Annotated in this window: 55 protein-coding genes (1 of these 55 cut by a window edge); 23 read left to right on the forward strand and 32 right to left on the reverse strand. The window is 62.9% G+C overall.

Features of this window, described 5'->3' with window-relative positions; all coding sequences use genetic code 11:
• Positions 1–246 precede the first annotated feature (246 nt).
• Positions 247–948, reverse strand: a complete 702-nt coding sequence (locus GSQ90_RS10600) for an SDR family NAD(P)-dependent oxidoreductase (protein WP_158814793.1) — start codon at positions 946–948, stop codon at positions 247–249.
• A 190-nt stretch (positions 949–1,138) separates the two neighbouring features.
• The gene (locus GSQ90_RS10605) at positions 1,139–1,555 is read right to left on the reverse strand and encodes a hypothetical protein (protein WP_158814794.1); all 417 of its coding nucleotides are present in this window, start codon (positions 1,553–1,555) and stop codon (positions 1,139–1,141) included.
• A 242-nt stretch (positions 1,556–1,797) separates the two neighbouring features.
• Here GSQ90_RS10605 and GSQ90_RS10610 point away from each other — a divergent pair, with 242 nt between their 5' ends.
• On the forward strand, positions 1,798–2,010 hold the full coding sequence (locus GSQ90_RS10610; RefSeq protein WP_158814795.1) for a CsbD family protein: 213 nt from the start codon (positions 1,798–1,800) through the stop codon (positions 2,008–2,010).
• Between the two features lie 357 nt (positions 2,011–2,367).
• On the opposite strand, the gene GSQ90_RS10615 is transcribed toward GSQ90_RS10610, so the two are convergent.
• Positions 2,368–3,273: an AraC family transcriptional regulator gene (locus tag GSQ90_RS10615; RefSeq protein ID WP_158814796.1), complete on the reverse strand. Its 906-nt coding sequence runs from the start codon at positions 3,271–3,273 to the stop codon at positions 2,368–2,370.
• Positions 3,274–3,400: 127 nt separating this feature from the next.
• Between GSQ90_RS10615 and GSQ90_RS10620 the strand changes: the two genes are divergently transcribed.
• Together GSQ90_RS10620 and GSQ90_RS10625 are read left to right on the forward strand one after the other, a co-directional pair.
• Entirely contained in the window at positions 3,401–3,772 is a 372-nt protein-coding gene (locus tag GSQ90_RS10620) for a hypothetical protein (protein WP_158814797.1), read from the forward strand.
• A gap of 77 nt (positions 3,773–3,849) precedes the next feature.
• The gene (locus GSQ90_RS10625) at positions 3,850–4,785 is read left to right on the forward strand and encodes an NADP-dependent oxidoreductase (protein ID WP_158814798.1); all 936 of its coding nucleotides are present in this window, start codon (positions 3,850–3,852) and stop codon (positions 4,783–4,785) included.
• 262 nt (positions 4,786–5,047) lie between these two features.
• Here GSQ90_RS10625 and GSQ90_RS10630 read toward each other — a convergent pair whose 3' ends face one another.
• Positions 5,048–5,821 (reverse strand): SDR family NAD(P)-dependent oxidoreductase, encoded by a 774-nt coding sequence (locus tag GSQ90_RS10630; RefSeq protein WP_158814799.1) that lies wholly within the window; start codon positions 5,819–5,821, stop codon positions 5,048–5,050.
• A gap of 79 nt (positions 5,822–5,900) precedes the next feature.
• The gene (locus GSQ90_RS10635; RefSeq protein ID WP_246731520.1) at positions 5,901–7,178 is read right to left on the reverse strand and encodes a M20/M25/M40 family metallo-hydrolase; all 1,278 of its coding nucleotides are present in this window, start codon (positions 7,176–7,178) and stop codon (positions 5,901–5,903) included.
• 119 nt (positions 7,179–7,297) lie between these two features.
• Here GSQ90_RS10635 and GSQ90_RS10640 point away from each other — a divergent pair, with 119 nt between their 5' ends.
• The 12 genes from GSQ90_RS10640 (at position 7,298) to GSQ90_RS10695 (ending at position 18,876) form a co-directional block, all read left to right on the forward strand.
• The gene (locus GSQ90_RS10640) at positions 7,298–7,543 is read left to right on the forward strand and encodes a hypothetical protein (RefSeq protein ID WP_158814800.1); all 246 of its coding nucleotides are present in this window, start codon (positions 7,298–7,300) and stop codon (positions 7,541–7,543) included.
• A gap of 304 nt (positions 7,544–7,847) precedes the next feature.
• A complete protein-coding gene (locus GSQ90_RS10645) occupies positions 7,848–8,357 on the forward strand; it encodes a cupin domain-containing protein (protein WP_246731521.1) in 510 nt (169 codons plus the stop codon).
• Between the two features lie 249 nt (positions 8,358–8,606).
• A complete protein-coding gene (locus GSQ90_RS10650) occupies positions 8,607–8,900 on the forward strand; it encodes a GlsB/YeaQ/YmgE family stress response membrane protein (RefSeq protein WP_158814801.1) in 294 nt (97 codons plus the stop codon).
• 407 nt (positions 8,901–9,307) lie between these two features.
• The gene (locus GSQ90_RS10655; RefSeq protein WP_158814802.1) at positions 9,308–10,150 is read left to right on the forward strand and encodes a hypothetical protein; all 843 of its coding nucleotides are present in this window, start codon (positions 9,308–9,310) and stop codon (positions 10,148–10,150) included.
• Positions 10,151–10,191: 41 nt separating this feature from the next.
• Positions 10,192–11,022 (forward strand): hypothetical protein, encoded by an 831-nt coding sequence (locus GSQ90_RS10660; protein WP_158814803.1) that lies wholly within the window; start codon positions 10,192–10,194, stop codon positions 11,020–11,022.
• Between the two features lie 124 nt (positions 11,023–11,146).
• Positions 11,147–12,073, forward strand: coding sequence for an AraC family transcriptional regulator (locus GSQ90_RS10665; protein WP_158814804.1), 927 nt, complete (start codon positions 11,147–11,149; stop codon positions 12,071–12,073).
• Between the two features lie 228 nt (positions 12,074–12,301).
• Positions 12,302–13,579, forward strand: a complete 1,278-nt coding sequence (locus tag GSQ90_RS10670) for an ABC transporter substrate-binding protein (RefSeq protein ID WP_246731522.1) — start codon at positions 12,302–12,304, stop codon at positions 13,577–13,579.
• Between the two features lie 163 nt (positions 13,580–13,742).
• On the forward strand, positions 13,743–14,609 hold the full coding sequence (locus GSQ90_RS10675) for a carbohydrate ABC transporter permease (protein WP_158814805.1): 867 nt from the start codon (positions 13,743–13,745) through the stop codon (positions 14,607–14,609).
• The gene (locus GSQ90_RS10680; RefSeq protein WP_158814806.1) at positions 14,606–15,427 is read left to right on the forward strand and encodes a carbohydrate ABC transporter permease; all 822 of its coding nucleotides are present in this window, start codon (positions 14,606–14,608) and stop codon (positions 15,425–15,427) included. The genes GSQ90_RS10675 and GSQ90_RS10680 overlap by 4 nt, the downstream gene beginning before the upstream one ends.
• A gap of 12 nt (positions 15,428–15,439) precedes the next feature.
• Positions 15,440–16,486 carry an NAD(P)-dependent alcohol dehydrogenase gene (locus tag GSQ90_RS10685; RefSeq protein WP_158814942.1) on the forward strand — a complete coding sequence of 349 codons (1,047 nt, stop codon included), beginning with the start codon at positions 15,440–15,442 and terminating at the stop codon, positions 16,484–16,486.
• Positions 16,487–16,491: 5 nt separating this feature from the next.
• Positions 16,492–17,604, forward strand: a complete 1,113-nt coding sequence (locus GSQ90_RS10690; protein ID WP_158814807.1) for an ABC transporter ATP-binding protein — start codon at positions 16,492–16,494, stop codon at positions 17,602–17,604.
• Positions 17,605–17,832: 228 nt separating this feature from the next.
• Positions 17,833–18,876: an alpha/beta hydrolase gene (locus tag GSQ90_RS10695; RefSeq protein ID WP_158814808.1), complete on the forward strand. Its 1,044-nt coding sequence runs from the start codon at positions 17,833–17,835 to the stop codon at positions 18,874–18,876.
• Between the two features lie 3 nt (positions 18,877–18,879).
• On the opposite strand, the gene GSQ90_RS10700 is transcribed toward GSQ90_RS10695, so the two are convergent.
• The 9 genes from GSQ90_RS10700 to GSQ90_RS10740 all read right to left on the reverse strand — a co-directional run bounded on the left by GSQ90_RS10700 (position 18,880) and on the right by GSQ90_RS10740 (position 28,249).
• Positions 18,880–19,428 (reverse strand): c-type cytochrome, encoded by a 549-nt coding sequence (locus GSQ90_RS10700; protein ID WP_158814809.1) that lies wholly within the window; start codon positions 19,426–19,428, stop codon positions 18,880–18,882.
• The gene (gene soxC / locus GSQ90_RS10705) at positions 19,418–20,689 is read right to left on the reverse strand and encodes a sulfite dehydrogenase (RefSeq protein WP_158814810.1); all 1,272 of its coding nucleotides are present in this window, start codon (positions 20,687–20,689) and stop codon (positions 19,418–19,420) included. The genes GSQ90_RS10700 and soxC overlap by 11 nt, the downstream gene beginning before the upstream one ends.
• A gap of 176 nt (positions 20,690–20,865) precedes the next feature.
• Entirely contained in the window at positions 20,866–21,870 is a 1,005-nt protein-coding gene (gene kdgT / locus GSQ90_RS10710; RefSeq protein WP_158814811.1) for a 2-keto-3-deoxygluconate transporter, read from the reverse strand.
• 377 nt (positions 21,871–22,247) lie between these two features.
• Positions 22,248–23,189: an ABC transporter substrate-binding protein gene (locus tag GSQ90_RS10715; RefSeq protein WP_158814812.1), complete on the reverse strand. Its 942-nt coding sequence runs from the start codon at positions 23,187–23,189 to the stop codon at positions 22,248–22,250.
• A 118-nt stretch (positions 23,190–23,307) separates the two neighbouring features.
• Positions 23,308–24,306: an ABC transporter permease gene (locus GSQ90_RS10720; protein WP_210254880.1), complete on the reverse strand. Its 999-nt coding sequence runs from the start codon at positions 24,304–24,306 to the stop codon at positions 23,308–23,310.
• A 45-nt stretch (positions 24,307–24,351) separates the two neighbouring features.
• Entirely contained in the window at positions 24,352–25,860 is a 1,509-nt protein-coding gene (locus tag GSQ90_RS10725; RefSeq protein ID WP_158814814.1) for a sugar ABC transporter ATP-binding protein, read from the reverse strand.
• A 371-nt stretch (positions 25,861–26,231) separates the two neighbouring features.
• On the reverse strand, positions 26,232–27,341 hold the full coding sequence (locus tag GSQ90_RS10730; RefSeq protein WP_158814815.1) for a mannitol dehydrogenase family protein: 1,110 nt from the start codon (positions 27,339–27,341) through the stop codon (positions 26,232–26,234).
• A 3-nt stretch (positions 27,342–27,344) separates the two neighbouring features.
• Positions 27,345–27,635: an alcohol dehydrogenase catalytic domain-containing protein gene (locus GSQ90_RS10735; protein ID WP_158814816.1), complete on the reverse strand. Its 291-nt coding sequence runs from the start codon at positions 27,633–27,635 to the stop codon at positions 27,345–27,347.
• 233 nt (positions 27,636–27,868) lie between these two features.
• On the reverse strand, positions 27,869–28,249 hold the full coding sequence (locus tag GSQ90_RS10740) for a RidA family protein (protein WP_158814817.1): 381 nt from the start codon (positions 28,247–28,249) through the stop codon (positions 27,869–27,871).
• 208 nt (positions 28,250–28,457) lie between these two features.
• Between GSQ90_RS10740 and GSQ90_RS10745 the strand changes: the two genes are divergently transcribed.
• Together GSQ90_RS10745 and GSQ90_RS10750 are read left to right on the forward strand one after the other, a co-directional pair.
• Positions 28,458–29,357, forward strand: a complete 900-nt coding sequence (locus tag GSQ90_RS10745) for a GntR family transcriptional regulator (RefSeq protein WP_158814818.1) — start codon at positions 28,458–28,460, stop codon at positions 29,355–29,357.
• Positions 29,358–29,379: 22 nt separating this feature from the next.
• Positions 29,380–30,438, forward strand: coding sequence for an aldo/keto reductase (locus tag GSQ90_RS10750; protein ID WP_158814819.1), 1,059 nt, complete (start codon positions 29,380–29,382; stop codon positions 30,436–30,438).
• Here the strand turns inward: GSQ90_RS10750 and GSQ90_RS10755 are convergent.
• The 3 genes from GSQ90_RS10755 to GSQ90_RS10765 all read right to left on the reverse strand — a co-directional run bounded on the left by GSQ90_RS10755 (position 30,332) and on the right by GSQ90_RS10765 (position 33,836).
• Positions 30,332–31,378 carry a sterol desaturase family protein gene (locus tag GSQ90_RS10755; protein WP_158814820.1) on the reverse strand — a complete coding sequence of 349 codons (1,047 nt, stop codon included), beginning with the start codon at positions 31,376–31,378 and terminating at the stop codon, positions 30,332–30,334. The genes GSQ90_RS10750 and GSQ90_RS10755 overlap by 107 nt on opposite strands.
• A gap of 94 nt (positions 31,379–31,472) precedes the next feature.
• A complete protein-coding gene (locus GSQ90_RS10760; RefSeq protein WP_246731523.1) occupies positions 31,473–32,336 on the reverse strand; it encodes an amidohydrolase in 864 nt (287 codons plus the stop codon).
• Between the two features lie 159 nt (positions 32,337–32,495).
• The gene (locus tag GSQ90_RS10765; protein ID WP_246731524.1) at positions 32,496–33,836 is read right to left on the reverse strand and encodes an FAD-dependent monooxygenase; all 1,341 of its coding nucleotides are present in this window, start codon (positions 33,834–33,836) and stop codon (positions 32,496–32,498) included.
• A gap of 56 nt (positions 33,837–33,892) precedes the next feature.
• Here GSQ90_RS10765 and GSQ90_RS10770 point away from each other — a divergent pair, with 56 nt between their 5' ends.
• Positions 33,893–34,510, forward strand: a complete 618-nt coding sequence (locus GSQ90_RS10770) for a TetR/AcrR family transcriptional regulator (RefSeq protein ID WP_158814821.1) — start codon at positions 33,893–33,895, stop codon at positions 34,508–34,510.
• Positions 34,511–34,766: 256 nt separating this feature from the next.
• Here the strand turns inward: GSQ90_RS10770 and GSQ90_RS10775 are convergent, their stop codons facing one another.
• Positions 34,767–35,681, reverse strand: coding sequence for a slipin family protein (locus GSQ90_RS10775; RefSeq protein ID WP_158814822.1), 915 nt, complete (start codon positions 35,679–35,681; stop codon positions 34,767–34,769).
• A gap of 318 nt (positions 35,682–35,999) precedes the next feature.
• Here GSQ90_RS10775 and GSQ90_RS10780 point away from each other — a divergent pair, with 318 nt between their 5' ends.
• Positions 36,000–36,980 (forward strand): DUF3313 domain-containing protein, encoded by a 981-nt coding sequence (locus GSQ90_RS10780; RefSeq protein WP_246731525.1) that lies wholly within the window; start codon positions 36,000–36,002, stop codon positions 36,978–36,980.
• Between the two features lie 56 nt (positions 36,981–37,036).
• Here GSQ90_RS10780 and GSQ90_RS10785 read toward each other — a convergent pair whose 3' ends face one another.
• The 4 genes from GSQ90_RS10785 to GSQ90_RS10800 all read right to left on the reverse strand — a co-directional run bounded on the left by GSQ90_RS10785 (position 37,037) and on the right by GSQ90_RS10800 (position 40,065).
• Positions 37,037–37,432, reverse strand: a complete 396-nt coding sequence (locus tag GSQ90_RS10785; RefSeq protein ID WP_246731526.1) for a DUF3307 domain-containing protein — start codon at positions 37,430–37,432, stop codon at positions 37,037–37,039.
• 129 nt (positions 37,433–37,561) lie between these two features.
• Positions 37,562–38,140 (reverse strand): hypothetical protein, encoded by a 579-nt coding sequence (locus GSQ90_RS10790; RefSeq protein ID WP_158814823.1) that lies wholly within the window; start codon positions 38,138–38,140, stop codon positions 37,562–37,564.
• Positions 38,141–38,238: 98 nt separating this feature from the next.
• Entirely contained in the window at positions 38,239–38,676 is a 438-nt protein-coding gene (locus GSQ90_RS10795) for a VOC family protein (protein ID WP_158814824.1), read from the reverse strand.
• A complete protein-coding gene (locus GSQ90_RS10800) occupies positions 38,677–40,065 on the reverse strand; it encodes a serine hydrolase (RefSeq protein ID WP_158814825.1) in 1,389 nt (462 codons plus the stop codon).
• 150 nt (positions 40,066–40,215) lie between these two features.
• Here GSQ90_RS10800 and GSQ90_RS10805 point away from each other — a divergent pair, with 150 nt between their 5' ends.
• Positions 40,216–40,998, forward strand: coding sequence for a crotonase/enoyl-CoA hydratase family protein (locus GSQ90_RS10805; protein WP_158814826.1), 783 nt, complete (start codon positions 40,216–40,218; stop codon positions 40,996–40,998).
• 18 nt (positions 40,999–41,016) lie between these two features.
• Here GSQ90_RS10805 and GSQ90_RS10810 read toward each other — a convergent pair whose 3' ends face one another.
• A complete protein-coding gene (locus GSQ90_RS10810; protein ID WP_158814827.1) occupies positions 41,017–41,685 on the reverse strand; it encodes a DsbA family oxidoreductase in 669 nt (222 codons plus the stop codon).
• 79 nt (positions 41,686–41,764) lie between these two features.
• The gene (locus GSQ90_RS10815) at positions 41,765–43,585 is read right to left on the reverse strand and encodes an extracellular solute-binding protein (RefSeq protein WP_158814828.1); all 1,821 of its coding nucleotides are present in this window, start codon (positions 43,583–43,585) and stop codon (positions 41,765–41,767) included.
• A 268-nt stretch (positions 43,586–43,853) separates the two neighbouring features.
• Here GSQ90_RS10815 and GSQ90_RS10820 point away from each other — a divergent pair, with 268 nt between their 5' ends.
• Complete coding sequence (locus GSQ90_RS10820; RefSeq protein ID WP_158814829.1) at positions 43,854–44,582, forward strand: invasion associated locus B family protein; 729 nt, start codon at positions 43,854–43,856, stop codon at positions 44,580–44,582.
• A 135-nt stretch (positions 44,583–44,717) separates the two neighbouring features.
• Here the strand turns inward: GSQ90_RS10820 and hspQ are convergent, their stop codons facing one another.
• From hspQ to GSQ90_RS10860, 8 genes are all read right to left on the reverse strand, one after another.
• Complete coding sequence (gene hspQ / locus GSQ90_RS10825; RefSeq protein ID WP_158814830.1) at positions 44,718–45,053, reverse strand: heat shock protein HspQ; 336 nt, start codon at positions 45,051–45,053, stop codon at positions 44,718–44,720.
• Between the two features lie 121 nt (positions 45,054–45,174).
• A complete protein-coding gene (locus GSQ90_RS10830) occupies positions 45,175–46,218 on the reverse strand; it encodes a CoA ester lyase (protein WP_158814831.1) in 1,044 nt (347 codons plus the stop codon).
• An 80-nt stretch (positions 46,219–46,298) separates the two neighbouring features.
• Positions 46,299–48,113 carry an AsmA family protein gene (locus GSQ90_RS10835; protein WP_158814832.1) on the reverse strand — a complete coding sequence of 605 codons (1,815 nt, stop codon included), beginning with the start codon at positions 48,111–48,113 and terminating at the stop codon, positions 46,299–46,301.
• Between the two features lie 169 nt (positions 48,114–48,282).
• Positions 48,283–49,245: a DUF2865 domain-containing protein gene (locus GSQ90_RS10840; RefSeq protein WP_158814833.1), complete on the reverse strand. Its 963-nt coding sequence runs from the start codon at positions 49,243–49,245 to the stop codon at positions 48,283–48,285.
• 166 nt (positions 49,246–49,411) lie between these two features.
• Positions 49,412–50,443 carry an ABC transporter permease gene (locus GSQ90_RS10845; protein WP_246731527.1) on the reverse strand — a complete coding sequence of 344 codons (1,032 nt, stop codon included), beginning with the start codon at positions 50,441–50,443 and terminating at the stop codon, positions 49,412–49,414.
• Positions 50,444–50,489: 46 nt separating this feature from the next.
• Positions 50,490–52,028, reverse strand: a complete 1,539-nt coding sequence (locus GSQ90_RS10850) for a sugar ABC transporter ATP-binding protein (protein ID WP_158814834.1) — start codon at positions 52,026–52,028, stop codon at positions 50,490–50,492.
• A 134-nt stretch (positions 52,029–52,162) separates the two neighbouring features.
• Positions 52,163–53,092, reverse strand: coding sequence for a sugar ABC transporter substrate-binding protein (locus GSQ90_RS10855; protein WP_158814835.1), 930 nt, complete (start codon positions 53,090–53,092; stop codon positions 52,163–52,165).
• 361 nt (positions 53,093–53,453) lie between these two features.
• On the reverse strand, positions 53,454–54,482 hold the full coding sequence (locus tag GSQ90_RS10860; protein WP_158814836.1) for a LacI family DNA-binding transcriptional regulator: 1,029 nt from the start codon (positions 54,480–54,482) through the stop codon (positions 53,454–53,456).
• Between the two features lie 161 nt (positions 54,483–54,643).
• Here GSQ90_RS10860 and GSQ90_RS10865 point away from each other — a divergent pair, with 161 nt between their 5' ends.
• Positions 54,644–55,729, forward strand: a complete 1,086-nt coding sequence (locus GSQ90_RS10865) for a fatty acid desaturase family protein (protein ID WP_158814837.1) — start codon at positions 54,644–54,646, stop codon at positions 55,727–55,729.
• A gap of 53 nt (positions 55,730–55,782) precedes the next feature.
• On the forward strand, positions 55,783–55,802 hold the 5' portion of the coding sequence (locus GSQ90_RS10870; RefSeq protein WP_158814838.1) for a MocE family 2Fe-2S type ferredoxin. Its footprint extends 298 nt past the window's final position; the window shows 20 of its 318 coding nt (coding positions 1–20); it begins with the start codon at positions 55,783–55,785; its stop codon lies beyond the right edge, outside the window.

The following is a 55,802-nucleotide window of genomic DNA, read 5'->3' on the forward strand; positions in this document are numbered from 1 at the left end:
ATCGAAAAAATTTGCATCTCCATATTCAAGCGTGGGAAATCAAAGGCTTAGCGGTGAAAAGTCTGAATTTTTTTCTGAGAAAGTTTGGATGATGGGCGCGTCGCTTATTCTCCGGTCCGAACGTTCGACGCCAAAAGCATGTGGCGGAAAAGCTGGAATGTCCAGAGATTGTTCTGGAAAAGAGAAATCCAAGGGGTAGCGCCGCCCCGATCGGGCGCGCCTTGCGCGCCGCCCGCCCGGCCGCCCTCAAAACCGCTCCACCCACGGCCGCAGCTCCACCTCCAGCGACCACGCGCTACGCGGCTGGCGCAGCACGTCGATATAGGTCTGGGCGATCGCGTCGGGGTCGAGCAGGCTGTCGGGCCGATCGGCGGGCTCCGGACGATGCGCGGCGCGCACCCCGCCGTCGATGACGAAATGGGCGACATGGACGCCCTTCGGCCCGAGCTCCCGCGCCGCGCTTTGCGCGAGGCCGCGCAAGGCGAACTTGCCCATCGCAAACGCTGCCGAATTGGCGAAACCCTTGATGCCGGCGGTGGCGCCGGTCAGCAGGATCGCGCCGCGCCCGCGGGGCCCCATCCGTTTCGCTGCTTGCTGGACGACGAGGAAAGCGCCGAAGGCGGTCACGCCAAGCGACCGCTCGACCGCGGCCGGATCGAGTTCGGCGAGCGGGCCGGGGACGCGGGCGCTCGCATTATAAACGACGATATCCGGCTCGCCGATCTGGCGCGTCGCCGCCTCGAACAAAGCGGCGACGGAATCGGCCTTAGCCGCGTCCGCCTGGAACGCCGCCGCGCCGGTCTCGGCGACGAGGGCGGCCAGCTTGCCGGTATCGCGCGCCGCGAGGCCGACCTTGACGCCGAGCCCAGATAGAGCGCGCGCCAGCGAAGCGCTGATGCCGGCGCCGACGCCGACGATAAGGGCGGAACGGTAGGGGAAATCGGGCATGGGGTCCTGTGCTTTCAGAGGGTTGGGGGTCGGTTGCAAATGCTAGCCGTCATGGCCGGGCTTGTCCCGGCCATCCACGCGGCGCCGTTGCAAGCGGCTTTCTATTGTTGGCGCTCACCGCTCGGCGTGGATGGCCGGGACAAGCCCGGCCATGACGGTGGGGGCCGTTGACGGTCCCGCATCCCCCCATTCACCGCCCCCCATGCGAAGTCGCCGCGGCAATCAGGAAAACGACGCCGAAAATCGCGGCGACCGCGACGAGCGAGCCGATAATGATCCACAGCGCGAGGCGCGCCTGGCTCATCCCGACCTGGATCCGATAGGGGTCGAAACGGAGCGTCGAATCATTCGCCCGGGCGCTGGCCGGCCGCTTGACGCGCACGCGGGCATTGTCGAATTTCTCGACCATCGTCCAGCCGGCGCGGCCCTCTTCCTGCAAGACCGCATGCAGCCAGACGGAATTGCGAAACTTGCCGGTGGCCGAGCGCAGAATCTTGAATTCCCAGTTCTCGGCCAGGTCGTTCGACGAATAGGGAGTCATGTCCTCCTCCTCCGCCCGCTCCTTCGCTATGGCGGCGGCGGCGATGACGCCAGCGGCGGCGCTCATGCGAACCTCCGATCCAGTAATGGACCAAGCTAAGACTTTGTCCGCTCGCCGGCAATAACGCGCACCTCTTCGCCCCGCATAGCGGGGAGGTGCCCGGCGGAGCCGGGCGGATAGGGCGGCGCAAGCCTCCGAGAGGGGGTCGACGCCCGACACCCCCGCAGCGAAAAAATCCCTCCCCACGCCCGGAACCCGCCACCCGTCCGCACGTTCTCGCCGAACCTCTCAACCCCAAGGAGGCGAGCATGAACAAGGACCATGTCAAAGGCGCGGCCGACAAAGCCAAAGGCGCGATCAAGGACGCCGCCGGCAAGCTGACGGGCGACAAACGCCTGCAAGCCGAAGGCAAGATCGACAAGGCCAAAGGCGCCGCCCACAAGGCGGTCGGCGACGCCAAAGACGCCATCCGCGGCGCTGCGCATAGCATCGACGACGAGCACAATTTCGACGACGAGTAGCGCGCGTTTAACGCGAAAAGGTTCTCCCAGAACGAACTTGGCCGCCCTGTGGGGCGGCCTTTTTGTGTCCGGCGTCGGCGGCGGTCGCAGCCTGAGGGGAGGCTTTGCGGCTTCTATCGGGACTCCTCTTGTTTACGAAAAAGCGCTCGCGCGGATTGCGCGCCGCGAACGCCACGGCCTACCAGCTAGTGACGAAAATCTGACGCTTGGGTCCTGACAGAGAAGTCTGGCGTCGAACCAGGTTGGACCTCCGCCAACCGCGCCTAAACGACCGGACTTGGCCGAGGGCGGACGGGCAGGTTTCCGGATGAGTGGCGGTCCAAGACGACATTCAATCTGCCGAGACGGAGCGGCCCGCTACGCAACGGCGGCTAGGCGCGCGTGATGACGAGGCGCGCTACCCATCACTCGCTTGAATGCAAAACTGAACGCGCTCTCAGATTCGTACCCCAGAGAGCGGGCGACGGCGCCAATGGGTTCGCCGCGCGAGAGTCTGCGGCCGGCGAGCAACATGCGCCAGCGCGTGAGATATTCGATCGGACCATCGCCGACCAACTGCCCAAATCGCGCCGCGAAACCGGAGCGCGACATCCCGACTTCGAGGGCCAGCGCCGCCACCGTCCAGCGCCGCCCCGGCTCGCGATGGATGGCTGCGATCGCCGCCCCCACCTGTCTGTCGGAGAGCGCGAACAGCCAGCCGACGCCGTTGCGCTCGTCGAGATGGAGGCGGAGCGCCTGGACGAAGATCATGTAGACGAGCTGCTGGATAATCAAGAAGCTTCCCGGTTTGGACTCGGTCAGCTCTTGTCCCATCCGGTCGAAGGCCCAGCGCAACGTCTTGCGCTCGCTTTCCCTTCGCAGATGGACGATCGGCGGCAGCATGCCTAGCAGCATCTCCAACTGCGGCCCGGCGAGCTGAAAATGGCCGCCGAGCACCGTGACCCCGCGGCTGTCATTCAGTTTGACCAGTTCGCCGTCGCGGGAGCCAAGAAAATGGCGCTTCCAGTCCTCGGCCGGCAGGGTCAGATCGCTTGCGACCCGGAATGGCCAGCCGCGCGGCAATAGGAAACAGTCGCCCTCTTCGAGAAGCACCGGCTCCCCGGCGCCCTCAATCGCGAGCCAGCACGCCCCTGCGGTCACGGCATAACATTTGATCCCGTTGAAGGGATCAAAGCGGATCGACCAGTCTCCGCCCGCCTCGAAGCCGCCGACGAGATAGCTTCTCGGCTCCAGAAGCGAAATGACATCGGATAGCGGATCCATCTTTGGACAATCTCCAACGAAGAATAGACGCCATCGCATAGATCGTCTGACTGCAATCGTCCATGCTCTTTCTCGACGCAATCGCCATCCGTCGAACAAACAAGCTGCGGCGTGCGGGAGACCGACAATGACTTTTCAGATCATGGCGCTGATCATGACGTGCGCCGGCTGCCTTCTCGGCCTCCGCTTCATCTTCGCCGGAGGTTCCGTGCTCAAGGAATGGGGCGTCGAAACGACCCCGGGGTCGCTTATCCTATTTCGCCGGATCGGCGCGATGTATCTTGCCCTCGCCCTGATGTTCTTCCTCGGACGAGCCGCGGCCCCCTCGGATATGCGCTCGGCAGTGTGTCTGGTCATGGGCGGAGCAATAACGCTGCTCGCGGGTCTCGGCCTCTTCGAGTTCCTGGCTCGACGCGTCGGGCCTGGCGTCTTCCGTTCGGTCGTCGGGGAGGCTGTGCTCGCGGCGGGCTTCGTATGGGTGTGGTGGGACGGTCAGTGACCGCACGGGCATTTGCCCCGCCTGAAGCCAATCGTCCTGCACACAACCGAAATCAGGACAGACCGAGGTCACTGCCTATGAAACGCATCCAATATCTCCATTTCGGGGCGCCGGACGAACTGCGGCTGGACGAGGTGAAGCTGCCCGACGCCGGGAAGGGCCAAATTCGCGTCGAGGTCTGGGCGGCGGCGGTCAACCCAATGGACGGTAAGCTTCGGCGGGGCGAGATGAAGGCGATTTCCGGGTCCCGGTTTCCGCGCGGACTGGGCCATGATTTCGCCGGGGTGGTCGAAGCCGTCGGGCCGGGGCTAAAGCGGCTCAAGGTGGGCGATGAGGTCTTCGGCGTCACCTCCATCCGTCAAGCGGGCGCGTTCGCGGAATATCTTGTCGTGGACGAAAAGAACGTTGCGCTCAAGCCGCGATCCTTCTCGTTCGAGCAAGCGGCCGCCTTCACCATAGTGAGTTTGACGGCATGGAATGCGCTGGTGACGAAGGCAAGGCTGAGAGAAGGCCAGTTAGTCTTTGTCACCGGGTGTCTGGGCGGGGTTGGACGTGCTGCGGTGCAGATAGCGCGCATGCGCGGCGCCAACGTCGTCGGCAGTTGCAGCGCGTCCGGGCGCGAGGAATCGCTGGCGCTGGGCGTGAGCGAGGTCGTCGACTATCGCGCATTCAACGTCGTTTCGCATCGGCATCGCTTCGACGTGGTCTTCGATACCGCGGGCGCGCTGTCTTTGAGCCAATGCAGTGCGATGTTGAAACGCGGCGGCTTGTCGCTGCACATCGTCCCCACCTTCGCCAAGATGATTGGTTGCCTGCTCCCGTCGCGACATCACCTGGTGTTCGGCAATCCCACGCTACGAGCCTTGGCCGGCATCGCCGAGGCGGCCGAGCGAGGCGAACTCGTTCCGGCGATTGGCCGTGTCGTGCCGCTATCTGAGGCCATCTCGGCTGTCGTCGAACTGGAAAAAACAGGCTCGCCCAAGGGAAAGCTGGTGATCGCTCCCATGCGATAGCCTCTCGGCGTTCAATTGGGGCATACGCAATTCCCAAAGAAAACTACCCGTCGGCGATCCGCTGGACCGTGCGCCCGCTTTCGGGCGGTTCATCCGCGCTGAGGAATGACCGCGATGGGCGCAAACTGTCGGTCGCTCCGGGGCGGACGCAAGGCCCGCAACAACCCATAGCTACCCTGCGTGGCGGCCTTTTTGCTGTGCGCGAAGTATGTGATCCCGGCAGCTTCGTTCCGCCTCGCTTACCCTTTCAAGCGCGCTCCGCCTACCAGATCGTATAGCCGCAATCGACCACCATCAGCGCCCCGGTCATCGCGCTGGAGGCGTCGGCGGCCAGGAACAGGATGGCGGAAGCGATCTCGTCGGCGCGCGCCACCCGCTTCATCGGCGTCATCTCCATCCAGACTGGGAACAGCGTGGGCTCGGTGAAGCCGCCGCGCGACATCGGAGTGTCGACATAGGTCGGCGCGACCGTATTGACGCGCACGCCGCGCTCGGCCCATTCGCCGGCGAGCGAGCGGGTGAGATGATGCACGCCGGCCTTGGCGGCGTTGTAATGCGCCTGGCGTTGCGGCTTGTTGGAAATCAGGCCCGACATCGAGCCGATGGTGATGATGGAGCCGCGCCCGCGCTGCAGCATCGGCCGGGCGAATTCGCGGCACGACCAGTAGACGCCGTTAAGGTCGACATCCAAAACCTTGCGCCAGACTTCGTCGGCCATCGATTCGCCCGGCGTGTCGGGCCAGGCGATGCCGGCGTTGGCGACCAGGATGTCGATGGCCCCATGGCGCTCGTTGGCTTCGCGCGCCGCGCGGCCGACCGCGTCGGCGTCGGTGACGTCGAGCAGGACCGCGTCGACCGCCCGCCCTTTGGCCAAGAGTTCGGCGCGGCCATTCTCCAGCACTTCGGCGTTGTGGTCGGAGATGACAACCTTGGCGCCCGCCTCCAGCAGGGCTTCGGCCGCGGCGAGGCCGATACCGCGGCCGCCGCCGGTGATGAAGGCGGTCTGGCCATCCAGTTTGTATTTCTCGAGATACATGTTCCGTTTCCCTGCCATTGTTCATCTGCGCGTAGGGCGAAGAGTCAAGAATGCGATTCAATGTTCAACCGCTTGGCCGTCATCGCCGCTCTTCCTCGCGCCCAAAAAAATCAAACGCCGCCAGCGTCAGCGCCTCCGCCAGCCCCATCAATTCCTCAGCCTCGACGAATTCATCGGCCGCGCCCATAGCGTTGGGCGTCAGGCCGCACACCACGACCGGATGGGCCGCCGCCCGGTAGAGCCGCGCGTCGGAGGCGCCGACGCGCATGTTGACGACGGGCTCCACGCCCATCGCCTCGCGCACGCAAGCCGCCATAATGCCAACGATCGGGCTTTCCGGGTCCGTCCAGCTCGGCTCGTAGCTCTGAATCCACTCGACCGCGACGCCCTCGAGGCCGACGATCTGTCGCGCGATCCAATCTTTGATCTCGGATACGTTGACGCCGAGGGGAAGCCGGATGTCGGCCGTCGCCTCGGCCGCGTCCGGCACGAGATTGGGCAGGCGGCCGCCCTTGATCGTGCCGAAAGTGACGGTGACCTTGCGCAGCACGTCGCTCTCGCCGACGCCCGACAAAGCTTCGGAAACGGCGGAGGCCGCCGCGATCGTCTCCAGCACTTCCGCCGGCGCCCGCACAGCAAAGTCGCGCAGCGCGGCGATCCCCGCCATCGCGGCGACCAGCTTGTCGATCGCGCTGTCGCCGCGATGAACATGGGCGGCATGGGCCGAGCGGCCTTTCGCCTTCAGCCGCAGCCAGATCAGCCCCTTTTCGCCGATCCGCAACACGCGCGGCGAGCCGGCGTCCGCGCAGATCACGGCGTCGCCATGCGCATGCGCGACATGATCGAGCAGGAATTGCGTGCCGAGCCGCCCCATCGTTTCCTCATCGCCGGCGAAGGTCGCGACGATCTCGCCGCGCCAGTCTGAACGCGCGGCGGCGAGGCTTTGCAGCGCAAAAAGACTGGCCGCGAGGCCGCCTTTCATGTCCGAGACGCCAAGGCCATAGATCCGGCCGCCGATTTCCGCGCCGGTAGTGGAGGCGGTCCATTCCTGGAGGTCGCCGAGCGGAAATGTGTCGAGATGGCCGTTGAAGATGAGGCGCGGGCCGTTGCCGGCCCCTTTCAGCCGCGCGACGACATTATGGATGCCCTCGCCGGAGGCGTGCCGTTCCGCCGTCACGCCGGGCATGGCGTTCAGCAAATCCAGCATCGCGGCCGCGATGGCGCGCGTATCGCCGGGTGGGTTTGGGCTCGGTATGCCCAGCAATTTCAGAGCGATGTCAACGACCCCGCGCCGGTTTGCCCGCGCCTCGGCCGCCAGCGCTTGTCGGTTTGGATTGGGATCTGCGCGCGTCATCATCTTTGCATCCTGGCGTGAAATCGTGGGGCAGGGGAGCCCCTATGGCCTTGGTCATCTGCTTGGCATGAAGACATGCAAGCGTGGGGATTGATTCACGAATCCCGCATTGAGGGCTAGCAATGACCGATAAATTTAGCTGGGACGAAATGGAAGACGATCTGGCCATCCAGGAACAGCGCGCCGTAGCGATTTACGAGAATCCGAGGGGCGACACGGTCGTCCGGCAGGCGGCCGAGCAATCGCCGGATGAGGATCATATCGTCATCATCAACCGGAACAATCTCGCCGCTTTCGTCGGCGCCTTGCAGCGCCATCTCGAAAACCAGCAGCAGCACGATTCCGCCCATCCGCGCAACGCGCATTAGCGCGGGGCGGTTCAATCAGTCCGCTGTCATTGCGAGGGAGCGTAGCGACGAAGCAATCCAGACTTTGGCTCCGATAGCCTTCGTCTGGAACGGCTCCCGAAGCGTTCATGCGAGGTGGTAGAAGTTCCTCCTCTTGCCGTCCGCAAGCTGTGGATCATCGCTGCGCCTGAAAGAAGTGTACGATCGTTAAATGTCGCCGCATTCGCGAACCTGCCGCGATCGCGCTATTGTCGCCGCAGGCTTCGAATGCGCACAAGCGCGTAAAAAAGCATAGATGGTGGAAGCCCAAGCCATGGAGGTCCTCATGGAGCATCCTGCAAGCCGGCGCGATCTTCTGCTGACATCGCTGCTGGCGGCGCTGCCGCTCGGCCTGTCGGGCGCGGCCGCCTCGCCGCTCGATCCGGCGCAGACGATCATCAAACTGCCGGCCGATTTGCAGTGGAAATCGAACCCGGCCAATCCCGCGCGCAGCGTCGACATGTGCCCGTTGGTGGGGGACCCGGAAGCGTCGGGTCTCTACTACACGCTGGTCCGCTGGTGGCCGGGCTATATGAGCGCGCCGCATAGCTATACCAGCGATCGGCTCTGCGTGATCGTCTCTGGAATCTGGTGGTGCAACAGCGGCGCCGATTTCGACCCCGCCGCCTGCGTCCCCGTGCCGGCCGGCAGTTTCGTGCGCCGCGTGGCGGGAACGCCGCATTACGACGGGGTGATCCGCAGCCACAACGAGCCGGCCGTCATCGCGATCTGCGGCATCGGGCCCGTCAACTACAAGATCATCGATCCGTCGCTACCCTTTGTGCGGCCGGTGTAAGCGCTCCGGCCGTGTCATTTCGGCGGCCGCAAAGGGCTGGAACTATTTCCCGCACGCCAAGTTATAGGTAGATCGATTCAATCCAGATCGTCATGGCCGGGCTTGTCCCGGCCATCCACGCCGAGCTGCGACCGCTAACCTCGTAGGTTGTTTGCAACGGCGCCGCGTGGATGGCCGGGACAAGCCCGGCCATGACGGCAGGGAATTGAGAATTGAACGGTCCAAGGCGTCTCCCGGGGAAAAACAGGCATGTACCTCTCAAACGAAAGTCTCCTCGTCATTCTGTTCGTCGGCATTGTCGCCGGCTGGCTGGCGGGCAAGCTCGTGCGCGGCGCCGGATTTGGCCTCATCGGCGATTTGGTCGTCGGCATCATCGGCGCGTTCATCGGCGACTGGCTGCTGCCGCGCGTCGGCATCCATCTGGGCGTTGGAACCGTCGCTTTGATCATCAACGCGACCATCGGCGCCATCGTGCTGTTGCTCGTCCTCAGACTCGTCTGGGGCGGCGGCGGATGGGGCGGCCGCCTAGGTCGACGCTGGTAGCGGCGCCGATCAGGCGCGCTATCGTCCGATCCCGCGAAACTGACGGTCATAAACGCTGACAATCTCGTCGCGCGCCTCAGGCGCGCGGCCTCAAGATCGAAGCCCGCGCGTTGCGCCGCCTCGATGGCCTTGAAAAAGCAGCCGCGCGGGCCGGCGACAGCCCTCTATTCGACCGGCGTGAAGTTTGTCGAAATATCGCGGGCGTGAAACTCCAGATCAGCTCGGGCGAATGCCAAGTCTCGGTACGAGCGTCGCTGACCTCGCCGTGAACCGTTCCGTACGCTCTGGTTGCGACGCCCGCGTTTATAGCGTGCTTTCCTCAGGGCGCTCTTGGCGCGGCGCTGGAGGCTCGGCAAGCCTTGGCAATCCCGTAATCCATGTCCGAAGCCCACGCCGGAGCCTCCTTCGTGAAAGTCGCTGCTCGCTGTCTTGCCTCGCTGCTGTGGCTCGCCGGCGCGCCTGTCGCGGGGGCCGCGGAGCTCGGCGAAACCATCCCGGGCCATCCTGGCCTGACCTATTTCGACATGGCGAAGCTTCTGGTGACGGACCTTGATCCTTCGGGGGACGGCGCGGAGCATGCGATCGTTCCGTTCACCCATATCGAAGGCAAGGACTCGACGGTCGAAGCGCAGCAGGACGTGACATTGGACGCTTCCGACATCGACGCCATGGCGATCCCGGGCGATCCGTCGCGCATCGTCGTTCTTGTCGACCTTGGTCACCAGGAAGGTTTTGTCGCCCACGCGGAATTGCTTGCGCTGTTCTCGCTTGCGCCGGCGCCCAGGCTCCTTGACGTTGTGGAAGTCGGGACGGCCGAGTCCATTGGTTTCGCGCAGAAGGAAAAGCCGGCGATGCTGGCGGCGCGCGCCCCGCTCATCCTCATCGACAGCGAGCATGACGATGCAGATCTGTCCCTGAGCTCGGTGGAAATGATCTTCATCCGCGGCGACCGGTTTCAGTTCATCGGCGCCTTTTCCACCTTCGATGAGAAGCTCTGCAGCTACAACCAGATGGAGCCGTGGTCGGTTGGCATTGTTCCGACCTCCGGCGCCTATCCAGCGATCCATGTCTCCGTGCAGGAGCGCATCGCCGCCACGGGCGCGGAGGGTTGCGGCGACCAGCAAAAGACGCCGCGATCGCGCGTGACGACCTATCAGGCGAATTATCGCTGGGACCCGCGCGCACTGCGCTTCACGACGCCATCGACGCAACTGAAACAGCTCGCCAGGGAAAACGACAAAGCGCCATGAAACGAGGCCACTGCCTTTTTGCGTCCCGTAATCGGGCCGTCATGAAAGCCTTCGCCTTCTGTCTCGGCGCGCTGTTCTGGCTCTGCGTCGCGCCGGTCGCCGCCGCCGATCTTGGCGATACGGTCCCAGGCCATCCTGGCCTGACTTATTTCGACCTGATGAGACTTGTCGTCACCGACCTCGCGCCCGGCGGCAAGGACGGCGCCGTCGGACATCAAGTCATGCCCTTCGAACATATCGACGGCAAGGAGGCGAAAGGCGATCCGCCCGAGACGATCGCCCTGCAATATATCGAAACGATGGCCATTCCCGGCGACGAATCCCGGATCGTCATCCTCGCCGACCTCGGCCCCTCGGAGGGCCAGGTCGCCGACGCCGCATTGCTTGCGCTCTTCGTCCTCTCGCCGGCGCCCAGACTGCTCGATGTCGTCGAGGTGGGAACGGACCGCTTCACCAGCTTTTCCGACGCCAAGGTCGGGCTGCTCGCGCCGCGCACGCCGCTCATTCTCATCACCAGCACGCATAGCAATTCGGAGCAGACCTACCTCTCGACAAAAGTGATGTTCGTCCGGCGCGATCGCTTCCAGTTGATCGACGCCATTTTCACCTTCGGCGAAAGAAGCTGCGCCTATGACCGCACGCAGGAGCCTTCGTTCACCATGTTCGCCGGTCCGCGTCCCTATAGCGCGGTGCATGTGTCGGTGCTGGAGCGCGTCACGCTGACCGGCGAGGCCTGCGACGATCAGAAGGCGCCCCGGCCAAGCGTTGCGACCTATCAGGCGAACTACCGCTGGGACGCGCGCCGCCAGCGCTTTACGACGCGATCGGGGGAACTGGACCGGCTCGCCGCCGAAGACGCGAAACGGTTCTGAGGCGGACCGCCGAAAACCGCCGCGGTCCCGGCGCGGCCGCCCCACGCCGTCGACGGCGTTTACGTCATTCTGGAAATGGCTGTATTGCTTGACGACAAGCTTCAGGACAAAGCGCGGATCGCCGATGGATGCGAAAAAGACCGCCGCCGCCGAGCGGCAAATCGAGCGAACGACCGCCAAGCCTCCGGTCTTCGAACATGTGGAGACGAGCGCAACGGAATCGTTCCTCTGGCGTCTCGACGATTATCCCTGGGAGCGGAACGTCTGGAATTTTCACCCGGAATGCGAAATTCATCTCATCCGCTACGCATCGGGCGTCGCCCTGACTGGCGACCATATCGGCCATTTCGAACCGGGTTATCTCGCCGTCGTCGGCGGTGGGCTGCCGCACGATTGGGTCACCAAGGTCGAGCCGGGAGAATTGCTTCCCGGACGCGACATCGTGCTGCAGTTCGATCCTGAGCGCCTCACCCGGGCGGCGAAAGAATTGCCCGAACTCAATCTGGTCGAACAATTGCTTTACCGCGCGCGCAGGGGCCTTGCCTTCCGCGGCGAGGCCCGGCGCCGTGGCGCGGAAATCCTTGAGACCATGGGCAAGACCGAGGGGCTCGCCCGGCTGGCCTTGTTCTTTGAACTGCTGCATACCCTTTCCCTTTCCGACGAATACGAAATCCTGTCGTCGGAATCGTTCGCGCCAAATCTCGACAAGCAGACGCTCGACATCGTCCATCGCGCGTTGTCCTATGCTTTGGCGAACTTCAACCGCGACGTCAAAATCACGGAATTATGCGAGATGTTCGGCATGAGCGAGACCGCGTTCTCGCGCTTCTTCAAGAAGAACAGCGGCAATACCTTCACCGACCACATCACGAAACTCAGGATCGGCGAGGCCTGCAAATTGCTCGCCGGCTCAAAGACACCGATCACCGAGATATGCTTTGAGGTCGGCTACGCCAATCTATCGAATTTCAATCGCAATTTCCGCAATCAGCGCGGCATGACGCCGGCCGAATATCGACGGCTCGCCGAAGCCCGGCGCGGACGGCGTTGATGCAATGCTGCGTTCAAGGGGCTATTTGTAGCCATTTTGTGCATCGCACAACGCAATAAAGTATCAATTGATGACAACATGCGCGCTAGCCCGCCACGCGCTCGCGCCTATTTTCTCCCCTCAGCGACGGTCCTCGGATCGATCGCTTCCGCGATATGGCGGCAACGGGCGCAGGCCCGGGTTCAACCGGCGACGCGGACAACACGAGCCTGAGGGAAGGGAACGACAATGGGCAAGCTCTCAATGCTTTCGGCGAAGTTCGCGGGGGCGCTTCTGCTCTCGACGATCTTGGCCGGCGCGGCGTCAGCCGAGGGATGCAGCGGAACCATCAAGGTTCTGTCACAGCCGCGCGACGGACTGACGCTTCTGGAAAAATCAAAGGACGAGTTCACCAAGCTCAGCGGCGGCGCGACGTTTGAAATCGACAATCTCAACGAAAACGATCGCCGCGCCAAGTCGAAGGCCGACGCCTCGACCATCGGTAAGTACAATGTCTACTATGTCGACGAAGCGAATGTGGCGCTCTTCTCCGCGGCAAAGTGGATTGTTCCGCTTCTGGACTATTATCCCAAGGAATATGACTACGCCGATTTCGACCCGGGCCGTCAGAAGGTCGCGACAGTCAACGGCACAGTCTGGTTCGCGCCGCTGACGGGGGGCGGCGACATGATGGTCTATCGCAAAGACCTGCTCGAAAAGGCCGGCGTGCAGCCGCCCAAGACGCTTGACGAGTTCATCGCGGCGGTGAAAAAGCTGCATGACCCCGATCATGGCGTCTATGGCGTCGCTCTGCGCGGGCAGCGCGGATCGGGCGCCAATGTGTGGCGTTGGATGCCCTATTTCCGCGGCTTTGGCGGCAAGTGGTTCGATGGCGATACGCCCGCTTTCGACAGCGACGCTTTCGTGAAGGCGACTCAGACTTATCTCGATCTGTTCCAATATTCGCCGCCTGGAACCAAGACGGGAAGTTGGGACGAGTCCACCGGCGCCTTCCTCGCCGGCCAGGTTGCGATCCTGATCGAATCGACGCCGTTGACTGGCGAAGCCCTCGATCCCAAGGTTTCGAAGGTCATAGGCAAAATCGGCTTCTTGCCGCCGCCTTCCCCCCTCACCGGCGGCGGCTATGGCCACGGCCTGGCGATCGCCGCCAAGGCCAACAAGACTGACGCGGAAAAGAAATGCGCGGGCCTGTTCATCGCCTGGGCGACTTCGAAAGAGAACGAAATGCGCCGCCTGGCCGACGGCGAGTTCAGCGAACTCAATCGGACCAGCGTCCTGACCAGCCCCGAATTCGCCAAACAATTCGGCGCGGATTTGGGCCAGGCGCTCGCCGATACCGCGAAAGTCACGGCCGTCAACTTCTGGCAGGATCCCCGCTGGCCCGATCTGGGCGATCATTGGGGCATCTCGCTGGAAGAACTGATTACCGGCACGCGCACCGACATCAAGGGCGCCGCCGACGAGTTGAACGGGTTCGCCAAGACGCTCGTCGCCAAGAAACAATAAAGGCGGGAATGTCTCGGCCGGGGGCGTCCTCCTCCCTGTGTCCCCGGCGCGATTTTAAGAAACTGGGCGGCGCGGCCCGCGCCTCGCCGCCGGCTTTCCAGTGTCTCAGTCCTCGCGCCCTTTTCAGGCAGGGCCGGGCCTCCAAGCGAACAGGGGCGCCTCCATGAGGGCCAAGAACAATTATCTGGCCGCGACGTTCATCACGCCGACGATGCTCGTCCTCGCCGTTTTGGCCTTCGTGCCGACGATTTACGCGATCAACATTTCGCTTCAGGACCGCGAGCTGTCCGGTTCGGACGCCAACTACGTCGGGCTGAGCAATTTCATCCAGCTCTTCTCAGACCGGCGGTTTCTCAACGCCGCTTTCGTGTCGCTCAAATGGGAGCTCGTCACCGTCAGCGCGACGATGATCATCGCCGTTCTGCTGGCCATCATGATGTTCGAAGCGCTCTCGCCCAGGTTGCGCAATGCTTTGTCGCTGGTGTTTTTGATGCCGGTGCTGTTGCCGCGCGTCTCGGCGGCCTATGTCTGGAAATTCGCGTTCCACCCGCTTTTCGGGTTGGCGACCTACCCCTACAAGGCCCTCACGGGACAACCGCTCGATCTGCTCTCGAACCCCAACACGGCGCTGGCCACGGTCGCCCTGGTCGACGCCTGGCAATGGGCGCTGTTCTTTGCCGTCATCATCGTGAAATTGCTTGAAACGCTGCCGCCGCAGCCATTTGAAGCCGCCAAGCTCGATCATGCCAGGACCTGGGAGATCTACGCCTATGTGGCGATCCCGATGCTGAAGGCGCCGTTGATCAGCCTGACCTTCGTCAAGATGATCGAGTCGCTGCGCGCTTTCGACCTTATTTATGTGATGACGCGCGGCGGGCCGGGAATCACGACCGAGACGCTCGACATGTATGCTTTCTCGCAGGGCTTCATTGAATCGGGAAAAATCTCCTACGCCTCCTCGATGGCGGTGCTGATGATGATCGTCACGACCGTCGCCTTCACGATCCTTTGGAAGCGGGTGCGCACATGAATCGCGTCCGGCCGGCCATCTGGATCGCCCGCGTCATTCTCGGCCTGGCGGCGGCGATGGCGATCGTCCCCGTGCTCTGGACGTTCCTCAACGCCTTCAAAAACAGAGTCGACATCGTCACGCCCGCGCCCGTCTTCATCTTCACCCCGACGCTCGATAATTTCATCTATGTCCTTGGCCGCGAGAGCGTCCTGCAAGGCCTCATCAATTCGGTGATCGTTTCGGGGGCGTCGGTGCTGATCGGCGCCCTATTCGGCTTGCCTACCGCCTACGCGGTGGCGCGCCATCCCTCGCGCCTCACCGGGGAGATTCAGTTCTTTGTGCTCTCGCTACGCTTCCTGCCGCCCGTCGCCGTCGCCATTCCGCTCATGGTCATCTGGCTCGACGCGGGCCTCTACGACACGCAGCTGTCGCTGATCACAACCTATTCCCTGTTGACGATCTCGACCACCGTCTGGCTGGGCATCCCCGCTTTCCAGCGCGTGCCCAAAGAGGTCGAAGAAGCCGCCACGGTCGACGGCTACGGTCCCTACGCGGTGTTCTTTAAGGTCGCCTTGCCGATCGCCTCGCGCTCGCTCATCGGCGCGCTCGCCTTCAGCTTCGTGCTGGTCTGGAATGAATTCCTGATCGCGCTGATGCTGACGACGTCCGACGCCAAGACGCTTCCCATTGTCGCTTCCGAATTGACGCAGCTCGGCCGGGACGTCCCCTGGGGCATCCTGAACGCCTCCGTCATTCTGCTGTCCCTGCCGCCATTGCTGTTCATCGGCGTGCTCAGTGGTTTCCTGAACAGCATCGTCAAGAAGACCAACGGATAGAAAGCGGTGACCATGCGCGCACTGGTGCTCGAAAAAAAAGGCGAATTGTCGCTTCGCGAGATCGATTTGCCGACCGCGATGGGCCGCGACGATGTGAAAATCGCCATGGACACGGTGGGCGTGTGCGGCAGCGACGTCCATTATTACACCCATGGCCGCATCGGCCCTTATGTCGTCAATGCGCCGATGGTGTTGGGCCATGAGGCAGCGGGCGTGATTGTCGAAATCGGCGCCGGCGTCACGTCCCTTAAGGTCGGCGATCGCGTCTGTATGGAGCCGGGCGTGCCCAACCTTTCCTCGCGCGCGTCCAAGCTCGGCATTTACAACGTCGATCCCGCCGTGACGTTCTGGGCGACGCCGCCGGTGCATGGCGTCCTGACCGCTTACGTCGTTCACCCCGCCGCGTTCACCTACAAGCTGCCCGACAACGTGTCGTTCGCCGAAGGCGCGATGGTCGAGCCCTTCGCCATCGGGATGCAGGCGGCGGCGCGGGCGCGGATCGTGCCCGGCGATGTCGCCGCGGTGATTGGCGCAGGGCCGATCGGCATCCTGGTCGCGCTCGCGGCTCTCGCTGGCGGGTGCTCGCGCGTCTTCATCGCCGACCTTGCCGAGGACAAGCTCGCCATAGCAGGGGGCTATGCGGGCATAATTCCGGTCGACATTAAACAAGAGACGCTCGCCGCTGCCGTCGCGCGGCATACCGACGCCTGGGGCGCCGACGTCGTATTTGAAGCCAGCGGCAACCCCCGGCCCTATGCGGACATTTTCCAGATCGTGCGCCCGGGAGGCGCCGTCGTGCTGGTCGGCCTGCCCGTCGAGCCCGTCGCGTTCGACATCGCCGGCGCCATCTCGCGGGAAGTGCGCATCGAAACGGTGTTCCGATACGCCAATATCTTTGACCGCGCCCTCAACCTGATCGCCTCCGGCAAGGTCGACCTCAAGCCGTTGATCACCGGCGTGTTCGATTTCGAAGAAAGCATCGCGGCGTTCGAGCGCGCCGCGCGCGGTCTGGCGACCGACGTGAAGCTGCAGATCAAAATGCCGCCGGCGAAGGGCTGAATGCGATGGCGAAGATCAGTTGTTCGAACTTGAAGAAGTCCTATGGCTCGGTCGAGATCGTGCGCGACTTCAACCTGGAGGTCGACGATCACGAATTCGTCGTGTTCCTCGGGCCGTCGGGCTGCGGAAAGTCGACCATTCTGCGCATGATCGCCGGGCTCGAAGACATTTCCGGCGGCACAGTGGCCATCGGCGGCGCCGTCGTCAACGATCTGCTTCCCCGCGACCGCAACGTCGCCATGGTGTTCCAGAATTACGCGCTCTATCCGCACATGAGCGTGTTCGACAACATCGCCTTCGGGCTGCGGCGGATGAAGGTCTCGACGGCCGAAATCGATCGCCGCGTGCAGGACGTGTCGGCGATCCTCGGCCTCGGCCCCTATTTGCTGCGCCATCCGACGCAATTGTCGGGTGGGCAGCAGCAGCGCGTCGCCATCGCCCGCGCGATGATCAAGACGCCGCAGGTCTTTCTGTTCGACGAGCCGCTTTCGAATCTCGACGCGAAACTGCGCAACCACATGCGCGTCGAGATCGCGCGCCTGCACAAGAGACTGGAGACGACGACGATCTATGTCACCCATGATCAGCTCGAGGCGATGACTTTGGGCGACCGGATCGTGCTCCTGAACGGCGGCGTCATCGAACAGGTGGGGACCCCTGCCGAAATCTACGAGCGGCCGCGCACGCTGTTCGTCGCCGGCTTTATCGGCACGCCGAACATGAATTTGATTTCCGTGACGATCTCCGATGGCGGCGATCGTTGGCGCGCGACGTCCGGCGCGCTGAGCTTCGCATTCGTGCGGGAGCGGTTCGACCTGAAGGATGGGCAGAAGGCGGTCCTCGGCGTGCGTCCATCCAATTTCGTCGAAGCCGCGCCGTCGGCGACAGACAACGTGGTCGAAGGCACGGTGGATCTCGTCGAATATATGGGCGACGCCGCGCTGCTCGACGTCGCGCCGCGCTCGGGGTCGAGCGACGCCAGACAGATCGCCGTGCTTGTCGAAGCCCACCGAAGCCCGCGGCCCGGCGCGGCCATTCGCCTGACGTTCGATGAGGGCGACGTTCACCTCTTCGATGAAAGGACGGGGTTGTCGCTGCTGAAGCCGCGTTCAAATTGACGACTTGACGCGGGGTCGTTGGCCTGGCGTCGAGAACCGCATCCGCCGGCGCGAGATGATTGAAGAACAGCACATCGACGGAGAAAGCGCGGCGGCATTCGACCGAGGCGCCGATCTTTTCGGCAACCGCCCTCTCATGCTATTTGAGGCTCAGAATGCGATCCCTTCACCTTTGCTGCGCTCTTTGTCGGCCGATGGGGTTGCAATGAGACTCACAGAAGGCGCCGGTTGGGAACGCGCAAGGCCGCGACGCTCATCGTCGGCATTCTGCTCGGGCTTAGCGCCGCGCCAGCGCAGATGCCCCCGGAGGACGCTGCGGTATGGCTGGTCGCCGACCGCCGCCTGACGGTTTACACGCCGGCAGGCTCTGGGGCTTTGGCGCTTTATGTGTCGCAGGATTGGAACCGGCCGCAGCCCGCGGTCACCCGCGCCATCGTCACCATCCATGGGATCGAGCGCGCCGCCGATTTCAGCCGCACGATCGCGGAAGCGGCGCGCGCCGCCTCCAAGCTCGATCCCGAATCGGTGCTGTTGATCGAGCCGCAATTCCTCAACGATGGGGATGTCGCCGCCCAGCATCTGCCGGCTGAGACGCTGCATTGGGCCCATGCGAATTGGGAGGGCGGCGACGACGCTCGTGGGCCCGCGCCCATCAGCAGCTTCGCCGCGCTCGATGCGATTCTGGCGCGACTGGCCGATCGCGGCTTGTTTCCGGCCCTCAAGGACGTGGTCGTCGCCGGCCACTCCGGCGGCGGCCAGCTCGTGCAACGCTATGCCGTCGCCAGCCGCGGCGAAGGCGCGCTGGCCAAGGCGGGAATTCATCTGCGCTATATCGTGGCCAACCCGTCCTCCTATGTCTATTTCAGCCCGGAGCGGCCGGCCGGCGATGGATTGGCGCCGTTCGACGCCGCCGCGTGCCCAATCTATGATCGTTGGAAATATGGCATGACCGGGTTGCCGCCCTATCTCGCGGGTCAGGATGCCGCGGCGCTGGAAGCGGCCTATGTCGGACGCGACGTGATCTATCTCCTGGGCGCCGCCGATGACAACCCGAACCATCCGGAGCTTGATAAGACTTGCATGGCCGAAGCCGAGGGGCCCAATCGTTACGCGCGCGGCCTCGCCTATTTCCGTTACCTGCAACGGCGACATCCAACCTCCCTCTCGCACCGGCTGCTGCAAGTTCCGGATGTCGGCCACAACGACGATATATTCAATTCCGCGTGCGGTCTTGCCGCGCTCTACGATCTCCGGGGCTGCGCCGGAGATTGAACGCTACGGCGCTTTGCCCGGCGCGGGCGTGAAGGCGCTGACGAAGGCGTCGCGGTTGGGCATCGCCACTTTGGGCAGCGTCTTGGCGTCGAGAATCGCGTCCGCCGGCACGAGATGATTGAGGAACAGCACATAGGCCGAGACCGCATAGACTTCGTCAGGCGACAAGGATTGCGGCGCGTTGAACGGCATCGCGCGATGAATGAAATCATAGAGCGTCGTCGCATAGGGCCAATAGCTGCCGACCGTCTTGACGGGCTTTGGCGTTGCGATCGTTCCCGCGCCGCCGGCGAGCGCGTCCATCGGCTTGCCTTGGCCATGATCGCCGTGGCACGCCGCGCATTTGTCGGCGAAGATTTGCGCGCCTTGCGCGACGCTTCCCTGGCCGGGCGGCAGTCCGGCGCCATCTGGCGCAACGTCGATGTTCCAGCCCGCGATCTCTTCGGATGTCGCCGGTCGTCCAATGCCATAATCCTCGCCAGCGCGGGCAGGGGCGGAAATGCTGAGGAGGCTCGCCGCGAGCGCGGCGGCGATGAATGCCTTAGCCCGCATTTGTCACGGCTCCATCGGCGGCGACCTGCCAGTTCTGAATGGCGTTGTAGTGGTAGTACGATCTTGCGTCGCGCTGCTTGAGCAGCGCCTCGCGGCTCGGCTGGACGGCGCCGGTCTCGTCGGTGGCGCGGCTCGACAACAGAGCAGGGCCGCCTGGCCAACGCCAGGGCAGGCGAAAGCGCGTCAGGCATTTGGGCAGCACCGGCTCCTGCAACGCCGCGTCGCTCCAGGCGCCGCCGCCGTCCGTGCTGACCTCGACCCGCGTCACCTTGCCATGGCCCGACCAGGCGACGCCGGAGATTTCATGGAAGCCAGGCTCGGCAAGCTTTTGTCCGCCCGACGGCGAGGTGATGACCGATTTCGCCTCCATCACGAAATTGAACTGGCGCACCGATCCGTCCGGCATGATCCAGCTATATTTTGAAGTCTCCTCGCGCGTCTGCCATGGCGCTTCGCCCAATTTCAATCGGCGCAGCCATTTCACGCTCGTGTTGCCCTCATAGCCCGGCAGCAGCAGGCGCAGCGGATAGCCCTGTTCGGGACGCAGCCTTTCGCCATTCTGCGCATAGGCGAGCAGCGCGTCGTCGAAAGCCTTTTCGATCGGAATGCTGCGCGTCATCGCGGCGGAATCGGCGCCTTCGGCGAGCATCCAGCGCGCCTCGTCCCGCACGCCCACCGCGTCGAGCACGGTCTTGAGCGGAACGCCCGTCCATTCGCAGCAGGAGAGCAGCCCATGCGTGTCCTGCACGGTCAACGCGGCGTCGGGCTTGCCCCAGTTCTGCGTATTGCCCGAACATTCGAGAAAATGCAGGCGCGACGTCGCGGGAAACCGCAGGATGTCCGCCATCGTGAAGATCATCGGTCTGTCGACGAGGCCATGAATGATCAGCCGATGCTGCGCGGGGTCGATGGCGGGCACGCCGCCATGATGGCGCTCGTAGTGCAGGCCGTTCGGCGTGATGATGCCATGCAGGTCTTGCAGCGGCGTCAGGCTCACCGCCGCCTGCCGCGTCGGATAGGGCGAGCCGCCGGTTCGCTCGCGCCTGATTACGCCGGCTTCGAAGGGCGAAGGCTGGCCGTAAGGCGGGCTCATCACTTCGGCGCCCGGCTGCTGCTGCCACTCGGGAACGCCGGGCGGCAGGTTGGACGTCGGCGTCTCGGCCTCAGCCGTCGAAGCGGCGAGGGCCGCGCCGGCGAGGCTTGCGGCGCCGGTCAGGATTTCGCGCCGGGACGCGGATTTATTTGTATAGCGGCGGACCATTCAGTTTTCCCCCTCGAGGGGGCCAGCGACGTTTCAAGCCATTGCAGCGCGGGGGCAAAAAACGAACGCGCGCCGAGATGACGGCGATGCTGGCGAAAACGAGATCGGCGGTCAAAAGTTCGACGCCAACCATTCATATAGTCGATGCCGCGCGTGGAGGCGACAAGCGCCGACATCTATATCGGTTCGACCATCGCTTCCGATTTCGGCGCGCCTTCCTCTGTTTTGGATATTTCTCTCCCCGTTTTTTTCGCCCAGATCGCTGTCACGATCGGCACGAGGACGGCCGTGATCAGGCAAGAGGCGGCGACAAGCGCGGTCGCTGCGGGCGCGACGGCTTTAAACTTGGGAATCATCTCGCCGATGATCGTCGGATTGGCGACCGCCGCGCCGGCGGTGCTCGACGCCGCGAGGCCGGCCGTGCCGTTGCCGCCGCCGATATATTTATCCGCCAGCATGAGCGGTATGCCGGTGACGACGATGACGCCGAGTCCGAGGATGATGCCGGCCGGTCCGCTCTGGATGACAACGCTGAGGTCAATCCCGCAGCCGAGCGCAAAGCCGAAGAATGGAATGAGGGGATTGACGCACCGACCAAAAAACTCACGCAATTCCGAATCGAGATTTCCCAGAGCGAAGCCGATCAGGAAAGGCAGAACCGCGCCGATGAACAGGCGCGGCTCGAAGACGGCGACGCCTGTCGCTCCCAAGATCATCATGCTGATCAGAGGTCCCGATTCAATGGACATCAGGACAAAGGCGCCCGCTTCCTCCTTCGTGCCATATTGCTGCATGACCGCCGCGTAAAGGCCGCCGTTGGTCATATCCATCGAAGCGGTGACGGCGAGGACCGAAAGCCCCGCGAATAATCCGGTTTTTATCCCGTCATCGGGGAGGAGTTGGGCGGCGATCACGGTGCAAATCGAGGCTACGGCGATTTTCGTCAGCAACAATGTTCCCGATTTGCGGATCACAATGGCGGTGGCGCGCAAATCGATCGTCGCGCCCATGCAGAAAAACCAGACCGCCAGAATGGGCACGGTCCCGACGATCAGGCCGTTGGTGAACGAGCCGAAATATTTGCCGGCGTCGGGCGCGAAAGTCTTGCACAACACGCCGAGAATGAGCGGGAACAACATGAGGCCGCCCGGTACTTTTTCGACAAATCTTTTGATCCTCATATTGAATCTCCTCCCCTTTTATCATCCCGTTGGGACGATTATCGACGTAAAATGCGTCAACGGGAAGGAGAGGGGCGATGGCGCCTTTGTCCGCCGCTCCGCTCTTCGATGCCTGGCTCACTTGATCTTGCGGCTGAGTAGTTCGATGGAGCGGGGCTCCTTCCTATCGGCTTTGGCAATGAGAATGGCGCCGGCCCGCCGCCACAACAAGGCGCTAAGCAGGCAAGATCAAATCCGCACGATTGCGCCAAGCCCATCCTTGCCGCCAAGCGAAAGCAGGCCAGCCCGCAAAAGGCGCGCGGTTTGAGTCCGATCGCGGACTCGAAAATGCAGAAATGGAGAAGGGCCGAGGCCCTTCTCCCTGCTTTGGCTTAATCTCAATCGTAGAGAACCGCCGCGACTTTCGGGTCGGTAATGTTCGACTTGTCGTACCAATAGAACCCGGTGTCGATGACTTTGGGCAGCTTCTCGCCCTTCAGCGCCTTCAACGCCGATTCGACGACGCACTTGCCGATGCCGACCGGGTTCTGCGTAATGGCGCCGGCCATTGCGCCCGAAATGATCGCTTCCTTTTGCTCCTTGCCCGAGTCGTAGCCAATGAGCACGAGCTTCTTGCCCGATTCCTTGACGCCGATCGCCGCGCCTTCCGCCGACCCTTCATTGGCGCCGAAGATGCCCTTGAGGTTCGGGTTCGCCTGAATCATCGCCTTGGCGATTTCGGCCGACTTCAAATGGTCGCCGGCGCCGTACTGGACGCTGACGATCTTGACGTTCGGATGCTTGGCTTTCATCTCGTTGAGGAAGCCGTCGCGCCGATCGATGCCGGTGCGGCTGGTCTGGTCATGCACGATCACGGCGACTTCGCCGGCGTCGCCGATCATTTCCGCCATTTTGTCCGCGGCGAGGCCCGCGGCTGCGAGATTGTCCGTCGTGCAAGTCGTCAGCGGAATGTCGCTGTCCACGCCGGAGTCGAAGGCGATGACGGGAATATGTTCCGCCTGCGCCTTCTTGAGAAGGGGAATGGCGGCCTTGCTGTCGAGCGCGGCGAAGCCGATCGCGTTCGGGTGCTTGGCGAGGTCGGCCGAAAGCATATCGATCTGCTTGTCGACCATCGCTTCGGTTTCCGGCCCTTCGAAACTGATTTTGGCGTTGCCCTCCTTGGCTGCCTGTTCGGCGCCGGCTTTCACCGCCTGCCAGAACTGGTGCTGAAAGCCTTTGGAGATCAGCGGAATGTAGATGTCATCCGCGCGCGCGGCGCCGCTCATGACCAGGATAGCGCAGACGCCGACAGCGGCGCTGAATTGTCGTCGATTCAACATGGGTTTCCTCCGATTTACAATTGCTGTGATTTTAGCTTTCATCGCCCCTTGCTGAGGCGACGACGATCCTAAGCTTATGGTTCCCTGCTCCTCCCCTGTTAAAAACGTTTGGCGCGCGTCAGACCTTCCTGCGGCGCAAAATGTCAGCGTAAACGGCGAGGATGATGATCACGCCGGTCACCACGGTCTGCCATTCTTGCGCGACAGACAGAATGCGCAGGCCGTTGGTGAGAACGCTCATGATGAAGGCCCCGATGATCGTTCCCAGAATCGTGCCCGCGCCGCCGCTGAGCGACGTGCCGCCGATCACAACGGCGGCGATCGCCTCAAGCTCATAGCCTTGGCCGAGCGCCGGCTGCGCCGAATTCAGACGCGAGGCGATCAGAAGCCCGGCGACGCCGCAGATCGAACCGCCGAGACCGTAGATCGCGATTTTCCAGCGGTCCACGTTCACACCCGATAGCCGCACCGCTTCCTCATTGCTGCCGAGCGCGAACGTATAGCGGCCGAGCGCGGTGCGGTTGAGGACGACCGACGCCAGGGCCGCCAGGGCGAACAGGATCAGCACGGCGTTGGGGATCGGCAGATTGGGCAGAGCCAGGCCGATGAGCGAATCCTGGGAGATCATCGGAAAGTTTTCAGTATTGTTGAAATAGATCGGCCGGGTGCCGGAAACGACCAGCGAAAGCCCTTTGAGCAACATCATCATGCCCAATGTGGCGATGAAAGGCGGGATCTTCATTTTTGCGATCAGGGTTCCCGAAACCACTCCGCTCAAAGCCCCGGTCGCGATCGCGGCGACGACGCCGATCCACATCGGCAATTCCCAATAGGTCAGGAAAACGCCCGCCATGACGGCGCAGAACGTCATCAACGTGCCGACGGAAAGATCGATGCCGCCCGTAATGATGACGAAGGTGCAGGCGATCGCCAGCACGCCGTTGACGGCCGTCGATTGCAATATGCCGAGAATATTGTCGATCTGCATGAAAACAGGCGAGGCGAAGGAGAAGAAAATCAGCAGCAGCACCAGGCTCGCGAAAGCGAGCAGTTTTTGCCGCGCCGTCGGACCAAAGAACCGGGCCTTCATCGCCGAAAGCCGCCCGTCTTTTGTCATCGTCAAAGCTTCAGACCGCATCGTCATGTCTTATGATCCTTCGCTTCAGGCCGCGTTCAAGGTTTCGCGCTGGGTCGCCAATTGCATGATCCGTTCCTGCGTCGCATCCTTGGCGAGCAATTCGCCGGTGATGCGCCCCTCGCACATCACCACGATCCGGTCGCTCATACGCAGGATCTCCGGCAATTCGGATGAAATCATCACGATTGCCTTGCCCCTGTCGGCCAGATTGCGCAGGAGCTTATAGATTTCGTTCTTCGCGCCGACATCGATGCCGCGCGTCGGTTCATCAAAAAAAAGTATCTCGCAATCGCGAACCAGCCATTTTGCGACGACGATTTTTTGCTGATTGCCGCCCGAAAGCAGCCGAACCTCCTGCGTGGCGGAAGGGGTTCGGATATCGAGAAGGTTGATGAATTTCGTGACAGTTTCGCGGATCGCGAGCTTGCGCAAAAAGAATCTGAGCGACAGAAATTTGCCGAGATCGGACATCACGACATTGGACTCGACGTCCATGCTCGTCGCCAGGCCATAGCGCTTGCGATCTTCGGAGAGATAGCCGATGCCGCGCGCCACCGCTTGTTGCGGCGACTTGATCGCCGCCTTCGCGCCATCGACGAATATTTCGCCTGAGCGCACTTTGTCCGCGCCAAAGACGGCGCGCGCCACTTCGGTCCGCCCGGCCCCCATCAGGCCAGCAAAACCCAATATCTCGCCTTTGCGCAAGGTGAAGCTGATATCCCTCACGAGCGGGCCGCAATTGAGATTGCTCACTTCGAGCGCCACGTCGCCAAGCGGCGTCGCATTTTCCGCTCGCGGCTTCTCGGTGAGCGTTCGCCCGACCATCATGCTGATGATGGATTCCATGCTCGTGGTCTGCGTCGGCACGGTCGCGACATATTCGCCGTCGCGCAGGATGGTGACGCGATCGGAAATCTGTTTCAACTCGTCCATCTTATGCGAGATGTAGACGATCCCGACGCCGCGCGCCTTGAGCTCGCGGATCATCTTGAACAGCTCGGCGATCTCGGCATTGTTCAGCGCCGCCGTAGGCTCGTCCATGATCAGCACGCGCGAATTGAAGGACAGCGCCTTGGCGATCTCGACCATCTGCTGCTTGGCGACGGTCAGCGCGCCGACGACCGCGCGCGGGTTGAGCTGCAAATTCATATGCTCGAGAATGTCCCGCGCCTGGCGATTGAGTTTCTCCTCGTCGAGAAAGACTCCGAGGCGCCGCGGTTCGCGGCCGATAAAAATATTCTGGGCGACGGTCAGATGGTTCATCAGTTGCAATTCCTGATGAATGATGCCGACGCCCGCGGCCTGCGCGGCGCGGGGACTGGAGAAGGACACGGGCTCGCCATCGTAGAGAATTTCGCCAGCGTCTCTGCTGTAGACGCCAGCCAGGATTTTCATCAACGTCGATTTGCCCGCGCCGTTTTCACCCATGAGAGCGTGGACTTCGCCAGCCATCAACTCGAACTGGACATCGCTGAGCGCCCGAACCCCGGGAAAGCTCTTGCTGAGGCCTCGAATGGCGATGAGCGGCGTCATGGCGCGCAATGCTCTTGTTGAGGGTTTGAACGGCGATGGGCGGCGCGATCACGAGCAATACCGCCGGGGTCTCGGCTTCGATCCAAAGATTTTCGAATATAAGGCGCACGCAAAACGGGTTCGCCACGACGTCTTTGGGACGATCGGCGTCGCGCCGCCCGAGAGTTCTCCTCGATCGCTCCCGTCCCGCTCGCTAGCATGTCGCTCCCTTCCCAGACAGTCGTCAACCACGATTTCGCGAACTTGATTTCGAAGGCGGGCGGCGGTGAGAAGTTCCGCCATCACGTCTCCAAACAATGCGAACGGGTTACGCTGGCCTCAAAACATCATTTTCCGGTTGACCGGAATGTGCTTCTTGGGACGACTTCATGTCATCCGGCGGCGGCCAGGGCAGCCTCCAGACGCGGTTGCGGCAGCGTGACGCCGCTTGCGAGCTTCAGTTCGATCAGGCCGCCAAAACGGCGGCGTTTCTTGGCCTCGTGATTGGTGAAAATGTCGGCGAGGAAGTGGTTGAGAAAAGGGTTCATGAACCGCTCCAGCACGGCGCCGCGATAGGCCTGCGCCTCCTCGCCAAGCCCGATCGCCGCGAACAAAGGCAGCACTTCGCGATCATAGAGATCGTTGAGATCATTTTTGATGACGGCTTCATCGAGCAATTGCCGCACCGTCGCGGATTTGTTGGCGCCGCGCGCCGCCCAGCCTTCCGCGAGCCACGTGTGGCCGAGGTTGAGGATGAACAGCTTCAGCCTTTCGTAGCGCGCGAGATCGTCGGTGAGGACGATCGCGGAATGAACGCAGGGCATCGCCAGCCGAGGCTGGCGCGCGATGGCCCACAACGCATAAGGCTCGGCGACGGCGCCGGCCGGCTCCAGCGGCTCCGACACGATGCGGTCGACGAGGGAGTTGATCCACAAGCAATCTTGCACCGCCCATTGCCGGAACCCATCCTCCAGCGCCCAGGCCTTTGCGAGTTCGAGAACGATAGCTTTGAGCTTGTCGCCATTGCCGACGATGAGTTCGCACGGCAGCAAGGTCAGCGGCGCGCGCCCGGCCCGATAGCGCGCCAGCAACAGCTTCGTCAGTTTGGCGGGGAAGGAGCGGGGAACGGCGCCGTCCGGCCGATCCTGCGCATCAAGCTCGTAGCCGCGATCGCCGGTGTTGGAAATGATCCAACGCGCCTCGTTGACGAACAGATTTTCGACAGCGTCCCATTCAAGATTGGCGTCGAGGCCGCGGCCGATACTGGAAACTTCGATCCATTTGTCGATAGTGGCGCCGCCCGCCAATCCCTGGACATGTACGCGATAGGGACGCCCTTCGTCAAAAAACGCCAGGCGCCGGCGGCTGTCGGGCGAGGAAGTCGTCTGGACGATAGCGATTTTGCCCGCCGCCTCGCCCTTCGCCAGCGCATCGCTGACGAACAGATCGACATGCGCCTGAAGAAAGCGGCTCGTCCCGAACTGGAGAATGGGAAAGGACATCGGCTAAATCTCGATGATCGCTTTGATGACGCCGGTCTCCGGCTTGATCCAGACGGGAAACAAGGCCGTCGCCTCGCTCAAAGGCGCCCGGTGCGTATTGAGCGCGCCGGCCAGTTCATGACCGATCACGCGAGGATATTCGAAGCAAGGCTGCGCGCCGTCGAAAATATGCAAATCCATCCCGCAGACGCCGGCGCGGCGCGGCCGGCTCCGCGCTTCGCCCGCTTTGAGCGCGGGCTTTGGCCGCTCGACGATTTCAAGTGCGCCGGGGCTTTTGCAAAGGAGGGCTCTCACGGCGTTTGGCCCGGCGTTTCGCCATCGGCGCGAGCTGGCAACGGACAGGCGGTTCTGCGCCAAAATCGGTCGACCCAACGCGACATTCCAACCCCTGATGACAGCTTGTTTATTATGGATAAAAAGGAAACTGCGCCAGGCAAGTCAAGCTGTTTCTTATGGGCAAAAAGCGGGGCATGAAAACAGATGCGGCGGTCTGAACCGCAGCGGCGCGCGCCGCGCCGACAAGCCGATTATGAGGACAGCAGATAGGCCTGTGCTGTAACTTCGACCCGGATTCCCGGCGGCCCAATGAGCTCGCGCACAACGACGGTCGCCCGGCTAGGATAGGGCTCTTGAGTAAAAAACTCGCTATAGACTTTGTTCAAACCAATGACATCTTTGGAATCGATTAAATAGACGGTAACCTGAGCGACATTGGAGAGATTGCCGCCGGCTTCTCGCAAAAGAATGTCGAGATTTAATAAAGCCTGTCTGGTCTGCGCTTCTATTGGGCCGCCGACAAAGTGTCCGGTTTGTAGATCGACAGGAACGACTGTAGCAAAGAACAGGTTTCCCGCGACAACAGCCGGGCTTATAGGAAACGAAACTTTGGGCCCGACGGCCTTTATCATCTTACGCTCCGAAATTGCGATTATTGATTCTATCGCAAATCATTATGTATGATATTTGACCATTTCATACTCTGACGTGTCAACCCAAATTCAGCCGCGCGGAATCCGCGATCCCGGGCGTTTCGTCAGCCTCGCCCATTGACTGTTTATTATCGACTAAAAGATGGGAGCCCGCTATGCGAGTCCGATCCGGGTCTGGATCGGCGCCATGAAAACCAACGCGATCTTCAAGAGAACGTATAATTCCTGCCTCAAACTTTTGTCGACCGAGCCGATCGGCGACGATCTCGGTTCAGAGCCGCATCTGGCGGCGCGGCTCGACGTCAGCCGTACGACGATCCGCGCGGCGCTCGCCGCTTTGAGCGCGCGCGACCTGATTCGCGTGAACGGGCGCGAAAAAATCATCCAGCGCCGCCCCGTTCCCTCCGATTACTATCCCGAGATCGAGACGGAGCCGGTCAGCGACATCGTCGAGAAGCGCTTCATGCAATGGATATTGCATGGCGATTGCAAGCCGGGCCAGCAGATCAACAGCCTCGAACTCGCCCGCCAGTTTGGCGTATCCACCTCCGCGATCCGCGAATATCTGAACGGCTTCAGTCAATTCGGCCTGTTGGAGCGCCGCCCGAGCGGAAGCTGGATCGTCAAGGGATTCACCAAGGAATTCGCCCGGGAGCTGTCCGAGGTGCGCGAATTGTTCGAACTGCGTTCGGTGCAAAGGTTCGTCGAACTTCCCGACAGCGACGCCGTTTGGGGCTCGCTCGACATCATCAACCGCGATCATCTCCGGCTGAAAGAGGACGTCGAAAAACGGCACGCGGATTTTCCCGCGCTTGACGAGCGCTTCCACCGCCTGATCAACAATACTTCGCGCAACCGCTTCATGGTCAATTTCTATGCGCTGATATCGATGATCTTCCATTCCCACTATCAGTTGAGCAGGGTCGACGAGAAGGAGCGCCATTCGGTTGCGATTGGCGAACACCTCGCCTATATCGCGGCGCTGCAGAGCCGCGACAAGGAATTGGCGATGGCGCATTGCCGCGCCCATCTGAACACGGCGCGCGCGACGCTGCTTCGCTCGATGGACGTCAATGCGCCGGCCTGAAGGCCGCTCTTGGGAGAGAAACATGGAATATCGCCAGCTTGGCAATTCAGGCCTGAAAGTCTCGGCCATAGCTCTGGGGACGATGACGATCGGCGGCGCGGGTGGATTCTCCAAGGTCGGCAATGTTGGGCTCGCCGACGCTAGGCGCATGGTCGATGTGGCGATCGAGGCCGGCGTCAATCTGATCGACACCGCCAATGTCTATTCCGCCGGCGGCTCGGAGGAAGTGATCGGCGAGGTGCTGGCCGGCAAGCGCAAAGGCGGCATGCTGCTGGCGACCAAGGCGCGCTTTCCGATGGGCGAGGGCCCCAACGATCGCGGCCTCTCGCGCTGGCATCTCATCCGCGAATGCGAAGCGAGCCTGAAGCGGCTGCAGACCGACGTGATCGACCTCTATCAGGTGCATCAATGGGACGGTCTGACGCCGCTCGATGAGACGATGGAGGCGCTCGATTCTTTGGTGCGGCATGGCAAGGTCCGCTATGTCGGCTGCTCGAATTATTCGGGCTGGCACATCATGAAGGCGATGGAAATCGCGCGGCGCGATGGGCGCATTCCCTTCGTCTCGCAGCAGATCCACTACACCTTGCAGGCGCGCGAAGCCGAATATGAACTGATCCCGATTGCGATCGACCAAAAGCTCGGCGTGCTCGTCTGGAGTCCGATCGCGGGCGGCCTCTTGTCGGGCAAGCATCGGCGCAATCAGAAGACGCCGGAGGGGACGCGTCAGTTCGCCGGCTGGAGGGAGCCGCCGATCCGCGACGAAGGCAAGCTCTGGGATATTGTCGACGCTTTGGTCGCGATCGCCGACGAGCGCGGCGTGTCGGGTGCGCAGATCGCGCTGGCCTGGCTGCTGGGGCGCCCTGGCGTTACATCGGTGATCATCGGCGGACGCACCGAGGCGCAGATCAAAGACAACCTCGGCGCCGCCGCTGTCAAGCTGACGCCGGACGAGCGTGCGCGCCTCGACAAGGTCAGCCAGCCGCCGCTGCTCTATCCCTACTGGCATCAGGCCTGGACGGCGAAGGACCGGCTGGGCGCGGCGGATCTCGCGTTTCTGGCGCCCTATCTCGAGGGTTGACGCGGCGGGCGACTTTCGCGAATGGGCCGAGAAGGCTGCCGGACATCGTGTGGAACTCGGCGCTTTCCGCGCCGATTCCGAAAACGACGCGCTCGTCTTCGCGCGGAATCCACAACGTGCCGAACAGCCAATCCCAGATCGACAAGGCGAAGCCGAGATTCTTGTCGAAATGCTTCGGATCGGTCGAGTGATGGATCTGGTGATGCGCCGGACTATGGACGAGGCGGCCGAGAAATCCGGTGAATGGCAGCCAGACGTGCGAATGGCGCAGATGCGAGATGGTCAGGAAAAATACCGCCAGCAGGACATTGGTCCGCCACAGCGTCAGCGGTTGGGCCACGCCGAACAGATAGGTCAGGCCGCCATAGGTCAGGCCATTGGCGATGGCGAGCGCGTTGGGCATCAGCATCATCTCGAGGGGATGTTGCCGCCATTCGGTCAGCGGGGTCATGACCTCGGCGGAATGATGGACCTTGTGAAACTCCCAGAGCGCGGGAATGCGGTGCAACAGGTAATGGCCCGCCCAATAACCCAGATCCACCATGACGATCTCGACGATCGTGGTGACCGCGAGGACCAGCCAGACAGGCGTGGTCGGGGCGTCATGAGAGCCGAAACAGGCGGTCAGCGTCCGCATTGTTCCCTCGGCCCAGAAGCTCGCGCTGGCGACCGCCAGGCCATAGGCCGACGTCAGCGCCACGGAATTGAGGACATAGAACTGGAGGTCGGCGCGGGTCGAAGCATGGCCAAAAATCTTCTTCGGGAAGACGACTTTGCGGAAGGCGCGCCAACTCGGCCATCGCCGCCGTCCGACCGTCGCCATCATCGCGAGCACGACAAAGGCGCCGAGATAAGAGGCGAGCCCCGTCGGCGAAGTCGGCGCGATCAGGCGGCCGGTCGCCCCGAGGAACAACGCGCCGATCCAATTGAAAAGGTCCATAGCCAACCGTCGCCTCGGGCTTTCGCGTCGCGACAGTAGGATGCAATTGCTTGAGGCGGGTTAACGCGATCGCAGAAAGGCGCGGAGTCCCGATTCACCGCGCCGTGTCGCGCTCAGCCGGCAGCCGCCAGACGCGGCGGGCATTGCCTTCGAGCAGTTTGCGGCGCTCGTCGGCGCTGCATCCTTCGATCAGCGCGCGCGTCGCCGCCACCCAGGTCGAGAGCGACGCCGAGATCGTGCAGACCGGCCAGTCGCTGCCCCAGACGACGCGATCCCAGCCGAAGCTTTCGATCGCATGTTCGACATAGGGGCGGATGTCGTCGAGCGTCCAGGTCGGCGGATCGGCATAGGCGACGACGCCGGAGATTTTCACCACGACATTGGGCCGCTTGGCGATCTCGGCCATGTGTTCGCGCCAGGGATGTTCGGCGCGATCCTTGATCGCCGGCACGCCGCAATGATCGAGCACGAATGGGACGTCGGGACAGTGATCGGCGAGCGCGATCGCATGGCCGATCTGGTGCGGCAGCACGCACAGATCGAACGGCCGGCCGCTGCCCTTGAGCCGCCCGATATTGGCGCGGAACATCACGGATTCGCTTAAAGAATCGGGCGACTGATGGAGGATGCGGCGAAAGCCCTTGATGAAGGGATTGGCGAGCTGGCGCTCGAGGAAAGCGGGAAAGTCGGCGTTCTCCGGCCGGCAGGCGCTGATCGCGCCGCGCAACAGGCTGCCGGGCGTGGCCGAGAGAGCCTCGACATGCTTCGTCTCGGCTTCAATATCGCCCTCGGCGACATCGACTTCCATATGCAGCGCCGCGCCGATGCCGCAGCGAACAGCTTCCGCCTGATAACGCTCGGCGGGAAATTCCTGCTGCAGATAGGGCGCGCCGTCGATCCAGGGATAATGAAGCAGGCCGCGATAGATCAGGTGCAGATGAGTGTCGATGATGGTCACGCTTTTCCTCTCCTGAGCATCCCTTCCCACGCGCTTGTGGGGGCTGGATAATCTCCAGCATTGGCCCGTATCTATTCATGCCTGCGGTCTTTGCGCGACAGTTTTTTCGACTATGGCTTGCTTGCGCGCAACGGGCGCCGGCCCGAACGGCGAAAAAAGCTATCGTCGGTCCTCGCCGATGAGGCGCTCGAGGCTCAGATGAAGACGATGGGTCGGCGCGCCCGCATATTCGTCGCAGCGCGTCGCGCCGATATGGGCGATATAGCCGTCAGGGCGAATGAGAATCCCAGGCCCTTCCGGCGTAACCAGTTCCGTCGCGTGCGGCCCGCGCAGACGATCGAAGAGCCTGCCGCCGTCGTCGAGCTGGAGGTCCGGCATGCGGTCGCCGGGATGCAGCGTTCCAAGCGCGGCGCCCGAGGACAGAGGGCTCGCCCGATAGTTCAAGGCGAGCAGGTTCGTCGCATCGCCGCGCTTGATCGATCGCGTTTGATGCAGGCGCTTGCTCAGGCCGAGCACAACCGCGGCGACCGGAAGGCGCTCGGCTTCATAGGTATCGAGCAGCGAATCCGGTCCGCCGCGCATGACATGGGCCAGTTTCCAGCCGAGGTTGTAGGCGTCCTGCACGCCCGTATTGAGCCCCTGGCCGCCGGCCGGGGGATGCATATGCGCCGCATCCCCCGCCAGGAATGCGCGCCCGACGCGATAGCGATCGACCATGCGCACGGCCGGCTGATAGGTTGAACTCCAGGCGATGCGCGCGACGCGATGGCCTGTCGCCCTGCGCACGGCGTCCTCTATCCCCGCCTTCGCGGTTTCCGCTTTCGCGGTGAATTGGAACAGCGACGTGTTTGGCAGCGGACAGAGCGCGATCATGCCGCCCTTGGCGAAAGGCCAGAGATGCCAGTCGCGGCGATCCAGATCTTCGATCTCGAGATCGGCGACGATCATCGTCTTCTCTTCGACCGTCTCGCCCTCGAGCCGCAAGCCGAGCGTTCGTCGCACCCCGCTGCGGCCGCCGTCGGCCCCGACGAGGAGGTCGCACCGGACGTTTTCGCCGGTCGAGAGCGTGGCGTCGACGCCGCGCTCATTCTGCGTGAACGTTGTCAGCGCCTTGCCGAATTCGACTACGGCGCCGAGCGCGCACAGGCGCTCGCGCAGGATCGCCTCCGTGCGCGATTGCGGGAGCATCCAGACGTTTGGATAGGGAACGCTTTCCGTTGGAGGCCTGAAGGGGGCGAGCGAACCCGCGCGCAGCGAAAAGGGGCCGGCATGGGTCCGGAACTTCGGGTAAAGGGCGCCGGCGGCGAGGATTGGTTCGATGATTCCAAGATCATCGAAAATCTCGAGCGTGCGCGGCTGGATGCCTTTGCCGCGCGACCCCTCGAAAGGCGTTGGCGCGGCCTCGATCAAGCGAAACGGGGTTCCTCGGCGCGCGAGATCGACCGCCAGCGTCAGCCCCGTTGGGCCGGCTCCGACTATCAACACAATATTGTCGTGCATCGCCTGCTCCATCATTTCGTACAGCGTACGAAGACGATTGATGGTACAGTGTACGAATGTCAAGAACCGAATCGCGGCTGAGCCGCCAGAAGATCGCCGCCGCCGCGCTCGCCATCGCCGACAAGGAGGGCTTTGAGGCGGCGTCGATGCGCCGTGTCGCGCAAGAGCTCAAAGTCGGGACGATGAGCCTCTATTACTACGTGAAGACCAAAGACGATCTGATCGCCGCGATGGACGACGCGCTGATGGGCGAAGCGCTGCTGCCCTCGCTTCCCCGGGACTGGCGGCGCGCGATGATGGAGATCGCCAAGCGAACGCATGCCGTGTTCATCCGTCATCCCTGGGCGCTTGTGGCGATGTTGTCGGCGCCCCCTGGGCTCAACGCGATGCGCCACATCGAGCAATGTTTCGAAGCGCTCGCCGAAACGTCGATGACGACGCAGCAGAAGATGACGCTGCTGGCGACGGTCGACGATTTTGTTTTCGGGCACGCGCTGCGCGCGGCGGCGGCCGATGCGACGATCGACGCCGAATTCGCCGCGGCCCAACTCGCCACAGGCGCCTTCCCGCGGCTCGCCGCGGCGTTCGGCGGCGGCCGCGTCGAAGCGAACAAAGATCGCTTCGAGCGTGGGCTGCGGGCGCTACTCGACGCCGGAGTGAATGAGGCCAGCTAGTGGTCTGCGTCAGCCAAATTGAAAGGACGCCAATATTCCCTCCCCCCTTGTGGGGGAGGGTTAGGGAGGGGGGTCGCACCGTACTATCCGGTTAAGGCGCAAGCTGTTTATCCGACAGGTCTGCGCGACCCCCCATCCCGACCTTCCCACCGCAAACGCAAAAGCGTTTGTCGGGACACAAGGGGGGAAGGGGAAAGCAGGCGTCCTTTCAATTTGGCTGATGCACAGCACTGGATTGTTTTGCCGCCGTAGACCGCTACGACGCCGGCGGCGGCGCGGTTTGCGGCTTCGCGCCGTCCTTGCCCAATCCCATCGTCAGCGCGGTCATGCCGGCCAGACCGCCGAGCTGCATGGTCTCCAGCGCCGAGCTTGGCACGATGACGATCGTGGAATTCTGTTTGATGCCCTCATAGAGCATGTTCATCGCTCTGAGATGCAAGGCGACAGGATTGTCCTGATAGGTCTTGGCCGCTTCGCCGAACTTCTCCGCCACCTGACGTTCGGAATCGCCCAGGATCACGCGCGCCTGACGTTCGCGCTCGGCCTGCGCCTGCATCGACATCGCGTCCTGCAGCGCCAGCGGAATGAGGACATCCTTGACCTCGACGGCGATCACATTGACGCCCCAGGGCTCGGTGCGCGCATCGATGATCTTCTGCAGCTCCACGCTGATTTTCTCGCGACCCTCCAGCATGTCGGCGAGCATGGTCTTGCCGATGACGTCGCGCAGCGCCGTCTGCGAGGCCCAACTGACGGCGCTGTTGTAATCGGCGACGTCGAGCGCCGCCTTTTTCGGATCGACGACTTTCCAGAACAGCACGGCGTCGACATCGACCGGCACCGTATCCTTGGTCAGCGTCTTCTCCGCTTTGAACGAAGAGGTGATGACGCGGGTGTCGATCCAGTAGGGCGTGGTTTCGATGATCGGGATGATGAAAAACAATCCCGGCCCTTCAAGCGAACGGAAACGGCCGAGCCGCAGCACGACCGTCTTTTCCCATTGATCGGCGATCTTGACCGCATAGGAGACGACGATGGCAATGATGAAAGCGATGACCAGGATCGCCACACTCGCGGGCGCCGAAACGACATATTCGAAATAGGCGAGGGCGAGGCCGATCAGGACAATGACGATGAAGATCAAACCCGGCAGCGGATTGGCTTTCCTCATGGCGACCTCCCTCGATGTTTGTTTCTTCGGGGGCATCATAGCCCAAAAGGAGCGCAAAAGGGATGGGCGCCGCCTGCTCTCGACCCCATCCGCCGGATGATTTGCTGTGGCCGGCGGGCCGGTAGAATGGTTCGAACACCTATTCGCGCTCTGCATCGACTCCGACAGGCATGCCGGCGACGGTCGAGGCTCTGGCGGTCTGTCGGCCGCTAAAGCGCCGCGTTTCCTTCACCTTTCTTTACGTTGGATCGCATTTCGCGAAACCTCTCCCCGTTAAGCTGGCTCATCCGATGCATCTGACCGGCGACGGGAGCCATCATGACGCCAATGTCCCGCCTTTCGCCGCTGGAGTTCCGCAGAGCACATGTTCCCGGCGCTCCTTTGACAGCGGCGGGCGGCGGCGTAATGGGCGACACGATCGAGCGAGATGGCGCACCGAGGGCCGGCGCGAGCTTTCGCCTGCTTTGCTCCGTCGCCGTGCTTCTGACCGCTACGGGATGCGCGTCCGCGCCCATGGATCAAGCGGGGACGCTTGTGTCCTATGATAGGCTCACGCCCTCAGACGGCCTTCTCGCCCATTCCCGACTTTGGGTCAGCAAGAACGAGATTCTCGCCGCCAAGAGCGTGCGGATCGCGCCGACGGTTTTCGCGGCAACCTCGGGCGAAGCGGCCTGGTCGCAGAAGCAACGCAGCCTCGTCGCCAACGCCGTCGATAGGTCTTTGTGCCTCGGGCTGAGCAATCGCTTCGAGGTCGTGCCTCTGACCGAGACGGCGGATCTGACCGTGCATGCGGTCATCACCCACGCCGCCGCGACGAACCAGGCGATGGCGGGCGTATCCAGGGTCGTCGCGCTGGCGCCGACGGTCTTCCTGCCTGGTGTTCCAGCGCCGGTGCCGCGCATTCCGATTGGGTTAGGCAGCCTGTCTCTCGAGGCGGAAGCGCGTGATGCGAGCGGCGCTCAGAAGGCTGCGATAGTCTGGGCGCGCGGCGCCGATTCCTTCACGAATGCGCCGAGAGTAGCGAGCGAGGGAGACGCCTATGAGCTGGCGGCGTCGTTCGGCGCCGATTTTAGCAAGCTGCTAGTTACAGGCGTCAGCCCCTTTTGGAAATTGCCGTCCTTGCCTTCGACGCAAAGCGTGGGGGTGTTTTTCGGCGGCGCGCCAAAGAGCGTCGCATGCGAGGCCTTTGGGCGGGACCCGGGGGTCGTCGGGTTTATCGCCGAACGAGTCGGCGCGCCTCCCGATTGGACGGACAAGGGCGCCGCGCCGGCCCAACCCGCCATTTCCTCCTCGAATTGAGCCGGAAAGGAGCGCAGAAGGGATGGGCGGAACGGGCGCTAACTGCGCGCCCCGCTTCAAAACACGAAGAAAGCCGCCGCCAGTGCGATATTCGTCACCTGATGCAGGAACTGATCGAAACCCATCAGCCACCAGAACTGTCCCTGCTTCACATCCCAGCGGCCCCAATGGCCGGTCACCGATTTGCCGCGATCGATCGCGGCATGGACGACGAGATCGGCCGGCGCGAGCCACCACAGGCGCGGCGCGATCGCCAGCGCAATGAGCAGCGTCAAGGCCGCATGGCCGAGGACATGAATGGCGAGCGGCGCGAACCAGCCTGTCACGCGCTCCTTGCCATGCGCGATCCAACTCGTCTGGAATAGGAAGTCCGCGACGAAATGCTTGAAGGCCATGACCAGGAGCAGGCCGCAGAAGGTCCACAAGGGAACGGAAGGGCCAATCTGCGGCACAAGAGCATCCAGTCAACGACACTGCGCCCATAGGACGCCAATATCCTTGATTTTCTGTCAAGTTTTACGCGGAGGCGGGATTTGGCGCTAACGGACGCGTCCGGCGCCTTCGCGCGCCGCTGCAGCGCCTCACATGCCGTCGGGACAGCGCCGGTCGGCGAGGCGCGTGTCGCATACCGACACGTGCTGGAGATAGTCCATGGCTGGCCCGATCAGGTCCGCGCTCATCGCTTTCCGGTAGGCGTATTGCACGCTGTAAAGGGCGTCGACGCCGCTTGTCGCTTTCAGCCACATGTTTTCGGGCTTGCCGGTTCGCGGATTGAGCGGGCAATTATACATCCACACCGAGAAGGCATAGCCGTTCTCCTTGCCCGCCGTGACCTTGCGCGCGTCGCCGCCGGCGCAGGCCGACATCCATCCTTTGGCCACGCCGCCCGCGAAAGCGTCGGGGTCGATCATTTTCAAAGCGTGAAATATCTGCACGGTGATCATTCTCGACCAGTCGTCGACGCTTTCCTGCGCCGGCACATATTCGGCCATGATTTCGCGGTCGCTCCTGGTCTGGAAGCCGACCTTGAAGCCGTCCGGGATCGTCGCCAGCAGGTTCTCGTTCTTGAGCGCGGCCATTGCGGAAGGCGCATGCGCAGCCATCGCAACGAGCGTCAGCGCAAGGATCGCCGCGCTCTTGCGAATGTCTATGAAAGCCAAATCCCCCTCCCGCCGAAATGGCCGACCACAGGCCGCCGATGGATAACCAAGCACGAACCGCGCCGTTTTCATTTCGGGCGCGCTTTGCAAGGGCAAATTCAAGGCGATCGCCCGGCCACAGGTCTTTCGCCGATGCTCTCCATCAAACGGACGAGATAGCCGTCCGGATCCTGAACCAGGAATTGCAATTGGCCGCGCTCGAAATTGCCGGCGCGATACCACTTTTCCTCGCAGGCCATGAACAGCGGCCAACCCGCTTCTTCGAGCCGTGCGATGATCGGGCGCAGGGAGGAAACCTCGATCTCGAAATTGACGCCGCGCCCGAGCGGGTATTCGAGCGTCCCCGTCCGCCATCGCGTCGCCCTGTCGTCGCGCTGCTCCAGCATGAGCTGCGCGCCGTCGCAATCGAGATAGGCGAAGCCTTGTTCGGGGCGGTCGTAGGCGACGACAAAGCCCAGCAGATCGCACCAGAAGCGAAGGCTGGCGTCGATATTGCCAACGAGAAGTTCGGGAACGAGTCTGGCCCAGTTTGGCATTCACACGGCCTTGCGGCGTTTGGCGGTTCCGTATCGACGCTCCATCTCCGCCGCAACCTTCGCCTCCGGGCGCAATTTCACGGCCGACAGCCAAAGTTCGGCGACGGCGCCGCTCTTGTTGCGCGTGCGGCGCACGGGCTCGCCGTGGTTCGCATAGCCGTTGGCCAGCGCGATGCGTCCCTTGTCGCGCCCCGTCACTTCGATTTCGGTCGCATCCATGAAAGGATTGATGAAATGGGGACTGGCGGCGAGCACGACATGGCTCATCGGAACAAGATCGAGCGGACCCCATGTGCTCCACCAGCGTCCGCTCCAATCGCGCGTGCGCCGCGTCGGCGCCCCACGCGTCGCGAAAGCCCGCAGCATATGGATCATGCCGTCGACCCAAAGTCCGGCCGGGCCATCCGTCGCATTGGTCATGACGCTCAACGTCAGTTCGGGCGCGGGCAAGACGCAGGTGCGCGAGATATAGCCCTGCAGCGCGCCGCCATGGCCAAACCAGTCCCAGCCAGCCAGCGCGCCGCTGTTGACGCCGAGTCCATAATAGCTTTCCTGGCCGGAATGGGGATTGCGCCATTGCCGCCGGATCATCTCGCGCCGGCTGCCGACCGAGAGTACGCTTTGTTTCGCCTTGGGCGCGAGCTGCGCGAAATAAAGCGCAAGATCGCCCGCCGTGCTCACAAAGCCGGCGGCGGGGGCGATCGCGTCGGTCGGATTGTCGCCGGGAATGACAAGACGTCTGCCGAGCGGAAGTTTGGGCGTATGGCCGCGCGCGAATGGCGCGCCTTTGGCGATCGGCATGTCGGGTTCGGTCTCGCGCAAACCGGCGGCGTCGACAATCTCGCGTTTGATCCAGGCCCGATAAGGCTCCTTGGCGATCGCTTCAATGACAAGGCCGAGCAGTCCGAACCCATGGTTTGAATATTTGAAACGGGTGTTGGGCTCGATCGCCAACGGCCGTCGCAGCTCCGCCGTCAGCTCGCTTCTGTTGAGGAAAGGCCGGTTGTCGATGAACTGTCCGGCATCGGCGCCGTCGCGGATGATTCCGGCGCTGTGCGAGAGAAGCTGCCCGATCGTGACTTCCGCGACCTCCGGATGCAGGCCCTTTACATATTGTCCGACGGGATCGTCCAGGCGCAGCTTGCGCTGTTCGCGAAGCCTCAGGATTCCGGCGGCGGTGAAGCTTTTCGAATGCGACGCGACGCGAAAGCGATGGCGCGGCGTCAGCTTTTCGTCTTTGACGAGGTCGGCGTGGCCGAAGGCGCGCTCCAGGACGATGCGGTCGCGATGCGCGATTGCTAGGACGCATCCCGGCTGCTCCGACATGCGCATCTGAAACTGGATCCACGACAGGATATATTCGAGGGCGGGTTGCAGCCAGCGTTCCATCAGCGCTTCTCCATTGAGCGCGCTATGGATGCATCGGACAATCCGCGCGTCAAATCGGCGACGCGAAAATGGCTCTTGGCGACCAATCGTTGACCGGCGGCGGGAGCCCGTGAGACGATCGCAACAGGGTGCGAGCGGCAGGCGACAATCATGACTTTGACGCGCGTCGAAACATCGACCGACGGCCCGGTTTTCACCATCGCGATGAACCGGCCGGACAAGCGCAACGCGGTCGACGGGCCGATGGCGGCCGAATTGCTGCGGGCTTTCGAGCGCTTCGAGGCCGATGAGAATCTGCGCGTTGCGGTTCTGTGGGGCGCCGGCGGCCATTTTTGCGGCGGCGCCGATCTCCAGGCGATCGGCGATCCCGCGCGCCGCAACGAACTCGATCCGCAAGGAGGCGGCGGCGGCCCGATGGGGCCGACGCGTCTGGCCTTGTCCAAGCCATTGATCGCGGCGGTCAGCGGCTATGCGGTGGCCGGCGGACTCGAGCTGGCGCTGCTGGCGGATTTACGCGTGGTCGAGCGCGACGCCACTTTCGGCGTGTTCTGCCGGCGCTGGGGCGTGCCGCTGATCGATGGCGGCACGGTGCGCCTGCCGCGTCTGATCGGCATGGGCCGGGCGCTCGACCTCATCCTGACGGGACGCGCCGTCGGAGCCGAGGAGGCCCTGGCCATGGGCCTCGCCAATCGCCTCGTCGAGCCTGGCGGAGCGCTTGCCGCCGCGCAGGCGCTGGCGCATCAGCTCGCGGCGTTTCCGCAAGCCTGCATGCTGGCGGACCGGCGATCCGCCTATCAGCAATGGAATCTGCCGCTCGCCGAAGCGCTGCGGCAGGAGGGCCGGCGCGGCGTCGGGATCGTCGTCAGCGAGGGCGTCGCCGGCGCGGCGCGCTTTGCCCAAGGCGCTGGCCGGCATGGCGCGTTCGAGACCTGACGTCGGCGAGGCGCCTTCTCAGGCCGCTTCGATTCCCGCCAGGCTCTTGCGCGCGCGACCGATGGCGGTGGCGAGCACGTCGGCGCTTTGGGCGCCGGGAACGCCAAAACGCTGGGCGAAGATGAAGAACGGCACGCCGGTCACGCCCATGCTCTGCGCATTGGCGATTTCGGCGCGCACTTCGGCTTCGTCGGCGCCCTCGGCGAACAGCTTTTCGACGACCTCTTTGTCCATGCCGCATTCGCCGGCGGTCTCGATCAGTAGAGCGCGATCGCCAATGTCGCGCCCTTCCTCGAAATAGAGCTTGAACAGGCGGTCGACGATCTTGTCCTGCGCGCCCGTCACGAACGCCCAGCGGATCAGCCGGTGCGCGTCGAGCGTATTGGGGGCGCGCGCGATCTTGTCGAAGGCGAACGCGATGCCCTCCTCGGCGCCCAGAGCGTTGAGGCGCTCATGGGCGGCCTCGATGCGCCCGTCATTGCCGAATTTGTTGATCATATAGGCGCGCCGCTCGAGACCTTCTTTGGGAATGCTCGGGTCGAGCTGATAGGGGCGCCAATGGACCTTGATCGGCTCGCCGTGCTCTTCGGCCAAAGCGCGCTCCAGCCGCTTCTTGCCCAGATAGCACCAGGGGCAGACGACGTCGCTGACGACATCGATGGTTAGCTCGGCGGTGTCCTGGCTCATGTCATCCTCCTATCTCCAGCAGTCCCGGTCGTCGCCCTATGTAGGCTTGGCGAGCCGATTTGCGAGGCGCTGGAAGCGTTCACGGGCTCTTGCTCCACCATGCATCCGTATTGACGCCAAAAAGCGGCGTTTTATCGGGGCGGCCAAGTCTCGCCGAATAGGCGATCCATTGATCGGGCGCATAATACAGCGGCACGATATAAAAGCCGGAAATCAGCACGCGGTCCAGCGCCCGGACGGCGGCGACGAAATCCTCGTGCGTGTTGGCGGCAAGCAAAGCGGCGATCGTCGCGTCGATAGCGGGGGAGGCCGCGCCGCAGATATTATAGGCGCCGTCCATATTGGCGGAGGCCGAGCCCCAGCGCGTGCGCTGTTCATTGCCGGGCGAGGGCGATGCGACCCATGAGCCCATCATCATGTCGAAATCGAATTTGGTGCGCCGGCGCTGATATTGGACTTCATCGTTGAGGCGCACGGTCGCCGCCGCGCCGATGCGGCTGAGACTCTGCGCATAGGCCAGGGCTAGCCGTTCCTCCTGCCGGTTCTTGACCAATATTTCGAAGGCGATCCGTTCGCCGCGCGCATTGGCGAGCGCGCCGTCCTTCAGCGCGTAGCCGGCCTCTTCCAGCAGGCTGAGGGCCCGATGCGCCAGCGCTCTGTCGCGGCCCGACCCGTCCGAGACGGGCGGCGCCCATTGGCCGTCCATGATGTCGGCGCGCACGGCGCCGGGGAAAGGGGCGAGAAGCGCACGCTCCAGCGGCGTGGCGGGACGCCCGGCCGAGGCTAGTTCGCTGTCGTCGAAAAAACTCTTCGAACGGCGATAGACGCCGCCGTAGAGGTTGGCGTTGATCCATTCGAAATCGAACATCATCGCCAGCGCCTCGCGCACCCGCGCATCGGCGAAGATCGCGCGGCGGGTGTTGAAGGCGAATCCGTCCATGCCTTTGGGCAGGCCATTGGCGACCGACTGCTTGATGACGCGCCCATCGCGCAGGGCGCGGAAATCATAGCCGTCGCGCCAGCGCGTCGGGTCGGTCTCGGCGCGAAAATCGTACTGCCCGGCCTTGAACGCCTCGAACATGGCGGTGGCGTCGCGATAATAGTCGATGCGAATCTCATCGAAATTATAGAGGCCCCGGCTGATCGGCAGATCGCGCGCCCAGTAGTTGGGATCGCGTTTGAGCACGAGTCTTTCGCCCGGCTTCACTTCCGCGACGACATAGGGCCCGGAGCTGATCGGGATCTGCAACGTCTGTTCATCGAAATGCTCCGCGTCGGTATGAACGCGCGACAGCACGGGCATCAGCGCCAGAATCATCGGCAATTCGCGGTCGTTGGCGCCGGTCAGGTCGCAGCGCACCGTCAAGGCGTCCGGGGTTTCGATGCTTTTGACGAGGCCGAGGGCCGCGCGTTGCTGCGGCCGGCCCTTTTCCTTCAAAAGCTTGAAGGTGAAGGCCACATCCTCAGAGGTGATCGCGCCCCCGTCGGAAAATTTCGCTCGCGGATCGAGATGAAACACAACATGGTCGCGCGCGGCGTTGGTCTCGATCGTCTGCGCGATCAGCCCGTAGAGTGTGAAGGGCTCGTCGGCCGAACGCGTCATCAGCGTCTGATAGACGTTGCCGTTCAGCCCCTGCGCCGTCGACAGGGCTCTCACATTATTGGGATTGAGGCTGTCGAAAGCGCCCGCATAGGCCAAGGTGAGGCGTCCGCCCTTGGGCGCGTCGGGGTTGACATAGGGAAGGTTCGGGAAATCGGGACCAAGCGCCGGCTCGCCATGCATGGCGATGGCGTGCGCCGGCGTGAGGGCGTCGTCGGCCAGGGCGCGGGCCGGCGCCGCTCCGACGAGGGCCGCCAGGACCAACGCTGCAATCCCTAAGCGAATCGGTTGCGCCATCATCGAAATATCCTAAAGAACGGCAAAACCGCCGTCATCTCGGCTCATAGGGTGTCATGCTTGCCACAGGCTCACGAAATTCTTGTTGGATTGTGGCGGCCCATATGGAAAGAAGGCGCCAACATCGCTATGCAACGCCCGCGCCCCTTTATGGCCGCATTGTCGCGACATGCAGCGGTCGATGATTATTTGACGTTTTAGCGGGGCCGCGACCGCAGCGCCGTTGCGCGCGGCGGCGGTCTCGTTTGCGGTTGGATCGAAAGGATCACTTATGACTTTGCTTCTTGGGCGCTTCGGCGCTGTAACGTTGGCCTGCGGGCTGGCGATGGCGAGCGGGGCCGCTTTGGCTCAAAGCGCGCCAAAACCCGCCGCGCCGGCCGCGGCCGCTCCCGCGGCTCCGCAGCCGGTCGGACCGGTCAGGCTCGATCTGCAACCCATGCAATCGCCCTGGACCAAGATTTGCGGCAAGGATCAAGGCAACAACAAGGAAGTTTGCTACACCACGCGCGACTTCGGGCAGGCTGCCGATCAGCCTCCGACGCTGGCGGTCGCGATTTATCAGATGTCGGGTGAAGAAAAGCGCATCGCGCGCTTCCTGCTTCCGGTTGCGCTCATGCTGAAGCCGGGTTTCCGGCTGATCATCGACAAGGGCGAACCGATCGACGGCAAATTCGCGATCTGTTTCCCCAACGGCTGTTTCGCCGAGGCTGAACTCAACGGCGCGACGCTCGCCACCTTGAAAAAGGCGCAGGTCGCCAACGTCATCGTGCGCAATCAGGCCAATAATGAGGTGACTTTCAGCCTGCCGATGAAGGATTTCGGCGCCGCCTTCGATGGTCCGGCGATTGATCCCAAAGTGCTTGAGCAGCAGAATCAGGAATTGCAAAAGCAGCTTCAGGAGAAGGCTCAAAAGGAGCGCGAACAGCTTGAAAAGCAGAGCGCTCAACCGGCTCCCGGCGCGCCTGCTCCCGCCCCCGCGGCGCCGCAGCCGCCGAAATAACCAGGGCGGCGTCCTGTAGCCGCGGCCGGCGCGCAAGCGCCTCGTTTCAGCCGCCGCTTGCGCCGCGCGAAAGGGCGCGGTCAACGACCGCGCCTGCAATCTGGCCGTCGTCCACGCTTGCTGCGGACGGCGAGCCTAGCTCGAGCGGTGGGCCATGCGCATGCGATAAGCGCCGTCGTCGCCGCGCACGAACATTTCGTCGATTTGAGGATTGGCGCGCACCGGCTCGCCTGACTCGTCGGGGAGCAGGTTCTGCTCGGAGACATAGGCGACATACTGGGTTTCGGCATTCTCGGCGAACAGATGATAGAAGGGCTGATCCTTCGAGGGGCGCACCTCGGCCGGGATTTGCCGCCACCATTCTTCCGTATTGGCGAAAACCGGGTCGACGTCATAAATGACGCCGCGAAACGGATAGATACGGTGTTTGACCACTTGGCCAATGCCGAATTTAGCAACCCGCGTTTTCATCGAAACTGCACGCCCTCTCTATCGTCGGCTGGTTACTCCTTGGGGGGAGTGGGAGTCAATTCCGCATAAAAGACTAGGCGCCGGCGACGACGGACGCGCCCCGGCGTTTCTCGCGCCTCGCTCAGAAGCCGTAGAGCGCGGCAAATTCGATATCCTTGGCGGCGACCTGGCGGGCAAGATCCACGATGACTTTGGCCTGTTTCCAGGTGGCGTCGTCCTGCATCTTACCGTCGATCATCACGGCTCCGGAGCCGTCGGGCATGGCGGCGAGTATGCGCTTGGCGAAAGCGACCTCGGCCGGATCGGGTGAAAACACCCGCTTGGCGATCGCGATCTGGCTGGGATGCAGCGTCCAGGCGCCGGCGCAGCCTAGCAAAAACGCATTGCGAAATTGCGCCTCGCAAGCGTCCGCGTCGGCGAAATCGCCGAACGGGCCGTAGAAAGGCTTGACGCCATTGGCCGCGCAGGCGTCGACCATGCGGGCGATCGTATAATGCCAGGGGTCCTGCTGCGCGGCGCGGCGCGGCTCGCCGGGCGCGCCGGAATCGGCCAGCACGCGATAGTCGGGATGGCCGCCGCCGACGCGCGTCGTCTTCATCGCGCGCGAAGCGGCGAGGTCGGCCGGACCCAGGCTCATCCCGTGCAGGCGCGGCGAAGCGCGGGCGATTTCGGCGACATTGTTGACGCCCTCGGCCGTCTCCAGAATGGCATGGACCAGAATCGGTTTCTTGACCGCGTGCCGGGCTTCTAGCAGTCCCAGATATTGGTCGATGAAATGAATGTCCCAGGGGCCCTCGACCTTCGGCAGCATGATGACGTCGAGCCGGTCGCCGACTTCGCCCACCAGCCGCGTCATGTCGTCGAGGAACCACGGCGAATTGAGCGCGTTGACCCGCGCCCAAAGGCCCGTTGTGCCGAGATCGGTTGCGCGCGCCATTGCGATAAATCCCTCGCGCGCCGCGGCTTTGGCCTCGATCGGAATCGCGTCTTCGAGATTGCCGAGAATGACATCGACCTGGCTGGCCAATTCGCCCGCTTTGGCGCGGAGCTTTTCGATGTGCGGCGGCACAAAATGGATCATCCGCTCAAGCCGCATCGGCAATTCGCGATAAGGCGAGGGCGCGCCAATGGCGAGCGGCTCGAAGAACTTGCGAGGGGATTTCATGACCGGCTCCGCTATTTCCGCAGCATGCAATATGGCTGCCAGGCGCAGCCTTCGATTCTATCGCCGAAATGGGCCGCCTTTCAGCCGCCGCCCACGAAAGGCTTGATGGTCGGGGCCGACCACGGCCCCGCAATGTCGAAATCGAGATGGGGGCCTTTCGCTACGGGCACGCCCTTTTCGTCGGTTTGCGTCGCCGTCGCGCGCGCCGTCCATTGCCGCCTGGCCACATCGAGCACACCGGCGAGCGATAAGCTGACGCCAGGGCCGGCCATCGAGGCGTTGATGGTCCCCCCGCCGCCTCCCTCGAGCGTCAGATTCGCCGCCGCCTGGGTGAATACGGTGCGCCCCATGCGCATGTCGTTGAAGACGTCGATCGGCCGACGTTCGCTGCGCCGCAAGGCCTCCTCGAAGCTCACGCCATCGATGACGCCCGGGCCGAGCTGGATTGTCGCTTTGCCTTCGAGCGCGCGGGCCAATGCGGCGGGACTGTCGCCGTTCGCTTGCAGGGAGAATTCGCCGCCTCCCTGACCCGAATAAGCGCCCCAGCCGAAATCTCTGCAGAGAGCGCCGATGTCCGCATTGACCAAGCTGGCCGAGGCATGCGTTTCAAAGCTGGACGGCGTCGGCGCGAAAGCGATTTCCGCCTTGAGGAGCCCGGCATAGGCGGTCGCCTCCGCAAGCGTCGCAGTCAGCCGGCCATTCTCGCTCAGGAGCTCAATGGCTGCGTCCGTCAAAGGATGGTCGCGCCATTTGACCCGGGCCGCTGAGACGCGCAGATCGAAATCGAAAGCCGTCAGCGGCGCGAAATTGAAAGGGGCGAGGCTCCAGTCGCCTTTTGCATCGATCACGGCAGGGGCGCTCGCCATGATCGGCGCGAGATCCAGTTCATCGGCCGCCAGCGTGCCCGAAACAGCCAGACGTTTGGCGGATTTGGTGAACGCCAACGCGCCCTCGAAACTTTGTTCCAGAAAACTCAATCGCGTCGCGCTCAAGGTGAGCATTTGCGAATTCGCCGTCACTTTGGCCGCGAGCGAAATGCGCCCATCCGAAAGCCCGGAAGCATCGGGCAAGCCAAGGATGCGTTTGAGCGCTGAGGCCGAAACGACGTTCGCCGATACGGAGCCCTCGAATCGGCTGGGGGTGTCAAAAATATCGCCGTCCAGTCCGATCTGAACGTTGCTGGAGGCGACGGACAAATGGCTGTCCGAGCGGCCGCCCTTCAACAGATCGGCAGGCTGGCCAAGACTGGCTTCGACGGCAAGCCGTTCGCCACGCCATGTCGCGTGCAAATCGAGACGAAGCGAAGAGTCGAATTTTGGCCAATCGAAACTCCCGTCGACATCTTCGACGATCGTGTCGATCTTGTTGGCGGCGCTGACGATGCGCATCAGCCCGCCGTGAATCTGGAGCGCGCCGAGCGGGGCCGAGCCTCCGTCGCCGCTCTTCGCGCCCATCGTCGTCGAAATAACGCTGCCCGAGGCGAAGGGCTGCGAATCGAGATCGATAAGAAGCGTGGGTTGACGCAATTTGGCGCTGGCGAGTTCGAAATTCCCGGCGAGCAGCGGCAGCAGCGCGAGGCGGACGCTCGCTTCGGGCGCGGTCAGGATGGTCTGATTATCCCGCCCCCGAACCTCCACGTCGACCATATGAAGCGTGGGGGTTGGAAGAAGACTGAAGTGAACGCGCGCCGGTCGGCGCAATTCCAGTCCCAGGGAATTCGAAAGGCGCGCGCTCGTTTCCTCGATGACGAAGGCGGAGGAAATCGGCCATCGATAGAAGCCGGCCGGCAGAGCGAGGGCGGCGAAAAACAAAGCCGCCGCCCATATCACACGTAAGCGCATCCATTCGTCCTTGGCGAACCAGGGGAAGGGCGATTTTTCGCCATTCTCGCCCACGTCTATAGCGTGTTTTTGTTCGGATGACGCTGCGCCGGATCCCGGAATCGGCTACGGCTGCTAATTGTTCACGGCCTGTTCGAGCCCATCGCTCAACAATCCCGGTGAACGTCCTTCGATCCAAAGATCCCCGCCGCGCCGTCATGAAAGAGGGCGCCAGCGGAATATGTCAATTGCTCGCCGAGATCATCGGCTCGACAAAGCGGATCGACTTGTTGGCGGGCGTCGCCTTCAGGCGGTCGGGCGAGGGCGCGGCGAAGGCGATTTGCGACTTGCGCGGCGGCGTAGGGGCTACGCTGGATTGACGGAGGCCCGGAAGGGCGGCGCGCTCGATCGCCGCCAAAGTCTCGCGCTTGTCCCTGGGCATCGAGGCGTTCGCCAGATTGGTGAAATCGCCTTGCGCGTAAGGCATATGTCCGTTGCCGCGAAAGACGACGATTCCGGAGGGCGTCATGATCGAATCGCCCTGGCGCAGCGTGGAATCATTGAGCAGGGAGAAGGTTTCGCCGGGACGACGATGGCAAGAGCAGGTGTTGTCGACGGTTGCCCGATTGCGAAAGGCGACCGGCAACGCGGTATAGCGCGCGCCATTGCTTGAGACCGCGTCCTCGATCTTGTCCGATCCGGCCGGCTCGACAAACAATTGCGTCGGCGCATCCGGGCACAGCCCCGAACACGCCGCTTCCTGGTTGGGCAGATCGCCGGCCCGCGACAACGGGCCGATGGGGAAGTAATAACCGTCGCACAGGCGCACGCAGACGGAATGGCGCGGCAGCGATGAAGAATTCTCGGCCGCGCTGGCGACCACGACGCCATTGCGCTTATGTCTGACGCGGGGCTCCAGCGGCATCAAGACGACATTGGAAACCGCCGCAGGAACGCCTTCGAGCGCCGAAAACCGATTGTGAACCTGGCTTGTGATGAAGGATATCGGGCTGTTCGAACTGTTAACCAAGCCCGCGGCGACGCCTGCTTCCAGAGAACAGAATCCCAGCGCGAGAAGGCCGGCGCCAGTCAAAAACGCCGCCAGCGTGCGGCGTCTCGGCTTGGGCGCTTTTACCGGGTGAGAGCCGAAAGAAAGGCCAGCGATATCAATCGCTTTCGGCAAGCCTTGAACGATACGGCCAGTCATCCAACGTCCCCAACGCTTAATCAATCGCGAGTTAGACGGGTGGCCTCCGTCTGAAATCCTTAACACATTTTTAAGGATAGAGCATGGGATGAGCAACCGCCAACGCGAAACTTGGTTAGCGCGCTTGACTTGGCGGCCTGTCGGACCGCCCGGCTCGTTATGGCGATCAGACGCTGCGCCGGCGCCGCTGGCGGTATTGATCGGTGACAACGGCGGCGATGATGACGGCGCCCTTGATGATTTCCTGATAATGCGCGTCAACATTCAGGAAGGTGAAGCCCGAGGTCAGAACGCCCAGGATCACAGTGCCGATCACGGTGCCGGTCAGGCGGCCGACGCCGCCTGACAGCGACGTCCCGCCGATCACCGCCGCTGCGATGGCGTCAAGCTCGAAGCCGACGCCGACGCCTGCCTGGCCGCTGATCGCGCGCGCCGTCTGCACGATGCCGGCAAGACCCGAAAGCAGGCCCGCGAGCATGTAGACGACCATGATATGGCGCTCGACATTGATGCCGGAGACGCGCGCGGCGAGCGGATTGGCGCCGATCGCATAGGTGAATTTGCCGTAGCGTGTGTAGCGCAGCGCGATATGGAAGATCGCCGCCACGGCAAGGAAGATCACCACCGGCCACCAGCCCGAGCCGATGACCGCATAAGAATCTTCGAGATTGCCGATCGGCTGGCCGTCCGTATACCAGTCGGCGACGCCGCGCGCCGAGACCATCATGCCGAGCGTCGCGATGAAGGGCGGAATTTTTGTGAGCGCGATCAACCCGCCATTGATCAGCCCGGCGAGCAGACCGCAGAATAGGCCGGCTGCGACCGGAAAGAGCGGATTCAAGCCGGTCAGACCGGGATAGACCGCATGCGTGAAGCCGGCGCTCTGGGCGAGGCTGGCGGCGATCATCGCCGTCATGCCGACGAGCGAGCCGGACGACAGATCGATGCCGCCCATGATGATGGTTTGCGTGACGCCGACCGCGATGATGCCGATCACCGCTTCTTGCAAGATCATGATCTTCAGGCGCAGCGGATTGGCGATGAAGCTTTGACCGACGAAAATCCAGCCGAGCACTTCGAACAACAGCATCATGCCGATCATGACGCCCAGGATGCTGAGCTCCGGCGGCAGACGGCGGCGCGCCGCGACGGACGCTTCGGCGGGCCGGATGAGTGTGGGCGCGGGTTCGGTGGTCACGGTCTCATTCCTATCTTTTATCGCCCTGTCGCCTCTCGGGCGCGCACTATTGCGACGCGAGCTCCATGATCTTGACTTGCGTCGCGTCCTTGCGATCGACGATGCCGGTCATGCGTCCCTCGTGCATCACCATTACGCGATCGCTCATGCCCAGCACCTCCGGCATCTCCGAGGAGATCATCAAGACCGCGACCCCCTTGGCCGCCAGCTCGCTGATCAGCCGATGGATCTCCGCTTTGGAGCCAACGTCGATGCCGCGCGTCGGTTCGTCGAGAATGAGGATGCTGGGATGGGTCATCAGCCAGCGCGCGATCAGAACCTTCTGCTGATTGCCGCCGGACAGATTCAGGACCGGCTCGGCAAGGTCGGGCGTGCGCACTCTCAGGCTCGTCTTCTGTTCCTGGCAGAGCGCTTCGACTTCCCGCTCCCTGACGAAGCCGGCGCGCACATATTTGTCGCGCAGCACCGCGATCTGCATATTGTCCAAGACGCTGAGCAGCAGGAAACAGCCGCTCTCCTTGCGGTCCTCGGTGAGGAACGCCATCCCCGCGTCCATCGCCACGCCAGGATTGCGGATCGCGATCTCGCGGCCCTCGACGGCGATCGTGCCTGAGGTCGCGGGCGATACGCCGAACAATGTCTCGGCGACATTGCTGCGGCCTGAGCCGACGAGCCCCGCCAAACCCAGAATCTCGCCCTTGTGCAGATCGAAGGAAATGTCGTGAAAGCGCCCTTTGAGCGTCAGGTTGCGGACCGAAAGCGCGACGTCGCCGATCGGCACGGTCTGCTTGGGAAACATCTGGGTGATTTCACGCCCGACCATCAGTTTGATGATGTCGTCGCGCGTCACGTCGGAGGCCTGATGCTCGCCGACGAACTTGCCGTCGCGAAACACGGAGACTTCGTCGGCGATTTCGAACAGCTCGTTCATCTTGTGGGTGATGTAAACGATGCCCTTGCCCTGCGCCTTGAGGGTGCGAATGATCTTGAAGAGATGATCGACTTCACGATCCGTCAGCGCGGAGGTCGGCTCGTCCATGATGAGAATGTCGGACTCATAAGACACCGCCTTGGCGATTTCGACCATCTGCCGGTTGGCGACGCTGAGATCGCGCACCTCCGCTTCCGGATCGACGCCGATATCGAGGCGGTCGAACAAAGCCTGAGTCTTGCGCCGCATTTCATCGTGGCGGACGAAGCCGAAACCATTGAGCGGCTCGCGGCGAATCCAGATATTTTCGGCCACCGTCATGAAGGCCATCAGGTTCAGCTCCTGATGGATCATCGCAATGCCGTATTGCAGCGCGTCGAGCGGCGAGGTGAGGCGGATTTCCTGGCCCTTGAGCCGGAAGGAGCCCGAGTCCGGTTGATAAATGCCGGCGATGATCTTCATCAGCGTCGACTTGCCGGCGCCGTTCTCGCCCATCAGCGCGTGGACATGGCCGCGCTTCAGGCGGAACGAGACATTGTCGAGCGCCAGCACGCCAGGAAAGGCTTTGCGGACATTCTCGACCTCAAGCAGATATTCGGCGCCGGGAACGGCGCCGCTCTGGCGGACGACTTCTGCTGTCGAAGGGCTGAGCATCGGGGGGATGGCTCCATCCGTACCCCACCCCCGGCCCCTCCCCGTGAGGACGGGGAGGGGAGAGGCGCGGCAATTTCCCCTCCCCGTTCTTACGGGGAGGGGTCCGGGGTGGGGCGAGGTTTCGCCTGACGCCCTCAGTTCTTCTTGGTGAAGTCGGCCATGTTGGCCGGGGTCACGAGTTGGAAGGGAATATAGACCTTCTTTTCGACAGTCCCGCCGGCGGCCAGCTTGAGCGCGGCGTCGACCGCGCCCTTGCCTTGGCCTGCCGCGTCCTGGAAGACGGTGACCTTGAGGTCGCCCGCTTTCATCGACGCCAGCGCGTCCTGCGTCGCATCGACGCCGCCGACGATCGCCGCCTTGGTGTCGACGCCCGCCGCCTTCATCGCTTGTAGCGCGCCGACCGCCATTTCGTCGTTGTTGGAGACGACGGCGTCGTATTTCATGCCTTTCGACAGCCAGTTGGTCATCAAATTCTGCGCCTTGGTGCGATCCCATGCCGCGGTCTGCTCGGCGATGATCTTGATGCCGCTGCAGTCAGGGGTCGCGATGACTTCGTGAATGTCCTTGGTGCGTTGCACCGCCGCCTGGTTCGACAATTCGCCTTCCATCACCAGAATGTCGCCCTTGCCGCCGAGCAGCTTGCAGATTTGCTTGGCCTCCAGCGTGCCGGAGTCCTTTTCGTTCGAGGCGACGAAGGCGGCTTTCGGTCCCAGACTGTCGACATCGGCAGGCTCGCGATTGACGTAGACGAGCGGCACGCCGGCTTCCGCGGCGAGCTTGGTGATCGCGGCGGTCGCACTGGTGTCGACGGGATTGACGATGATCGCATCCATCTTGTTGGCGATGAAATTCTGTACCTGGCTGATCTGCTTGGAGACGTCATCCTTGGCGTCCTCAACCTGCAGAGTGACGCCTGGCTGCGTCTTGGCGTAATCGCTCATGCCGTTGCGCAGAACGGTGAGGAAGTTGTCGTCGAATTTATCCATCGAGACGCCGATTTTGGCGGCATAGGCCGAACCCGACAAAATGGTGGTCGCGGCCAGGGCGATAAGAATGCGCTTCATGGTTCATCTCCTCCAAAAAATGTCCCGACGTTCGCGCCGGTTTTTATTGACGACCCGGCGACGCGCCGGGCGATTGCTGGCATGACGACCGCCGCAAGGCTGTCGCACATCGGCCGTCGCGACGATGAAGCGCCGCGTCCGCCCATCTCCCAATCGCGTCGCCGAATGCCCGCGCGGCGGGCGGCGGCGATCAGTCGCGTTTCAGGAGATCCTGCGTATCCTTAGCCCACGAAAATTCGCAGCACAATCGAAAATAGAATATTTATTGCAAAATCATTCATTTTTAGAATTTTCAGTATGAGAAAGAGTCAAGCGGGGGCAAGCGCGGTCGGCCAGCCCGCATCGGGCGCGGCGCGCAACGTCAAATATTGGTCGATATATAGAGGTCGAAAGGCACCAGGATCTGGCCGGGCGGGCCGCCCGAAGGCGCGGCGATCGCTTGCGCCATCGCCGCCACGGTTTTCGCCGCCAGCAGCGCCGTCGGCGTCGCAATGACGGCGGTCAGCACGCCTTCGATCAGGCCGGCTCTGGTCTTGGGCGTCAGTTCGTTGCAGACGATGGCGACGGGATCGTGGGTCGGCTCTTCGCGCGCGGCGGCGACGACCCCCTCCATGCCGCCTCCGCAAATGTAGAGACCGACGAGATCGGGATTGGTCGCCATCATATTCTGCGTGGCGGCGCGGGCGATGCGCGCGTCCTCGAGATTGGTGAGGGGCTCCAGAACGTCGAAATTCGACGCGTGCTCGCGGAAATAGGCGCGAAAAGATATTTCCGCCGTTTCCTGGCACAAATAACGGTGGCTGCCGACGATGATTCCGACCTTGCCGGGCTGTCTGGCGGTTTTGGCGATCATCCAGGCGGCGGTGCGGCCTTCCTTGCGATTGTCGCGGCCGATGAAGCCGGCGCGGGCCTCGGCGGTCAGATCGGACAATATCGCGAAGGTCGGCACATTGCGCGCGCGCAAGGCCTCGATCGCCTGCGACACATAGGGGTGATCGACCGACACGAGGGCGACCGCGTCCGCCTGTTCGCCCAGATGACGCAAGCGCTCCGCGATGGTCGCGGGCGAGAGCTCGCTGACAAATTCGATGATGGGCTTGCCGCGAAGGCTTGTCGCATCGCGCGTCGCCGCCTGAAGGTCGTCGGCGAGTTGCTGATAAAAGGCGTCGCGTTTCTGCAGCAGGAATCCCAGGGTTCGTTGGGGAACATCGACGCGCAAGCGCTGTTTGAGGAGCGAGGTCGCGTGATAGCCGATGGATTCGGCGGCGCGCATCACCCGGTCAGCGGTCCCCTCGCGAACGGGATGACGCTGGTTGAGGACGCGATCGACGGTCGCGATGCTCACGCCGGCGGCGCTGGCGAGGTCGGAGACGGTCGGTCGCTTGCTCATTCCGGCCTCCGCTCGCAAGTCCCTTATTATGGGCGCGACCACTTTGATAGAAAATGAGAGATTTTGCGAGTCTTTCATTGAGGCGCCGAGGCCGTCCCGCTAGCTTGCCGCGCATAGGACCGGGCTCGATCGATTTCAGCCTCGATCCCCGGGAGGCGAAGATGCCCGTCGAAATCACGCCGAGGGACTACAGTCTGATTGGACTGGATGCGAAGCTCGCCGTCGAGACGGGCCTTTCGGCGGCGCAATGGTACGCCTGCCCGGTCCCGCGCAAGCGATTGAAGGAGCTGATGAAGCGCAAGGACGGCCCGGCGATCCGCGATACGCTGATCTGGTTCGCCGCGCTCGTCGCCTCCGGCGCGCTTGGGGTTCATTTCTGGGGAAGCTGGGCGGCGGTCCCATTCTTCCTCGTCTACGGCGTGCTCTATGGCTCGTCGTCCGACAGCCGCTGGCACGAATGCGGTCATGGCACGGCGTTCAAGACGCGCTGGATGAACGACGCCGTCTATCACATCGCCTGTTTCATGATCCTGCGCGAGCCGACCATCTGGCGCTGGAGCCATACCCGTCACCACACCGACACGATCATCGTCGGGCGCGATCCCGAAATCGCGGTGCCGCGACCGCCCGACATCGCCGGCATCCTGCTCAATCTTTTCGCGCTGAAAAGCGGCATGCATGCGTTTCGGCTTCTTACGCTGCATGCGTTGGGCCAGCTGACCGCGGAGGAGCAGACCTTCGTGCCCGATATGGAGCGCTGGAAAGTCACGCTCGTCGCGCGGATCTATCTGGCCATCTTCGCCTGCGTCATCGCCGCCTGCCTGCTGACGCGCTCAGTTCTGCCGGCGATGATCATCGGCCTGCCCAGCTTCTATGGCGGCTTCATGACGATTTATTTCGGCCTGACCCAGCATGCCGGGCTCGCCGAAGACGTGCTCGACCATCGGCTCAACGCGCGCACGGTCTATATGAATCCGATCTTCCGGTTTCTTTACTGGAACATGAATTACCACGTCGAGCATCACATGTTCCCGATGATCCCCTATCACGCGCTGCCGCAATTGCACGAGGCCGTGAAGGCCGATTGTCCGCCCCCTTATCCCAATACGTTGGTCGCCTATCGCGAGATATTCGGCGCCCTGTACCGGCAGATGAGCGATCCCGGCTATTTCGTGAAGCGCGAGCTGCCTTCCTCTGCGAAGGCTGTGCCTTACAATCACGATACGCAAGTCGTCGCCGCGGAATAGAAGATCCATCGCCAGCGTCCATTTCGCGGCGGCGATATCAGAGGAGGAAGTCCATGGCTGACGACTGGGTCGA

Source organism: Methylocapsa sp. S129 (assembly GCF_009765995.1).
Taxonomy (GTDB): Bacteria; Pseudomonadota; Alphaproteobacteria; order Rhizobiales; family Beijerinckiaceae; genus Roseiarcus.

Excerpts from the sequence above, each read along its gene's own strand:
- soxC (WP_158814810.1), bottom strand. The coding sequence starts at position 20,689 with ATGGTCCGCCGCTATACAAATAAATCCGCGTCCCGGCGCGAAATCCTG.
- GSQ90_RS10820 (WP_158814829.1), top strand. The coding sequence starts at position 43,854 with ATGACTTTGCTTCTTGGGCGCTTCGGCGCTGTAACGTTGGCCTGCGGG.
- GSQ90_RS10810 (WP_158814827.1), bottom strand. The coding sequence starts at position 41,685 with ATGAGCCAGGACACCGCCGAGCTAACCATCGATGTCGTCAGCGACGTC.
- GSQ90_RS10720 (WP_210254880.1), bottom strand. The coding sequence starts at position 24,306 with ATGACAAAAGACGGGCGGCTTTCGGCGATGAAGGCCCGGTTCTTTGGT.
- GSQ90_RS10725 (WP_158814814.1), bottom strand. The coding sequence starts at position 25,860 with ATGACGCCGCTCATCGCCATTCGAGGCCTCAGCAAGAGCTTTCCCGGG.
- GSQ90_RS10850 (WP_158814834.1), bottom strand. The coding sequence starts at position 52,028 with ATGCTCAGCCCTTCGACAGCAGAAGTCGTCCGCCAGAGCGGCGCCGTT.
- GSQ90_RS10685 (WP_158814942.1), top strand. The coding sequence starts at position 15,440 with ATGCGCGCACTGGTGCTCGAAAAAAAAGGCGAATTGTCGCTTCGCGAG.
- GSQ90_RS10600 (WP_158814793.1), bottom strand. The coding sequence starts at position 948 with ATGCCCGATTTCCCCTACCGTTCCGCCCTTATCGTCGGCGTCGGCGCC.
- GSQ90_RS10745 (WP_158814818.1), top strand. The coding sequence starts at position 28,458 with ATGAAAACCAACGCGATCTTCAAGAGAACGTATAATTCCTGCCTCAAA.
- hspQ (WP_158814830.1), bottom strand. The coding sequence starts at position 45,053 with ATGAAAACGCGGGTTGCTAAATTCGGCATTGGCCAAGTGGTCAAACAC.
- GSQ90_RS10775 (WP_158814822.1), bottom strand. The coding sequence starts at position 35,681 with ATGAGGAAAGCCAATCCGCTGCCGGGTTTGATCTTCATCGTCATTGTC.
- GSQ90_RS10805 (WP_158814826.1), top strand. The coding sequence starts at position 40,216 with ATGACTTTGACGCGCGTCGAAACATCGACCGACGGCCCGGTTTTCACC.
- GSQ90_RS10715 (WP_158814812.1), bottom strand. The coding sequence starts at position 23,189 with ATGTTGAATCGACGACAATTCAGCGCCGCTGTCGGCGTCTGCGCTATC.
- GSQ90_RS10755 (WP_158814820.1), bottom strand. The coding sequence starts at position 31,378 with ATGGACCTTTTCAATTGGATCGGCGCGTTGTTCCTCGGGGCGACCGGC.
- GSQ90_RS10625 (WP_158814798.1), top strand. The coding sequence starts at position 3,850 with ATGAAACGCATCCAATATCTCCATTTCGGGGCGCCGGACGAACTGCGG.
- GSQ90_RS10620 (WP_158814797.1), top strand. The coding sequence starts at position 3,401 with ATGACTTTTCAGATCATGGCGCTGATCATGACGTGCGCCGGCTGCCTT.
- GSQ90_RS10635 (WP_246731520.1), bottom strand. The coding sequence starts at position 7,178 with ATGATGACGCGCGCAGATCCCAATCCAAACCGACAAGCGCTGGCGGCC.
- GSQ90_RS10795 (WP_158814824.1), bottom strand. The coding sequence starts at position 38,676 with ATGCCAAACTGGGCCAGACTCGTTCCCGAACTTCTCGTTGGCAATATC.
- GSQ90_RS10800 (WP_158814825.1), bottom strand. The coding sequence starts at position 40,065 with ATGGAACGCTGGCTGCAACCCGCCCTCGAATATATCCTGTCGTGGATC.
- GSQ90_RS10680 (WP_158814806.1), top strand. The coding sequence starts at position 14,606 with ATGAATCGCGTCCGGCCGGCCATCTGGATCGCCCGCGTCATTCTCGGC.
- GSQ90_RS10665 (WP_158814804.1), top strand. The coding sequence starts at position 11,147 with ATGGATGCGAAAAAGACCGCCGCCGCCGAGCGGCAAATCGAGCGAACG.
- GSQ90_RS10750 (WP_158814819.1), top strand. The coding sequence starts at position 29,380 with ATGGAATATCGCCAGCTTGGCAATTCAGGCCTGAAAGTCTCGGCCATA.
- GSQ90_RS10860 (WP_158814836.1), bottom strand. The coding sequence starts at position 54,482 with ATGAGCAAGCGACCGACCGTCTCCGACCTCGCCAGCGCCGCCGGCGTG.
- GSQ90_RS10690 (WP_158814807.1), top strand. The coding sequence starts at position 16,492 with ATGGCGAAGATCAGTTGTTCGAACTTGAAGAAGTCCTATGGCTCGGTC.
- GSQ90_RS10740 (WP_158814817.1), bottom strand. The coding sequence starts at position 28,249 with ATGATAAAGGCCGTCGGGCCCAAAGTTTCGTTTCCTATAAGCCCGGCT.
- GSQ90_RS10865 (WP_158814837.1), top strand. The coding sequence starts at position 54,644 with ATGCCCGTCGAAATCACGCCGAGGGACTACAGTCTGATTGGACTGGAT.
- GSQ90_RS10660 (WP_158814803.1), top strand. The coding sequence starts at position 10,192 with ATGAAAGCCTTCGCCTTCTGTCTCGGCGCGCTGTTCTGGCTCTGCGTC.
- GSQ90_RS10615 (WP_158814796.1), bottom strand. The coding sequence starts at position 3,273 with ATGGATCCGCTATCCGATGTCATTTCGCTTCTGGAGCCGAGAAGCTAT.
- kdgT (WP_158814811.1), bottom strand. The coding sequence starts at position 21,870 with ATGAGGATCAAAAGATTTGTCGAAAAAGTACCGGGCGGCCTCATGTTG.
- GSQ90_RS10650 (WP_158814801.1), top strand. The coding sequence starts at position 8,607 with ATGTACCTCTCAAACGAAAGTCTCCTCGTCATTCTGTTCGTCGGCATT.
- GSQ90_RS10645 (WP_246731521.1), top strand. The coding sequence starts at position 7,848 with ATGGAGCATCCTGCAAGCCGGCGCGATCTTCTGCTGACATCGCTGCTG.
- GSQ90_RS10840 (WP_158814833.1), bottom strand. The coding sequence starts at position 49,245 with ATGACTGGCCGTATCGTTCAAGGCTTGCCGAAAGCGATTGATATCGCT.
- GSQ90_RS10610 (WP_158814795.1), top strand. The coding sequence starts at position 1,798 with ATGAACAAGGACCATGTCAAAGGCGCGGCCGACAAAGCCAAAGGCGCG.
- GSQ90_RS10630 (WP_158814799.1), bottom strand. The coding sequence starts at position 5,821 with ATGTATCTCGAGAAATACAAACTGGATGGCCAGACCGCCTTCATCACC.
- GSQ90_RS10830 (WP_158814831.1), bottom strand. The coding sequence starts at position 46,218 with ATGAAATCCCCTCGCAAGTTCTTCGAGCCGCTCGCCATTGGCGCGCCC.
- GSQ90_RS10605 (WP_158814794.1), bottom strand. The coding sequence starts at position 1,555 with ATGAGCGCCGCCGCTGGCGTCATCGCCGCCGCCGCCATAGCGAAGGAG.
- GSQ90_RS10770 (WP_158814821.1), top strand. The coding sequence starts at position 33,893 with ATGTCAAGAACCGAATCGCGGCTGAGCCGCCAGAAGATCGCCGCCGCC.
- GSQ90_RS10765 (WP_246731524.1), bottom strand. The coding sequence starts at position 33,836 with ATGCACGACAATATTGTGTTGATAGTCGGAGCCGGCCCAACGGGGCTG.
- GSQ90_RS10700 (WP_158814809.1), bottom strand. The coding sequence starts at position 19,428 with ATGCGGGCTAAGGCATTCATCGCCGCCGCGCTCGCGGCGAGCCTCCTC.
- GSQ90_RS10730 (WP_158814815.1), bottom strand. The coding sequence starts at position 27,341 with ATGTCCTTTCCCATTCTCCAGTTCGGGACGAGCCGCTTTCTTCAGGCG.
- GSQ90_RS10670 (WP_246731522.1), top strand. The coding sequence starts at position 12,302 with ATGGGCAAGCTCTCAATGCTTTCGGCGAAGTTCGCGGGGGCGCTTCTG.
- GSQ90_RS10855 (WP_158814835.1), bottom strand. The coding sequence starts at position 53,092 with ATGAAGCGCATTCTTATCGCCCTGGCCGCGACCACCATTTTGTCGGGT.
- GSQ90_RS10640 (WP_158814800.1), top strand. The coding sequence starts at position 7,298 with ATGACCGATAAATTTAGCTGGGACGAAATGGAAGACGATCTGGCCATC.
- GSQ90_RS10675 (WP_158814805.1), top strand. The coding sequence starts at position 13,743 with ATGAGGGCCAAGAACAATTATCTGGCCGCGACGTTCATCACGCCGACG.
- GSQ90_RS10815 (WP_158814828.1), bottom strand. The coding sequence starts at position 43,585 with ATGATGGCGCAACCGATTCGCTTAGGGATTGCAGCGTTGGTCCTGGCG.
- GSQ90_RS10780 (WP_246731525.1), top strand. The coding sequence starts at position 36,000 with ATGACGCCAATGTCCCGCCTTTCGCCGCTGGAGTTCCGCAGAGCACAT.